The 45146-nt window shown below is 41.1% G+C and carries 39 protein-coding genes, 2 tRNA genes and 1 pseudogene; 15 read left to right on the top strand and 27 right to left on the bottom strand.

From position 1 onward, the window contains the following. Positions 1 to 282 precede the first annotated feature (282 nt). Positions 283 to 1923 (top strand): response regulator, encoded by a 1641-nt coding sequence (locus CWC04_RS12965; RefSeq protein ID WP_138685621.1) that lies wholly within the window; start codon positions 283 to 285, stop codon positions 1921 to 1923. Between the two features lie 56 nt (positions 1924 to 1979). Here CWC04_RS12965 and msrB read toward each other — a convergent pair whose 3' ends face one another. The 7 genes from msrB to CWC04_RS12930 all read right to left on the bottom strand — a co-directional run bounded on the left by msrB (position 1980) and on the right by CWC04_RS12930 (position 10796). Continuing rightward, positions 1980 to 2420, bottom strand: a complete 441-nt coding sequence (msrB, locus tag CWC04_RS12960) for a peptide-methionine (R)-S-oxide reductase MsrB (RefSeq protein WP_064384881.1) — start codon at positions 2418 to 2420, stop codon at positions 1980 to 1982. 294 nt (positions 2421 to 2714) lie between these two features. Continuing rightward, positions 2715 to 3155, bottom strand: coding sequence for a hypothetical protein (locus tag CWC04_RS12955; RefSeq protein ID WP_055018776.1), 441 nt, complete (start codon positions 3153 to 3155; stop codon positions 2715 to 2717). A gap of 11 nt (positions 3156 to 3166) precedes the next feature. Beyond that, complete coding sequence (locus tag CWC04_RS12950; RefSeq protein WP_004588866.1) at positions 3167 to 3673, bottom strand: DUF2919 domain-containing protein; 507 nt, start codon at positions 3671 to 3673, stop codon at positions 3167 to 3169. A 9-nt stretch (positions 3674 to 3682) separates the two neighbouring features. Further along, the gene (gene ligA / locus CWC04_RS12945) at positions 3683 to 5701 is read right to left on the bottom strand and encodes an NAD-dependent DNA ligase LigA (protein WP_138685620.1); all 2019 of its coding nucleotides are present in this window, start codon (positions 5699 to 5701) and stop codon (positions 3683 to 3685) included. A 72-nt stretch (positions 5702 to 5773) separates the two neighbouring features. Further along, positions 5774 to 6529: a cell division protein ZipA gene (zipA, locus tag CWC04_RS12940; protein WP_138685619.1), complete on the bottom strand. Its 756-nt coding sequence runs from the start codon at positions 6527 to 6529 to the stop codon at positions 5774 to 5776. A gap of 72 nt (positions 6530 to 6601) precedes the next feature. After that, complete coding sequence (locus CWC04_RS12935) at positions 6602 to 9997, bottom strand: chromosome segregation SMC family protein (RefSeq protein WP_138685618.1); 3396 nt, start codon at positions 9995 to 9997, stop codon at positions 6602 to 6604. Between the two features lie 67 nt (positions 9998 to 10064). Then, positions 10065 to 10796 carry an RNA methyltransferase gene (locus tag CWC04_RS12930; protein ID WP_138685617.1) on the bottom strand — a complete coding sequence of 244 codons (732 nt, stop codon included), beginning with the start codon at positions 10794 to 10796 and terminating at the stop codon, positions 10065 to 10067. A 162-nt stretch (positions 10797 to 10958) separates the two neighbouring features. On the opposite strand from CWC04_RS12930, the gene CWC04_RS12925 reads away from it, so the two are divergent. The 3 genes from CWC04_RS12925 (at position 10959) to CWC04_RS12915 (ending at position 13647) form a co-directional block, all read left to right on the top strand. Beyond that, positions 10959 to 12068: a YjgN family protein gene (locus CWC04_RS12925; protein ID WP_138611403.1), complete on the top strand. Its 1110-nt coding sequence runs from the start codon at positions 10959 to 10961 to the stop codon at positions 12066 to 12068. 9 nt (positions 12069 to 12077) lie between these two features. After that, positions 12078 to 13100, top strand: a complete 1023-nt coding sequence (locus CWC04_RS12920) for a M48 family metallopeptidase (RefSeq protein ID WP_138685616.1) — start codon at positions 12078 to 12080, stop codon at positions 13098 to 13100. A 181-nt stretch (positions 13101 to 13281) separates the two neighbouring features. Next, on the top strand, positions 13282 to 13647 hold the full coding sequence (locus tag CWC04_RS12915) for a DoxX-like family protein (RefSeq protein ID WP_138685615.1): 366 nt from the start codon (positions 13282 to 13284) through the stop codon (positions 13645 to 13647). A 53-nt stretch (positions 13648 to 13700) separates the two neighbouring features. Here the strand turns inward: CWC04_RS12915 and speB are convergent, their stop codons facing one another. Beyond that, entirely contained in the window at positions 13701 to 14624 is a 924-nt protein-coding gene (speB, locus tag CWC04_RS12910) for an agmatinase (RefSeq protein WP_126007628.1), read from the bottom strand. Positions 14625 to 14627: 3 nt separating this feature from the next. After that, a complete protein-coding gene (speA, locus tag CWC04_RS12905; RefSeq protein WP_126007630.1) occupies positions 14628 to 16541 on the bottom strand; it encodes a biosynthetic arginine decarboxylase in 1914 nt (637 codons plus the stop codon). A 252-nt stretch (positions 16542 to 16793) separates the two neighbouring features. Here speA and CWC04_RS12900 point away from each other — a divergent pair, with 252 nt between their 5' ends. Together CWC04_RS12900 and CWC04_RS12895 are read left to right on the top strand one after the other, a co-directional pair. Next, positions 16794 to 17657, top strand: coding sequence for an alpha/beta hydrolase (locus CWC04_RS12900; protein ID WP_126007632.1), 864 nt, complete (start codon positions 16794 to 16796; stop codon positions 17655 to 17657). A 2-nt stretch (positions 17658 to 17659) separates the two neighbouring features. Further along, positions 17660 to 18265, top strand: a complete 606-nt coding sequence (locus tag CWC04_RS12895; RefSeq protein WP_126007634.1) for a TetR/AcrR family transcriptional regulator — start codon at positions 17660 to 17662, stop codon at positions 18263 to 18265. 44 nt (positions 18266 to 18309) lie between these two features. On the opposite strand, the gene CWC04_RS12890 is transcribed toward CWC04_RS12895, so the two are convergent. The 4 genes from CWC04_RS12890 to CWC04_RS12875 form a co-directional block, all read right to left on the bottom strand. Continuing rightward, positions 18310 to 18642 (bottom strand): YnfA family protein, encoded by a 333-nt coding sequence (locus CWC04_RS12890; RefSeq protein ID WP_029772735.1) that lies wholly within the window; start codon positions 18640 to 18642, stop codon positions 18310 to 18312. Positions 18643 to 18762: 120 nt separating this feature from the next. Beyond that, positions 18763 to 19632 (bottom strand): MYG1 family protein, encoded by an 870-nt coding sequence (locus CWC04_RS12885; protein WP_054983440.1) that lies wholly within the window; start codon positions 19630 to 19632, stop codon positions 18763 to 18765. Positions 19633 to 19900: 268 nt separating this feature from the next. Continuing rightward, positions 19901 to 20371 (bottom strand): GNAT family N-acetyltransferase, encoded by a 471-nt coding sequence (locus CWC04_RS12880; RefSeq protein ID WP_004588851.1) that lies wholly within the window; start codon positions 20369 to 20371, stop codon positions 19901 to 19903. Between the two features lie 158 nt (positions 20372 to 20529). Then, on the bottom strand, positions 20530 to 22794 hold the full coding sequence (locus CWC04_RS12875) for a sensor domain-containing phosphodiesterase (RefSeq protein WP_138685614.1): 2265 nt from the start codon (positions 22792 to 22794) through the stop codon (positions 20530 to 20532). 386 nt (positions 22795 to 23180) lie between these two features. Here CWC04_RS12875 and cysZ point away from each other — a divergent pair, with 386 nt between their 5' ends. Beyond that, positions 23181 to 23894 carry a sulfate transporter CysZ gene (gene cysZ / locus CWC04_RS12870; protein ID WP_171038581.1) on the top strand — a complete coding sequence of 238 codons (714 nt, stop codon included), beginning with the start codon at positions 23181 to 23183 and terminating at the stop codon, positions 23892 to 23894. A 49-nt stretch (positions 23895 to 23943) separates the two neighbouring features. On the opposite strand, the gene CWC04_RS12865 is transcribed toward cysZ, so the two are convergent. The 14 genes and pseudogenes from CWC04_RS12865 to hemA form a co-directional block, all read right to left on the bottom strand. Further along, entirely contained in the window at positions 23944 to 24483 is a 540-nt protein-coding gene (locus tag CWC04_RS12865) for a hypothetical protein (protein WP_249326149.1), read from the bottom strand. Beyond that, on the bottom strand, positions 24484 to 27798 hold the full coding sequence (locus CWC04_RS12860; protein WP_138685612.1) for a PKD domain-containing protein: 3315 nt from the start codon (positions 27796 to 27798) through the stop codon (positions 24484 to 24486). Positions 27799 to 27815: 17 nt separating this feature from the next. Further along, positions 27816 to 28901 carry a 23S rRNA (cytidine(2498)-2'-O)-methyltransferase RlmM gene (rlmM, locus tag CWC04_RS12855; RefSeq protein ID WP_138685611.1) on the bottom strand — a complete coding sequence of 362 codons (1086 nt, stop codon included), beginning with the start codon at positions 28899 to 28901 and terminating at the stop codon, positions 27816 to 27818. 17 nt (positions 28902 to 28918) lie between these two features. Continuing rightward, positions 28919 to 29287 (bottom strand): DUF423 domain-containing protein, encoded by a 369-nt coding sequence (locus CWC04_RS12850; protein WP_024034182.1) that lies wholly within the window; start codon positions 29285 to 29287, stop codon positions 28919 to 28921. Next, entirely contained in the window at positions 29284 to 29919 is a 636-nt protein-coding gene (locus tag CWC04_RS12845) for an alpha/beta family hydrolase (RefSeq protein ID WP_138685610.1), read from the bottom strand. The genes CWC04_RS12850 and CWC04_RS12845 overlap by 4 nt, the downstream gene beginning before the upstream one ends. Positions 29920 to 29921: 2 nt before the next feature. Next, positions 29922 to 30818 (bottom strand): transcriptional regulator GcvA, encoded by an 897-nt coding sequence (locus tag CWC04_RS12840; RefSeq protein ID WP_004588843.1) that lies wholly within the window; start codon positions 30816 to 30818, stop codon positions 29922 to 29924. 128 nt (positions 30819 to 30946) lie between these two features. Further along, positions 30947 to 31801, bottom strand: a complete 855-nt coding sequence (gene kdsA, locus CWC04_RS12835) for a 3-deoxy-8-phosphooctulonate synthase (RefSeq protein ID WP_024034184.1) — start codon at positions 31799 to 31801, stop codon at positions 30947 to 30949. A 9-nt stretch (positions 31802 to 31810) separates the two neighbouring features. Then, positions 31811 to 33064, bottom strand: coding sequence for a DUF819 family protein (locus tag CWC04_RS12830; RefSeq protein ID WP_126007644.1), 1254 nt, complete (start codon positions 33062 to 33064; stop codon positions 31811 to 31813). Positions 33065 to 33078: 14 nt separating this feature from the next. After that, complete coding sequence (locus CWC04_RS12825; RefSeq protein WP_004588840.1) at positions 33079 to 33906, bottom strand: tetratricopeptide repeat protein; 828 nt, start codon at positions 33904 to 33906, stop codon at positions 33079 to 33081. 283 nt (positions 33907 to 34189) lie between these two features. Then, a complete protein-coding gene (locus CWC04_RS12820; RefSeq protein ID WP_138685609.1) occupies positions 34190 to 34564 on the bottom strand; it encodes a SirB2 family protein in 375 nt (124 codons plus the stop codon). Positions 34565 to 34878: 314 nt separating this feature from the next. After that, positions 34879 to 35820: pseudogene (locus CWC04_RS12815) on the bottom strand (DUF3369 domain-containing protein); the annotation flags it as partial. Positions 35821 to 35877: 57 nt separating this feature from the next. Next, entirely contained in the window at positions 35878 to 36717 is an 840-nt protein-coding gene (gene prmC / locus CWC04_RS12810) for a peptide chain release factor N(5)-glutamine methyltransferase (protein WP_138685608.1), read from the bottom strand. A gap of 2 nt (positions 36718 to 36719) precedes the next feature. Further along, the gene (gene prfA / locus CWC04_RS12805) at positions 36720 to 37805 is read right to left on the bottom strand and encodes a peptide chain release factor 1 (protein WP_138685607.1); all 1086 of its coding nucleotides are present in this window, start codon (positions 37803 to 37805) and stop codon (positions 36720 to 36722) included. A 7-nt stretch (positions 37806 to 37812) separates the two neighbouring features. Next, positions 37813 to 39069 (bottom strand): glutamyl-tRNA reductase, encoded by a 1257-nt coding sequence (gene hemA, locus CWC04_RS12800; RefSeq protein ID WP_004588835.1) that lies wholly within the window; start codon positions 39067 to 39069, stop codon positions 37813 to 37815. Between the two features lie 83 nt (positions 39070 to 39152). Between hemA and lolB the strand changes: the two genes are divergently transcribed. From lolB to CWC04_RS12760, 8 genes are all read left to right on the top strand, one after another. Continuing rightward, positions 39153 to 39740: a lipoprotein insertase outer membrane protein LolB gene (gene lolB, locus CWC04_RS12795; RefSeq protein ID WP_138685606.1), complete on the top strand. Its 588-nt coding sequence runs from the start codon at positions 39153 to 39155 to the stop codon at positions 39738 to 39740. Between the two features lie 2 nt (positions 39741 to 39742). Further along, positions 39743 to 40600, top strand: a complete 858-nt coding sequence (gene ispE / locus CWC04_RS12790) for a 4-(cytidine 5'-diphospho)-2-C-methyl-D-erythritol kinase (RefSeq protein ID WP_004588833.1) — start codon at positions 39743 to 39745, stop codon at positions 40598 to 40600. A 90-nt stretch (positions 40601 to 40690) separates the two neighbouring features. Further along, entirely contained in the window at positions 40691 to 41638 is a 948-nt protein-coding gene (locus CWC04_RS12785) for a ribose-phosphate pyrophosphokinase (RefSeq protein WP_004588832.1), read from the top strand. Positions 41639 to 41789: 151 nt separating this feature from the next. Next, positions 41790 to 42404, top strand: coding sequence for a 50S ribosomal protein L25/general stress protein Ctc (locus CWC04_RS12780; protein ID WP_004588831.1), 615 nt, complete (start codon positions 41790 to 41792; stop codon positions 42402 to 42404). 18 nt (positions 42405 to 42422) lie between these two features. Then, entirely contained in the window at positions 42423 to 43007 is a 585-nt protein-coding gene (pth, locus tag CWC04_RS12775; RefSeq protein WP_024033868.1) for an aminoacyl-tRNA hydrolase, read from the top strand. Between the two features lie 33 nt (positions 43008 to 43040). After that, entirely contained in the window at positions 43041 to 44132 is a 1092-nt protein-coding gene (gene ychF, locus CWC04_RS12770) for a redox-regulated ATPase YchF (RefSeq protein ID WP_004588829.1), read from the top strand. Between the two features lie 743 nt (positions 44133 to 44875). Next, positions 44876 to 44952, top strand: a tRNA-Met gene (locus tag CWC04_RS12765). Between the two features lie 67 nt (positions 44953 to 45019). Continuing rightward, a tRNA-Leu gene (locus CWC04_RS12760) sits at positions 45020 to 45104 on the top strand. The last annotated feature ends 42 nt before the right edge of the window (positions 45105 to 45146 follow it).

Here is a 45146-nt window from a genome sequence, read left to right as displayed (position 1 = left end):
TCCTTTACAAATAAAGGCGAGTGCCACTGGTTCAAGTCCAATATCACCCGCCACGTACAAACACTCCACAAAAACCTAAATTATTTTAACTATTATTTAGAGCTGCTTTTTACCTATTAATTAAACATTGATTTTAAATCGCTAAGGCCAGGATAATATGAAGCCATCTAAACGTATGAAAATAACTTAATCTTCTAATAACCTCGGCTAATAGTTAAATTCCCTTGTAAGCAGCTAAACTGTTGATTATAGTCTGTGATAAATCAAACAACATGTAAGCCAATGCCAACTAAGATCTACGCCAAAGCCAAAATACTGATAGTGGAAGAGCAGCCCCTCGCTCAAAGCTATATGAAACAGTCGCTAGAAAGGCTTGGCTTTCGGCAGTTGCACTTTGCCGATCATGCAATTGCAGCAAAAGAGCAATGTTTGGTTGAGCAATTTGATTTAATTGTATGTTCATTTAATTTAAGCAAACACCAAGACGGCTACCAACTCTACGAAGAACTCCGTGTTAAGCAACTGATAAAAAACTCCACCGCGTTTATTTTTATTTCTGCAGAAACCAGTGGTGCGCTAGTGCATAGCGTTTTAGAGCTTCAACCCGACGACTTTTTGGTAAAGCCATTTACGGTACAAGAGTTAAAAACGCGGATTGAGCGTATTCTAAAACGTAAAAATGAGCTTCAGAGCATTTATACATTAGTAGATGATGGCAACGACTCTAAAGCAATAAAAGTAATCGATGCCGCTTTAAATAAAAAAAACAATATATACAGCCCTATCCTCCTTCGCTTAAAAGGAGATGCATTGCTTAGGCTAAACCGCAGTGAAGAAGCTAAAGACTTTTTTACCTCGGTGCTAGACATACAAAAATTTGCCTGGGCCAAAGTTGGTTTAGTAGAAGCCCTGATTGCTAATAATGAGCATATTCTTGCTCAACGCATGTTAAAAACCATGCTTGAGCGCCATGAAACACGTTTAGTTGCACTGGATTTACTCGGCCGATTAGAAATAAAACTAAACCAATTTGAATTGGCACAAGATTTTTTAAGCCAAGCAGTCGATATCGCACCACGTAACATCCAAAGACAAAAATCGTTAAGCAATGTTTCGTTAATAAACCACGATTACGAAAAGAGCTATTTAACCCAAAAAGACATAGCCAGCTATGCGCGTCATTCTATTCATGACAGCCCCGACATCTATCTCAATGCTGCCCGTGCCGGTATAGACTTTGCTTTAACCACAGATCAAACAGACCAAATACAACGTATTTCACGTCAAACTAATAAATACATAAATGATTTAAAAAAGCAGTTTCCTAACAACGCTAACCAATCTCAAATTGATGTACTTAATGCGCGTTTGCACTATTTAAAAGACGAGCACCAAAAAGCCAAGCGCTTGATAGAGCAACTTGATGACGACGATACGTTAATACGCTCTGTAGATGGGGCACTTGATAAAGCAAAAGCGTTTCACGAGCTGGGTTTTCATCAAAAAGCACAAACATTATTTAACCAAATAATTAGCCATTGTAAGCGCCACCCCAATATGAGTGATACAACTTACCTGCGTTACATTCAACAGCAGCAAAGTGAGCGTCGCGATATTAAAATGGGCCCTAAAGAGCTTAACAACCATGCAGTAACTCAATTTAATAGAGGGCAATTAAATACGGCGTTAGAGGCGTTTACGCAAGCATTTAGAGTTATGCCGCGTAACCCAAGCATTGCGCTTAATTTATTACAGTGTTTGTTTGATTCGACAAAACAAAAAGGCGGCACTTTTAACTTGGTTATTGCTAAAAAGTGTTACGCCCTTTTGAGTAACTCTACACTGCAGCCAGATCAGTCGCAGCGATTAGATAAAATTTTGCATATGGCAAAAGAAATGAAACTCGATATTCAATCCCCCTAGCGCTAACTAGCGGCTAAAAATAGCTGTTTTATCTAGATTGAAGGCTAACTATATAATTAAAGCTTTTTCATTGCAGCGGCATTTACACAATAGCGCAAACCCGACGGTGCTGGCCCATCAGGAAAAATATGCCCTAAGTGTGCATCACACACATTACACACCACTTCAACGCGCTGCATACCATGGCTTAAATCGTTCACATAACCAATTGCATCGACAGTTGCAGGCTGCGTAAATGATGGCCAGCCTGTGCCGCTATCAAACTTTTCATCGGCATCAAAAAGTAAATTATCGCAGCATACACACGCGTATTTACCCGGTTCTAGTAATGTGCAACTTTGTGAGCTGTGAGGGCGTTCTGTGCCCTTTTTACGTGCCACATAATATTGCTCATCACTTAGCATTGCCTGCCATTGCGCGTCTGTTTTTACAACCTTTTCGCGTGGCGTAGGATTGCCATTATTGGCAAAATTTATAACATCATTCCAAGTAAGCATAATAGCCTCCTTCGGTATTAATAAGTGATTAGGGTCTGTTGATCTTTTAAGGTTAAATTTGCCGCAGTCTGTTTGGTATTTAGGCAAGGCAGAGCCTATGCAGTGTGGTTATTCCCCATAATTGGGCGATAACGTAGCATTAATGCCAAACAGGCGCTGCCCAACGGGTTCTTCCTAGGGGCTATTTACTCTTTGTTGCTCAGCTTTTACTTAGCCCACTAGGTTACAAACTTCGCGCCGCGATTAAATAGCCCCTAGTTTGAACAAACTTTAATCCGCAAAGTTCAACAGCCCCTAACTAAAGCGAATAGTTTGCTTTTCGTGATCTGAAAGTATGCGCTTCATGTAGGCGTCTATGTCATTTTTTTGTGCGGGTAAACTTACACTAAATTGTCGCTCGTTATTGCTATGAATAATAAGCTCATCGTTCTTACTTTCTATATGTTCAATGTTGCCAATAACAAGCCATTGCGGGCCAAATTTTTTATCAAAAAAACCTGCCAAGCTAAATAACATTAAGTGCTGTGCATCGCGCTGAATAAAATTATCAAGCGTATTGCGCTTTTTAAAGGCGGGTGTCAGCCTGTAACAACACGAACAAAACACAAATAACCATAATCCTATTACGGCAGAAAACCAAATATGATCAGTTAACGATGTAAACAACACCAAAGCGCCTAAAATAATGCCAATACCAAGCACTACAAGGGCAATTTTTTTATTAATGTTATCCATTTAGCTCCCTTTTATTTAGCGTTTTTATCATCTGCTTTTTCGGTAGGCTCTGGCCAATCGTTAAAAAACACCTGCAAATAACGACTCTTTGCCAAGTACCACATTACCCAAAACACAATCACCATTTGCACAGCTAAAAATAGTGAAAACCTGTAATGACTATGTGCAGCTTGTATTGTTAACCAGCTTAAGTCAGTTATTGCGCACACCAGTAACGGCCAGCGCATGTAGCGCCACACCATCGCTAAACGCGCACTTTGCTGATGAGAGTCGCGCGGTCGTCTTAAGCAAAATAAAAAAGTGGGCACTATCGCAATAGCGCCAATCGAAATTGCGATAAAAAAATCGTTTTTAGATTTAAAAAATAGCGACATTAAATCAAGCTCAGGGCGACGACTCAGCGCCGCTATAACCCAAATAAAATACGCACGTAGTAACACCAATAAACTTAGATGAAATGCAATTGGCGTACGGTAGCTTCCGTATTTATCCCAGTACTCGGGTCCATATCGGCTCATTTTACTACCCTAAGCATTGTACTTATCAAACAGTGCAATTAAGTCGTCTTCGCTAAGTATGTCTATGCCTAAATCTTGTGCTTTAGTTAATTTAGAGCCGGCTTTTTCGCCCGCCACCAATGCATCTGTTTTAGCCGACACACTACCGGCTACTTTTGCACCTAACTGTTGTAAGCGTGCTTTAGCATCGTTTCGGTTTAAAGTATTAAGAGTGCCAGTTAATACATAGGTTAGCCCAGCTAAGGGTTGCTCATCCTCTGAAGGCGGCGTTAGCGCTGGCCAATTAATACCTTGTTCAATTAAAGCATTAACCACATCTACATTATGTTGCTCATCAAAAAAGCCTCGAACATGAGTTGCTACAATAACGCCTACATCGCTCACTTGTGTAAGGCTTTCAATACTTGCTTGGGTTACCTTTTCAAGTGTTAAAAAATGATTTGCTAAGTTTTGCGCTGTGGCCTCGCCTACCTCACGAATACCCAGCGAATATAAAAACTTTGCAAGCGTAGTTGTTTTTGCAACTTCAAGCGCATCCACTAAGTTTTTAGCCGACTTAGGGCCCATACGCTCAAGTGACTCAAAGTGACCTTGTTTTAATATAAATAAATCTGCGGGGGTTTTTACCAGCTCTCTATCAACCAGCTGATCAACTATTTTGTCGCCTAAGCCATCTATATCAAGCGCTTTGCGTGATGCGAAATGCTTTATTGCTTGTTTACGCTGAGCTTGGCACACTAAGCCACCGGTACAACGAGCCACGGCCTCGCCTTCTACTTTTTCAACGTGTGAGTCACAAATGGGGCAACTGGCAGGAAATACAATGTCGCGTGCATCATCTGGGCGGCGCTCAAGTACTACTTGTGTAATTTGCGGAATAACATCGCCGGCGCGGCGTATAATTACTGTATCGCCCACCTTTACGCCTAAGCGGGCTATTTCATCGCCATTGTGCAGCGTTGCGTTTGATACCGTAACACCGCCTACAAATACAGGCTCTAAACGCGCTACCGGCGTTATAGCGCCTGTGCGGCCAACCTGAAATTCTACATCAAGTAACTGGGTTATTTCTTCTTGCGCAGGAAACTTATAAGCAATTGCCCAGCGCGGTGCACGTGCAACAAACCCTAAACGCTCTTGTAAGGCTTTTTGGTTTATTTTAATTACTACGCCATCAATTTCATATTTAAGCTCGCTTCTGCGCGTTAAAATATCAGTGTAGTAATCTAAAGCCGCTTGCGTACCTTCAACTAACTTTGTTTCTGGGCACAGCGGTAAACCCCAATCAGTTAATTTTGCCAATTGTTGGTAGTGATCCTCAGGGATTGTGCCATCGGCCACCAGCCCTGTGCTATACGCATAAAACATTAGCGGGCGCTTAGCGGTAATTTTTGAATCAAGCTGGCGTAGACTACCTGCGGCTGCATTTCGAGGATTTACAAATACTTTTTCGCCACGTTTTTCGGCTTCGCTGTTTAGTTTTTCGAACCCTGCGCTATCCATAAATACTTCGCCACGTACTTCAAGCTCTGCGGGGTAATCGCCACGCAGCTTAAGGGGCACATTGCGGATTGTTTTTACATTTTGTGTAATGTTCTCGCCTGTAAAACCATCGCCACGAGTTGCGGCCTGCATAAGCACGCCGTCACGGTAAATAATCGACACAGCCAAGCCATCTAACTTAGGCTCACAACAAAAAGTGAGCTCATCTTGGCTCATTAAACGCTCTTTAATACGGCGGTTAAAGGCGCTAAATTCTTCTTCACTAAAGGCGTTATCAAGCGATAACATAGGCACTTGGTGAGCAACTTGTTCAAATTTACTCAGCGCAGCGCCTCCTACCTTTTGAGTGGGTGAGTCTGGCGTTAAAAATTCTGGGTTTTCTCTTTCAAGGGCGCTTAACTCGCGCAATAGTCTGTCGTATTCTGCATCAGGAATACTGGGTGTATCAAGGACATAATAATTGTAGTTGTGTTGCTCTAACGTACTACGAAGATGATTAATTTGCTCACTAATGCTGCTAGACATTTAAACCTCAAAAAACATAAAAAAAGCCACTTTTAGGTAAGTGGCTTAATAAAAATAATGTGTGCGTATAAATTACGCAGAAAATGCACGAACCTGCTCAACATATTGACGAACGCGCTCAACGGTCATTTCTTCACGCTCGGCATCTAAAATTTGTGCACCAAATTCATCGGCAATTTTCTTAGCTGCGCTATGTAACATATTAAAAGCAGCTAGCCCATCGCCTTCACAAGGTAAAGTCATAAATAAGCTAACCCCTGCGGTACTAAACTGTTCCATATTATCAATATCAAACGTACCTGGGTTATACATATTTACTAATCTAAATAACACTGGACCTTGCCCTGCAGGGTCTATGTGGCGATTAAAAAAGCCTTCTTCTGAATATTTAAATCCTAAAGTATTTACTGCAGGCAATAACTTACTGCCTTGCATGCTTAGCCCCTCAGGCATTTGAATATGCACAATAACAAAGTCAGACACATCTGCTGGCGCTTCTTTTTCGCTCTCTGGCCCTGGTTCTAGCTCTGGCTCTTGAACTACTTGCAGGTCGTCTTCAATGGGTGTTTGCGCCACGCTAGTATCTATTTGCGGCTCGTTTGCATCAAAGTTTAGCTCACCAAATTGCGGCTCATCTCGCTGGGCAACAACCGGCTCTTTAGGTTCAACTGGTGTATGCGAAGGTGTATCTTGCATTGGTTCAACCCGCTCTGAAGGCGCTACCTCTGGGCTGTCTTTTTTTCTAACTGACCATAAACCATGTACTAATAAGCCACCTATGACAAGTACACTGATCACAATTAAAACCAATCTTAGTTCTTCGGCCATCCCCTCACCTTTTATTATTTGTTATGCCTAAACCCGTGTATTAATTAACACTAATACGCTTAAAATAAACTGTTATGTGTGTGCAAGTTGCACTGCTTGTTCTATATCTACTGCTACCATGCGTGATACGCCTGGCTCTGCCATAGTAACGCCAGTTAAACGCCCTGCCATTTCCATCGCAATTTTATTATGACTAATATAAATAAACTGCACCGATTGTGACATTTCTTCAACCAAACGGCAAAAGCGTACCACGTTAGCATCATCAAGCGGCGCATCTACTTCATCCAGCATACAGAATGGAGCTGGATTGAGCCTGAATATAGAAAACACCAATGATAATGCGCTCAGCGCTTTTTCTCCACCACTTAACAGATGAATTGTCGAATTTTTCTTGCCTGGCGGCTGTGCCATTATACTAACACCACTTTCGAGTAAATCGTCACTGGTTAATTCTAAATACGCGCTACCACCGCCAAATACTTTTGGAAATAGCTCGGCAAAGTCGTTGTTCACTTGATCGAAGGTAGCTTTAAAGCGTGTTTTGGTTTCGCTGTCAATTTTACGAATCGCCCCTTCAAGCGTATTTAGCGCTTTGGTTAAATCCTCAAGTTGATTATTCAGATAATCGCTGCGCTCTTTAGCTTGTTCAAACTCATCTATTGCGGCTAAATTAACTGGACCTAGCTTATCTAATTGATGCACAAGCCCACTGATCTGATTTTGCGCTGCATTTAAACTCAGTGAATCAGGCAGTGTATCTAAAACACTTTTTAAACTTTGCTTTAATTCTTCAAGCGGCTCAAGTGCTGCCTGCGCTTTTATAATTAGACTTTGCTCTTCAATACTTAGCTTTTGATGTTGTTCTTGCAAACCTGTCAGCTCACCTTGAGAGTGCTTAAGGCTGGCTTGTTTACTTATAAGTGTTTGCTTTGCCTCGTTAAGCTTTTTTTGTAACGCAACCAAGCTAGCTTCGCCCTGCTGATGTTTTATTAAAAGCTGTGCTATTTGCTCAGTGAGCTCTTGCTCGGGTATAAGCAACGCTTCCATTTGCGCTTGCAGCTCTTTTGCTTCTTCTTGCGCACTCATGAGCTCTTGCTCAGCATGTTTAAGCTTTGTTTGACTAAGCTGCCACTCACTGTGTGCTTTTTGCTCTTTTAACGTGGCCTGATGCGCTTGTGTTTTATATTGCTCAAGTGTAGCTGCAGCTTGGCTGTATGCAGTATTACTGCGTGTGCAAGCGGCGTCGGCGCTTGCCAGTTCGTCAGCTAAATTACGTTGCTGTTGATGTAACACTTCAAGCGCACTGTTGTGCTCATCGCGCGTTTTTAAAAATTGTGATTGCTCAGTGGTTAATGCACGCTTTTGTTGCTGGTACTTTTCTAGTTGCTGTAAAAATTGTGCTACTTGCTCTTTTAACATGTCGCTGCGCGTAGTGGCCACGGCAATGTTTTGTGCTAATTGATGAATTGCGTTTTTAAGTACCGCTAACTCATCACTCAGCTTTTGCTGCTGTGTTTTTAGCGCATTAAGATTCTCAAAATCCCTTGCGAGGGTATTTTCGGCCTCTACTAAGCTCGCTGTTTTTTGCTTTAACTGTGTGTGTTTTAAAAGTTGTGAGTTTTCGGCGTTTTTGTCTGCGCTACGGTGCCAGTTTCGAGCATGTAAAGCACCGCTTTTATCCATAACCGCAATATAAAACGTATCATTTAACACAGCGAGTTCGGCGTTTTCGCTGTACGCAATACGGGTCAGTAAATCTGGATAAACACCCTCAGTAATTAACGCCGCAACGCTATTTACTGGTATTTCACTCTTATGCGGCCACACACTATTGTTGCTTTGCACATCGGCTACATTTAGGTGCTCAAGCGTTTGCAGTGCCTGTTCAACTATATGTTCAAACCCTGGTTTTACCTGTAATTGATTAAATAAAGTGTGCTGCTTATTGTCATCTTCAATCCCTAAACTACTTTTAAGCCCAGCAATGCGAGCTTTTAGCTCATTAACGTGCTGTAAGCTTTGCTGATGTTGCTGCTCAGCGTCATTTACTAAATCGGTTTGCTCTTTAAGCGCTGCGGTGCAGTGTGTTTGCGCCGTTTGCTTACTGGCAAGCTCTTGAGTAAGGGTTTGTTTGTATTTTTGTTGCTCGGCTAGTTGCTGCTCTAATTGGCTACTTTTAATATCGTCAATTTGGCTATTTAGTTGGCTTAGCTGTGTGTTTACATGGGTTAAGGCTTGCTCTGTTTGCTTAACACTACTTTGCTGCGCCTGTACTTTATTATTAAGCGCGTGTTGTTGTTGATTAAGGCTTTGCCACGCGTTTGTGTGCTTATTTTTTTCATCTGCTAAATCTGCAAGTGTAAGGGTAAGCTCTTCAACTTGTTCGCTGCACTCTAAACTGTACTCGCTTATCTCTTGGTGGCTCACAGATAACTGCTCACACACATTTTGTTGCTGTGTTTTTAGCGCTTCACTTTGCAGCTTTCGCTGCTCAAGCTTAACCACACTTTGTTTAAGTGTTTGCGTTTGCTGTTTAATATTAATGTGTTGTTGTTCGGCGCGGGTCAGTTCTGTGTGGGTAACGTGTTGCTGATGCTGCGCATCGTTAAGCGCATCTTGCTCTGCATTTACTTGAGCCTCTAGGCTTGCAAGCACATCGTCGTGGCCTGAGTGAGCCGTTTTAAAAAAGGCGATTTGCTCATTAAGCTTTTTGATTTGCTCACTTTTTTCAAGCTGTTGTTGATGCAGCTTTTGCCATTTCAATACAGCCACTTGGCCTTTTAAGGTACGCTCTTGCGCTTTTAAATCGCGGTATTTTTTCGCATCAACCGACTGCACAGCCAGTTTATCTAGTTGCGCTTGTAATTCTTTACGCACATCAAGTAAACGCTCAAGGTTTTCGCGGGTACTTTTAATTCGGGTTTGCGTTTCGCGGCGGCGTTCTTTGTATTTAGACACACCCGCGGCTTCTTCTAAAAATACGCGCAGCTCTTGAGGTTTGCTCTCGATTAAACGCGAGATCATCCCTTGCTCTATAATTGCGTAACTACGCGGGCCAAGCCCGGTGCCTAAAAATATATCGGTAATATCGCGCTTACGACATTTGCTCCCATTTAAAAAGTACAACGATTGGCCATCGCGTGTTACTAAACGCTTAATCGCTATTTGGTTTCTGTCGGCAAATGTATTAGGTAAATCACCTTGGGTGTTATCAAAAATAAGCTCTACTGAGGCTTGCGAGATTGGTTTACGATTAGTTGAGCCATTAAAAATAACATCGGTCATGGCATCGCCACGTAAGTTTTTAGCTGAGCTTTCACCAAGCACCCATCGCACAGCGTCAATCACGTTTGATTTGCCACAGCCGTTAGGCCCAACAACACACGTCATTTGATCAGGAAATGGAATTTTAGTGGGCTCTACAAACGATTTAAAGCCCGCTAATTTAATAGTGCTTAAGCGCATCTTATTGTTATTACCGATTATTATTGTTATTACTTACAAACAATTTAACTCATAAACAGTTAAAAAGTTAAGCTTGGCGTTTAAAGTTATCTAAAATAATACCTGTGGCCATTGCCACATTAAGTGACTCTGCCTCACCAAAAGCCGGTATGGTTATTTTGTCGCTTACTAATTTTGCACACTGCTCGCGTATGCCATGCGACTCACTGCCCATAAGCAATACACCCTTTGCGCTAAAATCCGTTGTATGTACGCTTTGCCCATCTAAAAATGCCCCATAAATAGGCATATTTAATGTTCGTAAGTATTCAGGTAGCTCTACTTGGCTTACCGACACTCTGACAAACGAACCCATGGTAGCGCTAATTGTTTTAGGGTTGTAAGCATCGGCGCTGTCGGTACTTGTTACTATATGTTTAATGCCATACCAATCGGCAACTCTGATAATAGTGCCTAAATTGCCCGGATCAGAAACCCCATCAAGCGCCAATATTAAGCCGGTATTATTAGGTAAATCAGCCTTTGGCATATCAACCACTGCAATGGCCGCGTTATTACTCACTAAGGTACTGGCTTTAGTCAGCGACTCTTCTTCTGCTGGCGTAAAATCTACATGTGGAAACTGGTTTTGGTGAGTATTTATAAACGCCTGTGTTGCAAATATATCAACCGCCTTTAATGGGCTGTTTAACAACTCAAGTACGTTTTTTTCACCTTGTACAAGGTATTGATTATATTGCTTTCGGTACTTTTTTTGGCCAAGTTGGCGAATAAGCTTGAGTTGGTTTTTTGAAATCATAACAGCCCCATAAAATTATCGCCCTAGTATACCAGAGATGATTTAAAGTGCAGCACCACATATATTAAAAGCAGCGCCATTATAGGCTGTAAGGCTATTAAAGATTGAGCTTTGCACCAAATTTAGGTAAATTAACAAAAAAACAACATGGATATAATTTTAATGGAATCAATACACCCTACTCCCCCAGAAACCACCCCTGCAGTAAATGAACCTACGGCCCCTATTTTTAGCGGCAAAGTACAGTTTAGCGGTAAAGGCGGTGAGTTTTTTGGTATTTGGATAGTCAATATTTTACTGAGCGTACTTACTTTAGGTATTTACTCGGCTTGGGCAAAAGTGCGCACAATGCGATACTTTTATGGCCACACCCGCATTGACGGACACAGCTTTGACTACTTAGCCACCCCGATGCAAATTTTAAAAGGCCGTATTTTAGCGGTTATTGTATTTTTAATTTACTCCTTTGGTAGCAGCTTTTTTCCTCTTGTAGGCTTACTATTTGCGGTTGCTTTTATCTTTTTAATGCCATGGATTATTAACCAAGGCCTGCGCTTTAATATGCGTATGACCCGTCATCGAAATGTACGCTTTGCATTTAAAGGCGATTACGGCGAAGCCTTCATTAACTTTATTCTTTTACCTATTGCCAGTATTTTTACCCTTTATTTATTAATGCCGTATGTTTTAAAACGTATCGACACGTACATACATAGCAATATTAGCTACGGTGACACGCCATTAACCGTAAACCTTAAAGGTGAAACCTACTACTTAACCGCCCTTATTTGCTTTGTGGTGAGCTCTATCACTATGGTGATATTTATGGCTGTATTAGGCTTATTTGGGCTTGATTTAATGAATGTAGAAAATCAACAAGCTGCACAAGATCCAGCCAAAATGGGCATTATGTTTGGTGGATTAATGATTGCTTACGTATTTATGATTGCGATAGTAACCGCTGTGTGGGCTGCGGCTATTCGTAACCATATTTTTGATAACAGTCAATTTGAAGACGTAGCGTCATTTAAATCAGAGCTTAAGCCTATTCCTTTTGCCATATTACTATTAACCAATATGCTGGCCATTGTGTTTTCTTTAGGGCTTGCCTACCCGTGGACCAAAGTGCGTACATCGAGAATGCTTGCCGAGGTTACAACCGTTAATATTTACCCAAGTGCGCTAAATTTAGTGGACACCGCACAACAAGAGCAGTCATCGTTTGCTGAAGAAGCAGCCAATGTATTTGATATTGACCTATCGCTAACCTAAGAGCTTATTATGCACGTACAGGGACATTACTTCCCCAAGGCATCAAGCAATTACCAGCAAGGTGTCGCTAGTATTAGCGACACCTGTGTTGAGATTAGCTACGATGACCAGCTTATTTCAAGCCATGCAATAAGCGATATAACACTCACTTCTGGCCTAGCTGGGCTTGCTGATGAACTAAATTTTAATGATGGCAGCCGCTTTATTCCTACTGATGTAAATTATCGCTGGCCTTTTAAGGCAAATAAGCATGACCTACTAGAACGCCTTGAAAAAAGTAAATGGGCTATTATCGCGGCCGTTATTTTTACACCGCTTTTTATGTGGTTAATGCTTTATAAAGTTGTGCCCGCTATTGCTGTTTACAGTGTTGATACTCTGCCGCGCAGTGTAGTAGAGCAAATGGGTGAACAAAGCTTTACCCTAATTGAAAAGCTCGCGCTTGATGACAGTGAGCTGCCTAATGAGCAACAAACTAAAGTACAACAACACTTTAATACCATGCTTAATGCGCTCTCGCTTGAGCCATCGGTTTATAGGTTATCGTTTTATAAATCAGAGGCCTTTGGAGCGAATGCGTTTGCAATGCCCCACGGGCGTATTGTCGTAACCGATGAGTTAGCAAATTTATTAGCCGATAAACCCAACGCACTAAAAGCCGTATTACTTCACGAAATTGGCCATGTAGTCCACCAGCATAGCGTACGCATGACTGCGCAATCGGCAGCCAGTACCATTGTACTTGCGGTTATATTTGGTGATTTAGAAGGCATAGCAGAAGTGGTACTAGGTACGGGGGCATCTTTTGCACAGCAAGGGTTTTCTCGTGATATGGAGCGCGAGGCAGATAGCTATGCACTCATTCAACTTGTAAACTTAGGGTATTCAAGCAACGACTTTGCCGATGCCATTGAAGCATTACAAGGTGCGCACACCAGCGAAAACGAACATCTTGAAAAGGTAAATAAATTGCTCGAATATTTATCTAGCCACCCAAGTGCACAAGAGCGAATAGACAATGCGAGGAAATAACCGCGGTTATATACAAATTGCTCGCTACATAGTGAGTTTAAGTTGGGTATACTAATTCGATTAACTATAGGAGCTATTTTAACGATAAATAAATCATTTAGTAACTAGGCAAAAAATTTTGTGTTTAGTAGTTCTAAATAGAGATTTTTTAACGAAGTTAGTAATTGATTTAGTACGTTAAATTGTTCAAATAGTTATTTGGGTTAGTATCATTCACGGCTTTTTTCCAAAGCTTTATCATATTGCCCCGCTTGAAAAACTAATGACTGGTAGTGCGGGTTTTTCAGCAGAAGTGTCTGACTTAATTACACGTTCGGCGGGTATTGGCGAAATTATATTTGGCGTGTGCTTATTAGTGTTTTATAAAAATAAGCACATCGTTATTTTAAATGTTTTAGCCCTTGTAGGGCTTTTGTTAGCGGTTGTAGTAATGCAGCCACAATTACTCATTGAAGCCTTTAACCCGGTAACCACTAACCTGCCGCTGATTGGCTTAAGTTTTATTTGGTTAAAAGAAATTAAGCTGCAAAATAATCGACACCTCTAAAATAAAAAAGGTATGCCTGCGCATACCTTTTTTGTAGTGTTTAACTTATAGCGTTAATACTTATTTTTATGTGTCCACAGGTGCAATAATTCACTGGCAATTGTTGCTGCGGCAATAGCGGTAAGCTCACTTTGGTCGTACGAAGGGGATACCTCTACCACATCCATACCCACCATATTTATGCCTTTTAGTGCGCGCAGTATTTTAAGCACTTTATCAGATGTTAAACCACCGAATACAGGTGTGCCTGTACCTGGTGCAAATGCTGGGTCTAAACAATCTATATCAAACGTTAGGTAAACGGGTAAGTCGCCTACTCGCTCACGTATTTGCGCTGCTATTTCATTAGCGTGCAAATCGTTAGCTTGCATTGCATCAATCACTGCAAACTCATGCTTTGATTGGTCAAAGTCGGTACGAATACCAATTTGGATACTGTGCTCTACATCAATCAGCCCTTCCATGGGTGCATGATAAAACATAGTGCCGTGATCAAAACGCGAGCCATTGCTGTATGTATCAGTGTGCGCATCAAAATGAACCAGTGCCATTTTGCCATGTATCTTTGCATGCGCGCGCAATAGCGGAAGCGTTACAAAGTGATCGCCACCAAGGCCTAACATCGTTGCCCCTTGGCGAAGTATTTGCTCTGCAGCCATTTCTAGCTGTGCCGTAAAATACTCAGGATCGCCTACCGGATAAGTAAAGTCCCCCGCATCAGCAACCGTTAAACGCTCAAACAAAGGAAATGTCCACGGGTATTTAGTGTCTTCCCATGCTAAATGTACCGACGCTCTGCGAATGGCATCGGGCCCTAAGCGAGCACCGGGGCGACCCGATGTTGCTAAATCAAAGGGTAAGCCTAGTACAACGACATCTGCATCAATGGCATTAATGTTTTGCACCATAGGACGACGTAAAAACGTCATCCCGTTTGAATACAATGAGTGGTCAACATGACCAAACAAGCTAGACATTGCTTATAACTCTTCTAAATAAGTGTAGCCATTAAGGCCGCTTTGCAACTCGTCTAAAACGCTTTGCTGTTCATTTTTATCTATTTTTGCAGACACTAACTGCGCGTACGACTGCTGAAAGCTCTCAACATCTAAATGTACATAGCGCATCATATCGGCTACGGTATCGCCTTGGTTTATCTCACTAATACTGGCAACGCCTTGCTCATCCATATTGATAATAGCGCTGTGCGTATCGCCAAATAAATTGTGCATATCACCTAAAATTTCTTGGTACGCACCCACTAAGAAAAAGCCCATTAAGTAAGGTTTATCAGCACTGTACTCAGGTACGGGTAATGTGCTTTCAATACCTTGGCCATCAACATAGTGCTCAAGCGCGCCGTCTGAATCACAGGTAATATCAAGTAATACAGCACGTTTTTTTGGTGCTTCGGTTAAGCCACTTAATGGCAATACCGGAAACACTTGATCAATCCCCCACGCATCAGGAAGCGATTGAAAAAGCGAAAAGTTTACAAAAAACTTATCGGCTAAACGTGCGTTCAACTCGTCAATAATCGGACGATGAAAACGGTTTTTGTTATCCATGTGTTTGTTAAGCTCATAACAAATACGTAAGTTAACTTGCTCTGCCCACGCCCGCTGCGTTAAATCTAAAAGCCCAAGTGCAAACTGGTTATGCGCCTCAGCTAAATCCCCTTGGCTGTCGTGGTAAATTTCAATCAGTGCACGGTCATCCGTTAAATCGGTTAACTGCACAAACGAGGCCCACATATTATTTAATAAAAGCGGTGCATCTGCTGCTGGCGCTACTAACTCTTCTGGCGTGTAACTTTCAGTACCAATAACATTAGAAATAAGCACCGCATGGTGCGCCGTTAGTGCACGCCCCGACTCAGAAATAATCGTCGGCATAGGCTGCGCGTATTGCTTACATGTATCACCTATGGTGTACACAATATTATTTGCATACTCAGCTAAGCTGTAGTTCATTGAGTTATGCGATTGGCTGCGGGTACCATCGTAATCAATAGCTAAACCGCCCCCTACATCTAAGCACTCAATGCTTGCACCTAATTTGCGTAGCTCACAGTAAAAACGCGCGGCCTCACTTACACCTAAACGCACATCACGAATGTTTGCCATTTGCGAGCCTAAGTGAAAATGCACAAGTTGCATTAAATCAAGCTGGCCTGCGTCTTTTAAACGGTTTACTACATGTAAAACTTGCGACGCAGATAAACCAAATTTAGATTTTTCGCCGCCACTTGCTTGCCATTTTCCTTTGCCTTGCGATGCTAAACGAACGCGAATACCAATACGTGGTTTAACATTTAGCGCTTTTGCTTGGCTAAGTACCATGTCGAGCTCAGAGAGTTTTTCAAGCACTATGTATACTTTGTGGCCTAGCTTTTCGCCAATAAGTGCTAAGCGCACATATTCTTTGTCTTTGTAGCCATTACATACAATCACTGCACTGGTTTTTTCTGCCATTGCCAAAACAGTTAATAGCTCTGGCTTGCTGCCCGCCTCAAGGCCTAATTGTTTTTTTTCTAATTCGGCTTGGCTTGCTACTATTTCTTCAACCACTTCGCGTTGTTGGTTTACTTTAATTGGGTAAACTAATAGGTAATCTTTTGGATAACCATAGTTTTCAATCGCGGTATTAAACGCGCCACATAAACTGTGCACACGATGATGTAAAATTTGTGGAAAGCGCACTAAAGCCGGTAAGCTTAAGCCTTTTTCTTGAAGTTGTTTTGCAATATCTGTAAGTGCAATAGTTTGCTCTGGGGCGTGAGCCTTTGGGGCAACATACACATCACCTTGATCATTAATACCAAAAAAACCTTGGCTCCAATGACGAACATTGTAACTCGTGCGAGCTTGTTCTAGTGATGTTGTCTCTTTCATTTATCTTTCTCTTTTATTTAATGAATGCCGGTTCGGCCAAGTGCGCGCATTAAAAGAAAAATAGACTTTTAAGTCCAACAAGTATTTTTACTCGTAACAAGTGATTTTTAGTGTTGAGAGAAAAAACACCTACACCTTAGCTTTTACAGCTAACCGCCTTTAGTAAAGCAAGCTGGTTATGCGGCTAAAAAAATAAGTACAGCTGTACTTTTTTAAGATAAAATAGAACAACTGTACTTATTTGGTATAAACATGAAACAAATTTATTTTAATCAAAACAAGCCACCTAAATTTTCTAAAATAACAAAGGCTGCCACTTTTGGTCTGACCAAAACATTTCCTAAACTCAGTGCCCGCCTTGCCATGAAGGTATTTTGTAATCCGCATAGCCGACGCCAATACGAATTTAGAACATGTATACAGCCAATTAATATTAAACTTACTACCGAGCTTGGCGCTGTAAACCTGTACTATTTTAGCCTAGCCGAAAACACTAAAACGGTATTTTTATCTCATGGCTGGGCCGATAGCACTAATCGGTTTACTGCTTTAATAGATGAACTACTTGAAAAAGGCTTTAATGTTTACTCAATTGATCACATAGGCCATGGCTATTCGCACGGCAATACCTCGCACTTATACGGGTATATGCAGGGCCTAACAGCGGCTTTTGAGTACTTTAATGGGCAAAATATTACAATTAATAGAGTCGTTACACACTCTATGGGCGGTGTTGCTTTGTTAAACTTAGCGCCTCATTATTTAGAGAATAAAAAAATTGTGATGATCTCTGCCCCTGCACAAATATTTGAAGCCATGTTTGCTAAGGTCAGGCAAGTGGGTATTTCTGAGCTCATGCTAGAAAATATGCTTAATAGAGTGTCGGACAAATATGGTATTAGCTGGCAAAACCTTCACCCTGATCATTCTAAAAATAAAATTAACGAAAACATGTTGTTTATTCATGATAAAAATGACTCAGTAGCAAGCTTTGAGGCAATAAAATTATTAACTGAGAACACACCCGCAACACTTGTGGCCACACAAGAGCTGGGGCACGTGCGCATTTTAAAAAGCCAATACGTGTACGACCAAATAACACGCTTTATGGATTAACGATGAAAAAAAGTGAGAGCACAAAACGCAATATTTTGCACAAAGGAATGGCCTATGCGGCTGCACATGGTTTATATAGCTTGTCGATAGGAAAAATAGCGGCAGTGACTAACATGTCGCGTACTGGGGTGATCTCACACTTTGCCAATAAAGAAGATATGCAAGTGGCTATTTTGGCCTACACCGAAGAAGAGTTTAGAAAACAGGTTGTTGATATATCTGTTGATGAAGATGCGTTAATTCATTTAAATAATTTTCAGCAACGCTGGCTTGAGTGGCTCAATTTTTTAGATACGGTATCGCCTGGTAAGCAGGCAAGTTGCCCGCTCATTAAAGCATCGGTAGAGTTTAAAGCAAGCCCGAACTGTTTGGTAAGGCAGTTTATGCAAGACCAACACTTAAAAATGATTAACTACCTCACTAAACTTGCAGTTAACTGCCAAGCACAAGGCTACTTTAGCCAAGACAAAGAGCCGAGCATTTTTGCGTATGAGTTTTATGGCTTATATACCGGGCATGTTGTACAAACAAGCTTAATAGATAATCCAGCTTTATCGCTTACTTATAAAAAAGTAGTTGGCAATTTAATTGCGCGATATATGCGTTAACAGTGGCCTGTAAGGCGTTTTTTACCTTTAATATGTCGTACTTTTTAAGCGCTTTTAGGTGCAAAAATAATAATAGCCATGCCCAGTAAGGCAACCGCCCCGCCCACTACATCCCACATTGTAAGCTTTACGCCATCAACTGCCCATAACCACAGTAAAGCCACGCATATGTACACACCGCCATACGCGGCATACACCCGTCCAGCGGCTGCTGGGTGTAACGTAAGCAACCACGCGAATAGCGCTAAACTGATTGCTGCAGGTATTAAAAGGAATATGGATTTATCTTCTTTAAGCCAAAGATAAGGTAAGTAACAGCCAATAATTTCTGCCAGTGCGGTAATAATAAATAGCGCGATAGTTTTTACTTCAAACATAAAACCTCACGTGATTTAAATAACAAGAACATAATAAAGCTAAGTAACTGCAAACTAGTTACTTAGCTAAATAGTACTAATTTGGGTAAAAAAATTTTACCCATATTTAAGTAAAACAGGTTACTCAGCTAGGGCCGCGTCGGCCAGCTTCATTGTACTTTCGAACGATTTAGTACCGGCTATAAATAAACCATTGTGGCAAAATACAGCGTCGTCTAAGCCTGTTTCAGCTTGAAACTCTTCATCAGATAAACCAGCCCACGCTTTAGGCAGTGACTTTCTGTCTTCAAACGAACCAGGCTCTACTGGTACAGTTTGAATAATCCATTGGCCGTTTTGCGAAGGGTAAACCATAAATAAGGCGTCGCTTGATAAATGGTGTACTGTTTTTTTCCATGGTGTGTATTTTTCTAAAATAATCACGCGGGGATCTTTTGCCTCTTCTATTGCTTTTGCAACAATATCTTTGGCGTTAATGCTTCCTTTTGCTGAGGCAATAAAACGGGTTAATAAACGCGCTGCAAACTCAACGGCTTCATCAAAGCATTCATCAAAGTTGCCTTCCTCTTCCCATGTTGGATTAAACATAGAAAGCGTTTGGCTAAGCGTTATGCCCTCAACCACACCCTTAACGTAACCACAATCTATGGCATCAATTGTAGAGACTAAACCAGCGTCAACTCTATCAGCCACCGCTTGGTTATTATCACACAGTGCTAAACCATACTTTTTCCAAATTAAGCCAAATGACGAGTATGGCGTGCCATTTTCGCGCTCGCCTGCGCCGCCGCGTTGGTGGTGATCAAAGCGTCCTGTGTCAGGGTTGTATTCACCACCTACATCAACAACAATATCGGCACTTTCTATTACTGCTTTATCGCGGGTTCGTACCAAGTTAAAGGCAGGCAATACATGCTTAAGTACCGCAATACTAAACACGTCATCGGCATGGAAATTACCACTGTGGGTTACTACTGTTAAATCGCTCATTGGTTTTGGGCTGCTTTTAAAAAAGATAAAATTCTCACTTATGAAGTGCTAAATAAAGGTTTATACCCGTTTGCTTAATCAAGTAATTTATTTTGAAGCAAAAAAGCTTGTTTATAGCCAGGTTTTGCCTCTTAAAATCATTAAGTATTACTGTGCACAGGTATTAAATATAGGTGGCGAATTTTATACGAAGATAGCAGTGAAAAACAGTGAAGTATTTTTTGCGCCTACAGAGTCAGCTATAGGCACACAGTAGTAAATAGCTTATTTATTCTGGCTCAGGGCTCAGGGCAAGCTCCATAAATACACTTTGTGGGTTATCTTGATACGAGCCAAAGCTTGCACAGCGCGCAAAACCTAAATCTTCATATAAACTAATTGATTCGGTTTGCTTTGGGCCTGTTTCTAATCGGATAAGTGGAATTTTTGTTTCGCCGGCGTAATGCAGTAGGTTTTGCATTATGCGTCTTGAAAAACCTCTACCACGGTAACTTGGTTTTACGTATAAACGCCTTATTTCGCCATATAGCGCGCCGTCATTTTGCTTAACAATAGCGCCACAGGCAATAATGCCATCTTCGTTTTTTAAACCAATTGCGTAAACGTTGTCTTTGCTTAATTCTTCTAATTTGAGAGATTGGGCTGTAGCCACGGGGTATAAGGAGTTTATCAGTCTATCTATATCTGCAAACACATTAACTACATCAGGATCCTTAGGGGTTAATTCGACTAACTGCATCTCTTGTCGTCCATTTTATTATTTTGAATCGTTATAGTGACTTCATAATATATACTTAATACGCGTGTTCCTAGTGTTGTTTAAACAAAATGTTTTAATAAGGTAAAAATAGCTTTATTAAAAAGTTAGCTTAATTTACAAAAACGACGCACAGCCTGCTAAGCACTTAGGCTTTGCTTTTTTAATTGATGGGCATGCCACTTAATATAGTTACTGGCATTCATAGGTTTTGCGACTAAATAGCCTTGTATACAATCTGCATTGAGCAAGTTTAGTAACTCAAATTGCGCCTCTTGCTCTACACCTTCAGCAACAACAGTAATGTCTAAACTTTTGCCCAGGCTTATAATCGTATTAACAATATTAAAGCCTTTGCCTTTATCTAAAATCTTATCGATAAAGCTTTTATCAATTTTTATTTCCTGTACGGGGAACGCATTTAAATGGGCTAAACAGGAATACCCCGTGCCAAAGTCGTCTATAGAAAACACAAAACCTTGTTCTTGTAGCTCCGTCATTTGCTTTATTGTGCTGTCAATATCGCCCGATAGCATGGTTTCGGTGATCTCAAGTTTAATATGCTGCGGTTTTATGTTGAACTCTTTAATTGTAGAGCAGAGCTCACGGGTAAGCTGCGCAGAATTAAACTGTATATGACTAATATTTATAGATACGCTAAAGTGCTCATCTATCATGTTTTTTTCATTAAGTTGATTAATAAGGCTGCATATATTGCGAAGCACTATGTTTTGCAGTTTTTGAATCAGACCATATTGCTCTGCAATAGGAATAAACTGATTAGGCGCAATAACCCCTTTATTAGGGTGTATCCACCTTATCAGAGCTTCTGCACCTACTATCTTCCCTTGCATACTAATTTGCGGCTGAAAATACGCACAAAATTCGTTATTTGCGATTGCTCTTACAATATCCGTTTCTAATTCGGCTTGGTTTTCGAGTAAAGTTTGCAGTTTAGGGTCATAAAAGCTGCAGCTATTGCCACCTTTTGCCTTAGAGCGGTACATGGCGGTATCTGCAAATTTTAATATGTTATCGGTGGCTGTGTGCTCTTCGTTAATTAAGCAAATACCTATACTGCAGCTAACTTGAAATGCCAGCTCTCCTATTGCAAACTTATCATTAAACACGCCTTGTACTTTTTTAGCGACTATTTCAGATTCAATACAGGCTTGGTGATTATGCTCGCCAATGTATTCAAGTAAAATAATAAATTCATCACCGCCCACTCTAGCTAAAGTATCAGATGATCGTATTACGCCACCTAAGCGTTTTGCTAATTCTATTAATACTTGATCTCCGGCGCCGTGGCCTAATGAATCATTTATTCTTTTAAAGTTATCAACATCTAAAAACAGCAATGCGCCCGTTTTTTTGGTGCGTTTAATACGCTCTACACACTTTGCTAGGCTGTCGCTGAGCATTCGTCTGTTGGGAAGCCCTGTTAGTGGATCAAAAAACGCAAGCCGTTGAACTTCTTGCTCGGCTTTTTTGCGAAGGGTCACATCTCTTGCCATCCACACTACGTGCTTAAGTTCTGGTTTCTCTGGCTGATAGTTAGTAAGTGCAGCCGCTCTTCCTTCAAAGGTTATGTGGCCTTTGGGCACGGCTAAATCGTACTCAAATATTTGCATTTCATTGGTGAGAATGGTTTTTTGAATAATCCCCATGATCATGTCGGCATCTTTTTCTGGGAACAAGTCTTGCACATTTTGACCAATTAAGTCGGTAGGCGATTCAAGTAATAAGTCACTCGAGGTACCGTAAATATCGGTATAGACGCCCTCTTCGTTCAAAATCAAAATAAGATCGGGCATCACTTGCGTAAATGCTTTAAATTTTTCATTACTTTTTTGCAGGTCTGCCACTAGCTGCCTAGCTTTGAGCGACTCTGCGCTTTTTTCAAGTGCTATGCTAGAAAAGTGTACAAAATAGTCAATGAGTTCTAAATCTTGCTGTGTAGGCGCTTTAGGGGCGCCGTGGTAAATAGCAAAAGTGCCTAATATTTCACTGGTGGTTGAAATAATCGGGGTTGACCAACAAGAATATAAACCGTAGCTGTGCGCTAAATCTTTGTAACCTTCCCACAAGGGCGAAAGGTCAATATTTTGCACAATAACTCGCTCATTTTTATAAGCCGCGGTGCCACAAGACCCTACATTAGGGCCTATAAACACACCATTAATTGCCTTTAAATATTCATCGTCAATATTTGGGGCAGCACGATGAAATAACTGATTACCTGTTAAAGACAGTATTGAGCATCTTGCAGAGCTGTCTTCAATAACTTGCTCTATAGCTAAACAAATATCTTGTAAAATATCGTCTAAGGCAATGCCTAACGCGATTTTAGATAATATATCCTGCTGGTGAGATAACAATTGTTTTAGTTTTGCAGTATTCATACTTCACCATGCATCTAGGTACTTTTATGTTGCTACGCACTTTAAAAAAGTGCAGTGCATCAACAAATTCCTGCTCTTAGTTCATATATTTAAAATGAGTATAGTTAATAAACTTACAGCGCGAGTTTTATTATTACGATTATAGAAATTGTTTTTTAATAAAATAGCTAAAAAACAACTTTAGTATGCGTTAAGCCTATATTATTTTGCAACAAAAAATAAACATCCATAACAAAAACAATCCAGCCAACACACTCTAAAACTTTTTAAAAATTTTGCAGGTTTAACACTTTGTTACTTAAAAAGGCTGTTCAAAATTATCAGTCTAATTATACTGCATGGAGATATGAGTCTTTTTTGAGGTTACTGTGCAGATCATACAAGGTATGGAATATTTTTTTTCAGGCTTTAAATTAATTAGCCAAAAAGGCCTTAAGCGCTTTGTGCTTATTCCACTTTTACTTAATATTTTATTGTTTGGTAGTTCATTATTCTTTTTATTTGGCTGGTTAAGCGACAGCTTTAATTATATAAACAACATGTTACCTGAGTGGCTAAGCTGGCTTGAATGGTTAATGTGGCCCCTTGCCGTGCTTGTGGTGCTATTTAGTTACAGCATGCTATTTACGGTAATAACCAACTTTATTGCGGCCCCTTTTAACGGACTACTCAGCGAAAAAGTAGAGCTTTATTTAACGGGTCAAAAAATAAATGACGACGGTTTTGCTGATTTAGTAAAAGACATTCCACGCATGGTAGGCAGAGAGTGGACAAAGCTTTGCTATTACTTACCCCGCGCTATTGGCTTTTTTATTTTACTGTGGATTTTACCCGTTATTGGACAAGTGTTATGGGTTTTATTTACATGTTGGATGTATGCTGTGCAATACAAAGATTTTGCCTTCGATAACCATAAAGTAGGCTTTAAGCAAATGAAAGACGATTTAAAGTCTAAACAAGGTTTATCTTATGGCTTTGGCTTTGCTGTTATGCTGCTCACTGCAATCCCATTTATTAACCTAATTGTTATGCCCGTTGCTGTGTGTGGCGCTACTCGTTTGTGGGTAGATAATTATCGCTCTAAATACCGAGCGGGCTAAATAACACTACGGCAAATAATAAAAGCACCTTTTGGTGCTTTTATTTTATCTATATCAACTTAAGTGCAGTGTAATTTAGTCTAGCGCGCCTTGGCAGTGCTGCATTTTTTTCATCTTGTAAAGTAAACGCTGTGATCACTATCGAGAATAACTGCTTTTTAAAAGTAATGTTAATGACTTCGCCTATCTTAGTTTTATAAGTGTGTTGCTGATTAAACAGTTTAAGTTCACCGTTTGCTAATTGCTCAACATACAAATAGGGAGTGTGCAAAGGCAGTTTTAACCTTATAACATTTAAACTGCTTTGCTCCTGTACTGCAACCCACTCCCCATCTTTATAAAGCGTATTAAAACGCGTTATGCCCTCGGGCTGAAGTACAGAGTCGTTTTGTATTAAACACGTGCTACACCCGTTTACTCGCCTTTGCTGCCAATTTACTGGCTTGTTATTATAATATAGCGCATCAGTTAGTAACCATTCACTACTATGGCTACTACTGGCTTTATTGATAGCGCCTTGGCTACAGGCAGCAACTAAACAAATAACAGCTCCTTGTAAAAGTGCAGCTTTTATAAATCGGTAGCTCATTTAGCGCTCTTTAATTGCTTTAATTTGGTTAATTATAGCCTCGCTTGGCGCTGCTTCTTTTATATAGCTAGGCAATGAAGTAGAAACAGCTTGAACACGCTGCTGTTGATACAGCTTATGGCTCATTGTATTTGCCACACCAAATCGGTTACCTGCACTTTGTGAGTAAAACTGTAAGTTAATCATGCTCCACTCATCGGTATCCGTTAATACAGTAATTTGCGAGTCTTGGTTTGCATCAAAGTTAGTTAATGTATCGCCTAAAATTGCATTACAATTATAATCGACCGCCTCAGAGCCAGCCCTGTTTAATCCTGCGCTTTCATCAATAGCACTTTCATTTATATTTGCAGCGCTGCCGTTTGAATAATCAATGATAAAATCATCCGTTGATCCTGTTTGATTATTGGTATTTGGCACAAGGTCGCAGTTAATGTTGTTGGTATAAAACCGGTCGTAATAACGATCACCTTCGTTATTACCTATGCTTGCAAGCCCCGTTAATTGATATAGATAATTCATTGAGCTTAAATGATTTGGCTTAAAGTTCACTTCTTCGTCGCCGCCATGATAAAGCCCTAAATTATGCCCCAACTCATGAAAAATAGTAGACGCTTGGTAATTATTCGTCACATTTTGTGATGTTTGATCATCAACGGATAACCCCCATCCGCCCATAGTCAGCATTAGGTCATTACCATTTATTTCGGCAATACCCGAGCCACTAATGCTGCCATCTTCGTTACCACTGTTTGCCATTAATAAATAATGAAAAATTGGGCGGCGCGTTGTATCGGCATATTCCATCTTATAGGCAAATAAATTAGCGGTACCTTGGTCATATTCAAAGGGCGTGTAGCTGTTAAACGGTACGGTTGTACCGCCTCCTAAATCAAAGTTAGCGGTGGAAATACCTGTGCTTTGGTCAAACAAATCGCCTACATCAAAATGCACTGTGTAACCGTTACTTGCAAATACGCTCACTACTTTTTCTAATGCTGTACGCTGTGGCGTAATACCTATATCGGTACTGTCCATATAATCAATTTCTATAAATATATCTTTTTGATTTTCCCGTGCGCCCCATTCATATAAAGGCAGCCCGCCAAATGTTGTGCCTTCTTGCTCACTGCAATCAGGGATCCCATCTAAATCTGTATCGGTATCACAGCTAATATCATTTTGCCCTGCCGGCGTATTAAACACTGAGTAAACCCAATCACTTGCTTGATTAGTATCTGTTGCATTAAGCGCACGTTTTAAGCTTGACCCTTGTTCGGCCTGCATTTGTGGTGCGTTATCGCCTTGCCATTGCGTGGCACTAACCGGTTGCTGGGTAGAATTACCAAATTTAACAAAGTCGATTGTTTGTGTGGCGGCGCTATTTAATAACTCTGCAAAGCCATTTATATACCAGTAAGGACGTAGCGCATCGCTTTGGTTACCCACCAGCACAATTTTAGGGTTATTAAGTGCCGCACTTGCTAAAAACTCATCACCAAAACGACTTTGCAGTAAAATATAACTGCCGTTTTCTAATACTTTGTTGGGTAATGTAAATACTTGCTCTGCGCTCACTGAGCTATCAAGCATATTAATTGCGCGCGTTTTTAATGAATAGTTTTGTAAATTAACAGCCTCTCCAGTGCCGTTATAAATCTCTACCCAGGGCGTATCATTAGTAAATTGCACCGATATGAGTTCGGTTATTTTTAAATCTTGGGTTGAGGTGGTAAATTCACTCACTTGGCCTGCTGTCGCAGCAGTACCAGAAAAATTAACTAATTGGTCATTTACACGCACTTTGTAAAGCGTGTTTTCTGAAAAATCAGCGCTTAAGTTAACGTTTTTAAAATAGTCACTCGTCTCATCAGGCGCACCAGATACGCTCTCTACATTAAGTGTAACGCAGCTTGCAAAATCATCACTTGATACCTGAACACTGCTTTCACAGCTCCCCGCGCTACTATTTACGGTTAACGAACTGCTCAGCATCACATCTGAAAACGTAATGCTGATGGGGGTGTCAACCACTACCGGTTCATCTGCCCCATTAGGCGTTATTTCTGTCACCGTTGCAGCGCTGGTATCAATAATTGTCGTATTAAGCAAAAAGTTGGTGCTGTCTTCACCATCACTAGCAGTCAGTGTGTAGCTTTTTGCAGAAATACTATTTACAGGCGGTGTATAGCTAAAGCGCAGCGCTTGGGCATCAATAACACTCACCTGCGCCCCTTCTAGGTCATTTGGAAAAGTAATTTGTACCGTATCGCCATCGGCATCATTTACCGTCAAATTAAATTCAGCACTTAAGTTATATTGCACCTCAACGGTTACATCATCTGCCACAGGCGGATTGTTAGGCGGCACCACAATCACCGTTTTTTGGGCGCTATTAGTTGCATCGTCGTTATCTCTAACGGTGGCTAAAAAGGTAATATTGGTATTTTGAGCAACCGTTGGAGCATTAAACGTAATGCTGGAGTCGGATTGCGTAAATTCGACCACGGGGCCGTTTGTTTGCTGCCAGCTTAGCTCGCTAATGGTGCCATCGCTGTCCTGCGCTGTAGCTGTTATTGTCACTGACTCATTTTGCATTGCCTCGTCAGGCCCAGCTAAGGTAACACTAGGTGCGCTATTTAATTGCGTAATAAGTACCGTCGCACTGCTTTGTACAGTGCCCCCGGCATTGTCGGTTACAGTAACACTAAAACCAAGCGTTTCATTTTCACTTACATTTGGGGCGGTAAAGCTTAATTCACCTTCAGTTTGGCTAAATTCGATGGAGGAGCCAGCAGATTGTACCCACACTATGGCGCTAATTGTGCCATCTATGTCTTGTGCATTAGCAATTAAACTCACTTGGGTATTAGCCAGTGCACTGCTTGGGCCTGTGATATTAACTGTGGGAGGCGTATTTTGAACCGTGATAGTCCCAGAAAACACTTGCTCTGTAGTGGCGCCGTCATTATCGGTTACTAGCACCGAAAAACTAAAATCAGTGTCGCTTTCTACACTGGGGGCCGTTGCTGTGAGTATGTTGCCATTGGCAGTAAAGGTAAATTCAGGCCCCGACAGCTGCTGCCATTGATAACTAGACACCTGCCCGTCACTATCGCTTGCCTGAGCCGTAATAGTAAAGGTTTGGTTAGCAACAATAACGCTGCTGCTTACATCAACACTCACAGTAGGGGCGGTATTGCCAGTTGAGCCACTATCGGTCTCGTCACTATCGCTGCCACCTCCGCCGCAACCTGCTATTAAAAGTGATAAAAAAAGTAATCCTAGCCATTTATAAACATTATTTAATACCACTTTTATGCCTCTATGATTTAGCTATACAAATTTTGGGGCACCTTAACAACGTTTAAATGAACGGTGATTTCCTCACGATCATGATACAAATGCTTAGCTTGCAACTCATAGGTTATACCGTACTTAGTAAGCTCTTCTTTGATCATCGTTAGGCATTCATAAACACTATCAAAGCGTTTTTTCATAGGCAGCTTTAAATTAAATATCAGCTCTTTGGCGTATGCGTTTACTGCCCAGTCAATCATTAGATTAGTCACTTTGGTTGGTTTTTCCACCATATCGCACACTAACCAGTTAATATTTCTTTTTTCTGGGCGGTATTTAAAACCATCGGCTCTAAAGTGTTTAACTTGGCCTGTTTCCATCAAATTATCGTTCATTGGGCCATTATCTATTGCGCTAACAAACATGCCTCTGCGTACTAATTGATAGGTCCAACCGCCTGGGCAAGCACCTAAATCAACCCCTCGCATGCCTGGTTGTACTCGCGCTTCTCGCTCTTTTTCAGGGATAAAAACATTAAAGGCTTCGTCAAGTTTTAACGTTGAGCGGCTCGGTCCGTCACTTGGCATGCGTAAACGTAAAATGCCCATAAAAAACGGCGAATTATTATAGCTATACGAATACCCTACATACGCGGCATTGTTTGCTAAAAATAGTACATGCATTACCGGGCGGTTTGCCTTTGGCTCACGCAATACCGTGTTTTGTTTTTCGAGTGCTTTTTTTAACGGCGTTGATATTTTTTTACAAAAGGTAAGCAGCTCTTTGCCTTCGTTAGTATCGGGAGTTTCTACGCGCAACTCACTACACAAAGGAAAATCCTTTGCGGCTTCTTTTAATGCAGTGACCCTATCTTCTACCGGCATATTTTCGATTAACGTGCCAGCAAACCACTGGCGCGCAAATACCATATTTTTAAAGTCGACCTTTTTGATTATTTCGTCGCTGTGTTGCGCTTCAAAACATTCATAAATCACGTAGCCGGTATTTGGTTTGGCTTTTACATAGCCGGCAAAACCTTGCTCGGCAGCATGAAACGTTATTTCAGCAGCCGCATCGTTTTCAAAACCACTACGACAATAAATCACAACACTAGACATATTAACCCTTAAACTCTTTAAAACTTAAATCGTGCAACTTGCACTAAAATAACAACCCAACCAATTATAAAACATAACCCACCTAATGGGGTTATTGGGCCTAACCACTTCATGCCGCTTAGGGCTAATAAATATAAACTGCCACTAAAAAGCAGTGTACCGGCAATAAAAAAACCTCCTGCCACGGTTAAATTAATACCCCACTTAATAAGAATCGCCACGGCTATAAGCGCTAAACCATGCACCATTTGATACTCAGCTGCGGTTTTAAATACCCCGAGTGAATACTCAGTTAAACGGCTTTTTAAGCCATGCGCGGCAAATGCCCCTAACATAACCGACAGCATGCAAAAAAAGCTGCCCGTGAGTAAAAATAATTTAATCATAATTGCTCCACTCTATTGGCTATAAATTTACTTGCTTCAAGCGCTGCAGTTTCACGGTTTTGCAGCTCGCTCACACCACTTTTTTTGCGTGGTTTGAGTGAATGGTCGCCATCGCTAAGCCACACATAGCTTGGCTGTTTTGGCATAGAAAGCGTTTTAAGCTCTTCACGGGTGCCAAAGGTATCTCGCTCGCCTTGTAATACTAAAAACGGGCAAGGTATGTCTGCAAAATGATCGGTGCGTAGCTTATCTAGCTTACCGGGCGGATGAAACGGATAGCCAAACGCTAATACACCTGCAATCGGTTGTGTAGAGCTACAAGCAAGCATAGATGCCATACGCCCGCCCATCGACTTACCGCCAATAAATAACGGTAAATTAGGTTGCGCATTTGTTAGTACTTGCTCGTAATAAGCTAACAGTTTAGGGGCTCGCTCTGGCGGCCTGCGTTTTTGTGTTTGTTTAGCAATTTGCATGTATTCAAAATCAAATAAACCTACATCAATACCCTGCGCACTAATGAGTTTAGCCATATGCTGCATAAAATCAGAATCTGATCCAGCTCCGGCACCATGCGCAAATATAAACTGTGCAATAGCCGGCTGCGTTGCGCTTTTAAACCATTCAATCATTATTAATACTCTTGTTCTTGTTCAACTAAGCTCAGCATCCAATCTTTAAACGAAACTATTTTACCCAGCTCTGTTTGCGACTCTCTAATCACTAAGTAATACGCGTTTTTACTCTCTAGGCTGTGGCTAAATGGGATCACTAAACGGCCCGCGTCAATATCGGGTTTGGCAAGCACACTATTGCCTATTGCTACACCTTGGCCGTGCACCGCGGCTTGGAGCACCATTGATGAGTGGCTAAATATAGGGCCTTGATTCACTTGTACATTACGTACACCCGCCGTTTTCATCCAGGTTTTCCAGTTACGGCGCGTGGTATCGTGTAACAAAGTGTGCTGAGCTAAGTCACTCGGTTGATTAAGCGGTTTATGCCCGCTTAATAACAGTGGGCTACATAACGGCACTAAATACTCGGTGTGCAATTTGTAAGTTTGAACCCCACTCCAGTGCCCTCGGCCGTAGTAAATGGCAATATCTACATCATCGGTTAACGAGTTTTCGTCTTGGTCTTGCGCTTTTATACGCACATCGATTTCGGGGTGGAGTTCGTTAAATAAACTTAATCGAGGTACCAACCACTGAATTGCAAAACTCGGGGTTAAACTTACGGTAAGCGAGCCCTTTGCACCGCGAGCAAGTAGCTTTTCGGTGGCGTCTATCAGCTGGGTAAAAATCTCTTTAATATCTAAAAAGTAGCCTTGGCCTTCTTCGGTCAATAATAACGAGCGATTTTTACGTAAAAACAATTTTAAGCCTAAATGCTCTTCAAGGGTTTTAATTTGATGGCTCACTGCCGCTTGCGTTACATATAGCTCTTCTGCTGCTTTAGTAAAGCTTAAATGGCGTGCCGCGGCTTCAAAAGCTTTAAGTGCGTTTAATGGGGGGACTCGTCTTGACATAGTAACCAAGCTTAGAATTAGTTTTTCTTATGCGTAAGATTATATACAGCATCGTTGTGTGTGTATATTAATGGAATAAAAAAAGCGACCTAAGTCGCTTTTTAACTATTACCTAAATAGGTGTTAAATTATAAATCGCTTGCGCTTGTATCAAGTGGTGCAAAGCTTTTAATTAAATCATCTACCGCTTTCATTTGCGATAAGTACCCTTCAAGCTTGCTAAGTGCCAATGCACACGGGCCATCACACTTTGCTTCATTAGGGTTAGGGTGAGCCTCAATAAATAGGCCCGCAATGCCCAGTGCCATGCCGCTGCGAGCAAGCTCGGCAGCTTGTGCACGGCGTCCATCAGCAGAGTCTGCTCGCCCGCCTGGGCGCTGTAGTGCATGGGTGGCATCAAAAATAACCGGTGCCATGGCTTTCATGTCATCCATACCTAGCATATCAACAACTAAGTTGTTGTAGCCAAAGCTTGAGCCGCGCTCACACAGTGCCACATTATCATTACCTGCTTCATTAAATTTAGTAATGATATGACGCATTTCGTGTGGTGCTAAAAACTGTGGTTTTTTCACATTAATAATGGCACCCGTTTTAGCCATAGCTACCACTAAATCGGTTTGGCGTGCTAAAAATGCAGGTAACTGAATTACATCAACCACTTCAGCAACAGGCGCTGCTTGGTGTGGTTCGTGCACATCAGTTATAAGCGGAATATTAAAGGTATTTTTAATCTCTTCAAATATTTTTAAGCCTTCTTCCATACCTGGGCCGCGGTATGAATTTATTGATGAGCGATTTGCTTTATCAAACGAGGCTTTAAATACATAAGGAATATTTAATTTAGAGGTTACTTCTACATAGTGCTCTGCAATACGCATTGCTAAATCGCGCGACTCTAAAACATTCATACCACCGAATAATACAAATGGTTTGTCGTTTGCCAGCTCAATGTTATTAATATCAATTACTTGGTTGTTCATTTAAATTCCTTAAGGTGCAACTGCTTGCATCATTAATCCACAAATGTAGGCCATATATGTACCTACACCATACCCTAGTACAGCTAATAAAACGCCCACTGGCGCAAGCGAAGGGTGGAACGCAGAAGCCACCACAGGCGCCGACGCAGCGCCGCCAACGTTAGCTTGCGAGCCCACCGCCATATAAAATAACGGGGCTTTTATTACTTTGGCTACAATCAGCATTAAACTTGCGTGTGTTAGCATCCAAATAGCCCCAATTAAAAATAACCCAGGGTTACTAAATATAGCGGTTACGTTCATATGTAAGCCAATTGATGCCACTAAAATATATAAAAAGCTTGAAGCAACTTTTGATGCGCCAAACGCTTCTATTTGCCTTACTTTAGTAAATGATAAACTAATACCAATAGTGGTTGAAATAACAATTAGCCAAAAGAATTTACTGTTTAAGCTGTACTCTTTAGCCCACGCATAATTGTTTGCAAAAAACGGCCCTAAAAAGTCGGCACAAAAATGAGCTAGCCCAGTTATACCAAATGCTATGGCAATAATGGTCATGTAGTCATTGAGTGTCGGCATGCGGGCATGCTCTGCATGGTATTGCTCAACACGGTTTTTTAAATCTTCTATGGCGGTTGTATCAGCCCCTGTTGCGGCATCAATTTTTTTATGGTTTGCGGCCATTAGTAATAAAACAGCCATCCAAATATTCGCCACAATCACATCAACGGTCACCATAACCGAGAATATATCGCCGCCCACTTCAAACATTTCTTTCATTGAGGCTTGGTTTGCGCCGCCGCCAATCCAGCTGCCGGCAACCGTTGTCATACCACGCCAAACAGCATCTGGGCCGTGGCCGCCTACTAAATCAGGGCTAAATACACTAACCACTAAAATAGATAAAGGCCCACCAATCACAATACCCAGCGTGCCCACTAAAAACATAATTAGCGCTTTGGGGCCTAAATTAATAATCGCTTTTAAATCAATACTAATGGTAAGTAAGATTAAACATGCTGGCAGCAAATAGCGCGAAGCAACATAGTAAACATTTGAACTATGTCCATCTACAATGCCAAACGTATTGAGTAAAGAAGGTAAAAAGTAACACAGCAATAATGCTGGTACATATTTATAAAATGCTTTTAGTTTGGGGTTTTCGCTGCTAGAGGTTTTAAAAATGAACCCTAAAATTATAGCAAGCAAACCCAGTACAACAGCATCATTAGTAATTAATGCAGTGTGAGTATCAGCCATATTTGTTCCTATTCTTAATGGTGTGTTTTATTATTATCTTCAAGTTCTTCTAGTTGATGCTGAATAATTTCAATTGCCGGATCGTCCGGGCACTCATCAATAAAAAACTGTAAATCATCGCGTGCCATTTTAGGACAATCTAACTGATTGAGTAAGTAACCTCTGTCGCGTCTCTCGTACGGGTCATCGCCTAATAGCTCCATTAGCAACTCAACACATACCAGCGCGTGGCCAAATTTATTTTCGCTAATAAACGACCATTTTTGCTGCGCTAAAAACAATTTATAAACTTCATCGTTATAAATAAGCTCAAGTGGCTCTTGCTCTTGTCCATTTTCTTCATCCGCATTTTCAGGAATGATGTACCAGCTTTGTTGCCCACTGCTAGGCTCAATAATGTAGCCTTCTTCATCACTTATTGCGACATGCACGCTAATATCTCCCTGATTAATACACACACTGGCATCTAATTGCGCTTGCTCAAGCAAATGGCTCAATAAAATACCTAATGTGGTTATAGAGCCGCTGCGCATAGTGAGTGTATAGCTTAAGCTATTTATTTTATGCTCTGGCACTTTTAGCCCAGAGGCGCTAAATAGCCATTTGCTATAAAAAATATCAAGAAGGGCTTCTAATCTATCATGTGGGTCTTTTTGCTTTGCGCACATAGCAGTGATCTGCTGCTCAAAGTCAGTTAATACAGAAAAAGTTGGTGCTAAATCTATTTGAGGGTCCCATTTCGACTCTGCATTAATACACCGATAAAGTGGCGGTGGAGTAAATTCATCATATGCATCATCTAAATAAGATTCGTCGTGTTCGTCATACCCGAGGGTGGTCATCAATACTACAACATTTATTAAAAAACGAAGGCGTAGTTTACCTAATTTTGCGGATAGTTACCAATACAGCGAAGCTCCCACCCGTAATTATACCCCAGAGGTGTGCTTTATAGTAAAAGGAGTAGGCCAGCCTGGCTGAAAAATGGTGAAGGCTATGAGACGGGCAAAGGTGTATTAACTGTTACTCAAGTTCCTTGGGGGTTTAAGTCCCATACTTATAAGTATCGTGCGTGTTTAAAAAGCATATACACGCACCGACACTTAACTTGCAACAGAGTAGCTATTATAAAAGTAGCGGCGATTTTGCCGTTGCCAAATACCCTATCGCTAAAATCACAACCGTGTTAACTACCACATACATAACTTTTGGCAGCGTATTAGTTTGTTTAGCACTAATAATACCTATCGCAATATAAATCACTACAAGCACTATTTTTTCTAATAACCATAGTTGCTCAAAGGGGTTTATTCTTGCCATGAACACCAATGTTATTGCAGAAATAAGTAATAAAGTGTCAATGCTGTGACTGCCAATAAAAACCAGTTTATTTTTGGCAAGCTTGCCACTGCCCATACGCGAAAAAGAGCGGATGTAAAATAAGATAACGCTTAGCATAGCAATTGCCATGTGTGAGTGTTTTACTGCTAAATAATCCATAAGCCTCAGTACTTTTTGTTTTGTTAAATTTAGTTAAGTGCGTTTAATACCAATCCGCTTAATTAAGTGATCTATTTTGAGGATGGAAAAACGTGTTGATAGCTAGGCAAAAAATTTGCTATTTAGTTGTTCTAAATGAGAATTTTTTAACGCTGATAGCAACACGTTTAGCCCCCTCAAAATGATTAAGTATTATTGCTGCTTGGTATAATACCAAGCCCTACGCACTGCTTTGGCTATTATGCCTCACAAACTAAAAAGCACATAGTCGCAAGGCTATGTGCTTTTTAAATTTATAGTAACGATTAACGTTGTTGTCGTTGCACGTTCTCAAATGCTAGTTGTACATTTTGCGAAAAAATCTCAATTAAATTACGTTGCGTATCGGTTATATTTTTAGGGATCCCCGATATAAATAACATCGAATTGTGATTGTACTCGCTACTACAATAAGCAAATAAGTAGTTATCTTTATAAATTATGCTTTTATCTTTAAGTGCTTGATGACACGCCTCTAGTTGCTCGTTTTGCAGCACCGCATCTAACTCTTTACCCTCGCTTTGCTCAAACTCACCGGTACCAGAGCGTACTATTAGCTTATCGTTACTATTTTCTTGCGTATTTTGCGCCACTAACGTAGTGGCATACACCGCTTGATCAGCAATGCCTAATAACGAGGTAAGTTGCTGCATCACCCCTTCAATAAACTGCTCTATTGAACGTGTGGCAAATATATCGCGCGAGGCAACAATAATTTTTTCAAGCCCTTCGCGAGATTGCTCTATAGAAATAATATCGCGATACGAGCGTAAGCTCGACATAATCACAGTAAAGAGCTTTTGCGCTGTCAGCTCTGTTTTCGATTTATAGTCGTTAATATCGTAATTAATAATAACTTGGCGTTCAGGCGCCTGCCCAGGCTGACCGGTTCTTAAAATAATGCGAATATGATTATTATTAGCTTCTTCGCGAATAAATTTAGCAACCTGTAACCCAGCGTCATCTGTTTCCATTACCACATCTAGCAGTACAATAGCGGCATCTGGGTGCGCATTTATTAATTCTTTTGCTTCAGCGCCCGAGTATGCGCTTAAAAATTCTAAACGTTTGTTCTGAAATTCAAAATCACTCAACGCTAGCTTTGTAACAGCATGAACTTCAGGTTCGTCATCAACGATTAATACTTTCCAAGTGCCAAGCTCTACTTCACTTTCTAACTCATCTGGCTCATCTGAAAATAAAAAATCACCCATCATATTAAAGGTTCCTTAATGCATTTATAGAACACACAATCATGGCTGTTTATTATCAAATTAAGGCCACTGTGCGAGCGTTACACGATCGTTATTTCCCAAGTCTTTTACTGTTTTAATATTTATATACGCCATTTGCTTAAACAAATGCCGAACAGCTTCACCCTGTTCAAAACCATGTTCTATTAAAAGATAGCCACTAGGGAGCAAATAGTCACGTGATTGTGTAATTATTTGTTTTATATCAGCCATTCCTGCCTCATCGGCCACTAACGCAGAAAGAGGTTCAAAGCGCACATCCCCTTCTTTTAAATGTTTATCGTCGTGTTCAATGTACGGGGGGTTGGTCACAATTAAATTAAACTGCTCATTTTTCAGCGCGCTAAACCAGTTACTTTGCTTAACTTGCACATTATTAATGGCTAAACGCTGCTGGTTACGGGTCGCTAAGGCCACCGCATCTGCTACTTTGTCGACTGCTGTAATTTGCCATGTTGGCATTTCACTACCAAGTGCAAGTGCAATAGCGCCGGTGCCAGTGCCTAAATCAAGCACTTTTGCTTGCTCAGGCACGGTAAGTGCTAAAGCTTGCTCAACGAGTGTTTCGGTATCAGGCCTAGGAATAAGCGTCGTGGCATTCACCTCGAGCGCTAAGCTCCAAAATTCGCGCTGGCCAATAATATGCGCTACGGGCTCACCATTTAAACGCCGTTCACAAAATTCATTATATTGGCGCTGTTCGTCGCTGCTAAGTAGGTTATCTGGCCAGGTAAATAAGTAACTGCGGGGTTTTTGAAGAATATGTAATAGCAGTACTTGTGCGTCTAATTTAGCGCTGTCGCTAGTTGGTGCAAGTTTAGTTGCACCAACCGCTATTGCCTGCTCAAGCGTGTGGTTCACAATTACTCATCGCCCATTGCGGCAAGTAAATCAGCCTGATGCTCTTGCATTAATGGATCGATAATTGCGCCTAAATCACCAGTTACCACTTCGTTTAAGCGATAAAGCGTTAAATTAATACGGTGATCGGTAATACGTCCTTGCGGGTAGTTGTAAGTACGAATACGCTCAGAGCGATCGCCACTGCCCACTAGGTTACGGCGCTCAGAGGCCTCAGCCGCATGACGTTTTTCATCTTCGGCTTGCTGTAAACGCGCGGCAAGTACCGACATCGCTTTAGCACGGTTTTTATGTTGTGAACGCTCATCCTGACACTCAACCACAACACCCGTTGGAATATGAGTAATACGAATTGCCGAGTCGGTTTTATTTACGTGCTGACCACCGGCGCCAGAGGCTCTAAAGGTATCTACTTTTATATCGGCGGTGTTTATTTCAATGGCTTCAGCTTCAGGAATTTCGGCCATTACTGCAACCGTACACGCAGAGGTATGTACACGCCCTTGCGACTCAGTCTCTGGTACACGTTGTACACGGTGAGCACCCGATTCAAACTTAAGCTTACCGTACACACCTTCACCGCTAATGTTTGCTATAACTTCTTTGTAGCCGCCGTGTTCACCTTCGTTGGTGCTCACCACTTCAACTTTCCATTTTTGTGTTTCGGCGTAACGGCTGTACATTCTAAATAAATCGCCTGCAAAAATAGCCGCTTCGTCACCACCGGTACCCGCACGTACTTCTAAAAATACATTGTTGTTATCTTTAGGATCTTTAGGAAGCATAAGCACTTGTAGCTCATCTTCTAATGATAAAATTTGCGCTTTAGCTTCTTTATATTCTTCTTGCGCCATTTCACGCATATCTGGGTCTGAATCTTTTAGCATTTCTTCAGCAGTCGCTCCATCGTCTTGCGCTTGTTGGTATGCTAAAAATGTTTTTACAATTTCTTCAAGCTCAGAGTATTCTTTTGAAAGAGCACGAAAGCGGTTTTGATCACTAATGACCGACGGATCGCTCAGTAGCGCTTGTACTTCTTCGTAGCGCTCTACTAAGGTTTCTAATTTACGATATACAGACTCTTTCATTTAACTGTTATTCCTGATCAATACCTAACATTTTTTTCAACTGAGTTAGTTGTGCCACTTCACCTTTTTTAGCCGCATCTTGAATTGCACGGGTAGGCGCGTGCATTAAGCGGTTGGTTAATTTATTGGCCAACTCTAATATAATTTTTTCTGCGTCTTTACCTGTATTTAGCTGACTAACCGCCCGCTCAACAAGTTCTGACTTAATGGTTTGTACGTCGTTTCGGTAGTGGCGAATTAAATCAACCGAATCGAGAGAGCGAACCCACATTTCAAATTCTTTTACGCGCTCGCTTATTATTAATTGTGCTTGTTCTGCCGCCTGTTCACGCGCGGCCATATTCTCGCTTACAATGGCTTGTAAGTCATCAACGGAATATAAATAGGCTGCGTCAAGCTCGCCTACTTGGCTTTCTATATCACGCGGTACGGCAATATCAATAAACAGCATAGGTTTATGGCGGCGCTGTTTTAATGCTTGCTCCACCACCCCTTTACCTATTATTGGTAACGTACTGGCGGTTGAGCTAATAACAATATCGGCTTTGTGTAAACGCTCAGGTAGTTGTGCCAGCGCAATCACATCGGCCGACACTTCCTGCGCTAAACCGCGTGCACGCTCAATGGTTCTATTGGCAACCGTAATTTGTTGCGGCTCATTTTGATATAAATGTTTAGCTACAAGCTCTATTGTTTCGCCGGCACCAATTAATAACACATTGGTTTTATCAAGCTTGCCATAAATATGTTTTGCTAAATTAACCGCAGCAAACGCCACCGACACAGCACTGGCACCAATATCGGTGTCGGTACGGACCTGCTTAGCTACCGAAAAGGTTTTTTGAAACAACCTGTCAAACTTAACGCCTACGGCATCGTGTGTTTTGGCGCTATGATAAGCTTGCTTAATTTGCCCTAAAATTTGCGGCTCGCCCAATACCAACGAATCTAAGCCGCACGCAACACGCATTAAATGATTAATGGCTGCATCACCTTGGTGGCAATATATATTTTTGCTCAGTTCGTGTTCATCCAAACCATGGAAACTGGCAAGCCAGGCTAGCAGTGCTTGGGAATTTGACTGCTCAAGGCTACAATAGATTTCGGTACGGTTACAGGTAGATACAATAACGGCTTCGTTAAAGTCGGCATGACCGCTTAATTGCTGGAGCGCCTCAGACATTTGCTCAGGCGAAAAAGCCACTTTTTCACGTAATTCTACGGATGCGGTTTTGTGATTTATACCAAGTGCTATGATGGTCATATTTGCCAAATATTGCTGCGCCCTACTTTAAAGGCGGCAATTTTACCAAAAATCAGCGGAATATGGAAAGTAAGGAACAACATTTGATTAGACATTATTTAATTTTATTCACTCTTTTTTTGTTTTTAGCGGGCTGCGCCCACCAAATTGATACAAAAACAATGCTTTACGATGATTGGAAACCACACTTAGCAGCGCAAAAAACCTGGCAAGCACAAGGTAAATTAGCGTTTATAAGCCCTGATGAGCGCCAATCTGCAAACTTAAATTGGCAACAAGACGAAAAACAAAACAACTTAGTGCTCACTACGTTTATTGGTACTCGTATATTGTCGCTTAAACAAACCCGCACAGGTGCGGTACTTGATTACGACGATAAAACATACACAGATACTAACGCCGCGTTATTATTAAAACGCTTAACCGGTTTTGACCTTCCAGTTGATAACGCTGATAACTGGTTAAAAGGCACGTTAATGTCGCAAACATTAAAAGTAGACGAACTTGGCCGTGCACAACAACTTATTTGGTACGATAACAGCAATAAAAAGTGGCAAATAACGTATTCAAACTATAAACAGCAAGGTGGCTTTTGGGTTCCTGGCAATGTCACGCTAAAACATCAGCAAATTAAAATCAAAATTCAACTCTACAATTGGCAATTTAATTAAGTATGAATACTAAAACAGCTTTTTCGGTCATTGCACCGGCAAAACTTAACTTATTTTTACACATCAATGCGCGCCGTGATGACGGTTATCACGAACTAGAAACCTTATTTACCTTTTTAAATTTTGGCGACACACTCGACTTTTCAGTTAACGAAGCCCCTACTATTTTAATAACAGGTGATACGAAAGGCATAGCAGATTGCGATAATCTCATCTATAAAGCCGCGTTATTGCTTAAAAATCACTGTGGCATTTCATCAGGTGTAAAAATAAATCTCACTAAACGTTTACCTATGGGTGGTGGCGTGGGAGGCGGTTCATCCGATGCAGCCACCACGTTACTTGCACTTAATAAAATGTGGAATACACAACTAAATATTGATGAATTAGCAAACTTAGGCTTGCAATTAGGCGCCGACGTGCCGGTATTTATTCGTGGTAAAAGCGCCATAGCACACGGTATTGGCGAACAATTGGTTGACGTAGAGCTTGAACAAAAATGGTATTGCGTTGTGCACCCTAATCAGCATGTCAGTACCGCTAAAATATTCACTCACCCAGATTTAAAACGCGATACACCAAAAATTTCAGGTGATTGGCGAACCCATAAATTAACCAACGATTGTGAGCCTTTAGTTAAAAAGCTCTGCCCCGAGGTTGAAAAAACCCTGCAGTGGTTGCTAAAATACGCCCCGTCGAAGATGACCGGAACAGGTTCATGTTGTTTTGTCGAATTTGCTAGCCAAGTTCAAGCACAAGATGTACTTGATAACCTCCCCCATACTTGGCAGGGTTTTGTTGCTTCTAGCGCAAATGTCTCACCTGCTCATACGGAGCTTGCCGCCATATTCGATCAATGAAGTAACGTACAAGTAATCATAAGTTAACGCGTAGTGGGTTTTACCTATTTACCCGTTAGTCCAAAAATTCAGTGCCTGAGGAACCCTACCGTGCCTGACATGAAGCTCTTCGCTGGTAACGCAACACCTGAGTTAGCTCAAAAAGTTGCAAAACGTTTGTATATTGAATTAGGCGATGCTGTTGTTGGCCGTTTTAGCGACGGTGAGATCAGTGTTCAAATAAATGAAAATGTTCGTGGCTCGGATGTTTTTATCTTGCAATCAACCTGTGCCCCTACTAACGATAACCTAATGGAACTTATCGTTATGGTTGATGCTCTACGTCGTGCATCAGCAGGTCGTATTACTGCCGTCATTCCTTATTTTGGTTATGCACGTCAAGACCGTCGAGTACGTTCTGCGCGCGTTCCAATTACCGCTAAAGTTGTTGCCGATTTCTTATCAAGTGTAGGTGTTGACCGCGTTCTTACGGTTGATTTACACGCTGAGCAAATACAAGGTTTCTTTGACGTACCAGTAGATAACGTATTTGGTAGCCCTGTATTACTTGAAGATATGGAAGAGCGTGAGTTTGAAGACGTTGTTGTAGTATCACCAGATATTGGTGGTGTAGTACGTGCCCGTGCTATTGCAAAACTACTTCACGACACAGACCTTGCTATTATTGATAAACGTCGCCCTCAAGCTAACGTTTCTCAAGTAATGCATATTATTGGTGATGTTGAAGGCCGCGACTGTATTATCGTAGATGATATGATTGATACCGGTGGTACTTTATGTAAAGCCGCAGAAGCACTTAAAGAACACGGTGCTAAACGCGTATTTGCCTATGCAACGCACCCTATTTTATCTGGCAAAGCTGCAGAGAACATTCGTAACTCAGTAATTGATGAAGTAATTGTAACTGACTCAATTCCGTTATCTGATGAATTAAAAGCGCTTGATAAAGTAAAAGTACTGACTCTTGCTGACATGTTAGCCGAAACAATTCGTCGCATCAGCAATGAAGAATCTATTTCAGCGATGTTTGAACACTAAAATCACACATTCGTTGGAACATATAAGCGCCTTTTGGCGCTTTTTTTGTATGTGTTGTTTATTTTATCGGGGGGCGGTGTTATGATAGCGCGCCTTTTGGGTAGGGACCTTGGTCGCAAAGGCCCTAACACTTTTAATTATTGGAGACATTATGTCTAACGAAACTTATACTTACAACGCTGAACTTCGCGTAGAAACTGGTACTGGTGCGAGCCGCCGCCTACGTCGCGAAGACAAAGTACCTGCTATCCTTTACGGTGCAGATAAAGAAGCGGTATCGCTTACTCTTGCTCATAAAGACATGATCAAAGCACAAGAAAGCGAAGGTTTTTACACGCACATTCTTACGCTAAATGTTGGCGGCGAGTCTGTTGAAGCTATCTTAAAAGATATTCAACGTCACCCATTCAAGCCAAAAATCACTCACCTTGATTTCCAACGTGTAGATGCAACTCACAAATTAGTAACTAAAGTTCCTCTTCACTTCATCGGTGAAGAAGCAGTTACTAAAGCTGGCGCAACTGTTGTTCACCAGTTAACTGAAGTTGAGATTTCTTGTCTTCCTAAAGCACTTCCAGAATTCGTTGAAGTTAACGTTTCTAATTTAGTAGTTGGTGATTCAGTTCACATTTCTGACCTTGAACTTCCTTCAGGTGTTCAGTCTGTTGAACTAGGTAAAGGCGAAGGCCACGACCTGTCAGTAGTTACAATCAAAGCTAACAAAGCAGCTCCTACTGAAGAAGAAGCTTCAGACGCTGCTGAATAATATTTAAGGTCTTGCACCTTGAATTCTATTCAAATGCTTGTGGGCCTGGCTAATCCAGGCCCCGAATACGCAAACACACGCCACAATGCAGGTGCTTGGTTCATTGAAGAACTCGCAGCACGCTACAACTGCACGCTCAAACACGATCCTAAATATCACGGCCTAACTGGCAAAGTGATCATCCAAGGCCAAGAATTCAAATTATTGATCCCCACCACCTACATGAACTTAAGTGGTAAAGCGGTCGGTAGTTTAGCCAATTTTTTCAAAATCCCCGTGGAAAACATACTTGTTGCCCATGACGAAATGGATTTAGACCCAGGCGTTGCCAAACTTAAAAAAGGTGGCGGTCATGGCGGTCATAATGGCTTAAAAGACATTATTGCAAAAATGGCAAACCAAAAAGATTTTATGCGTTTACGCATAGGTATCGGTCATCCAGGGCATCGTGAAATGGTTACCGGTTGGGTGCTTGGAAAAGCAGCCAAAGAAGACCAAGAAAAAATGGATGCAGCGGTTGATGAAGCAGTTCGTTGTATGGAAATACTTGCAAAAGATGGTGTGTTAAAAGCACAAAACAGACTACATTCTTTTAAACCATAATCGTTTAAACGAATCTTAACAAGGTATCTTACTATGGGTTTTAAATGTGGCATCGTTGGCTTGCCTAATGTTGGTAAATCAACGCTTTTTAATGCACTAACTAAAGCGGGTATTGAAGCCGCTAACTTTCCTTTTTGTACCATCGAACCTAACACAGGTGTAGTACCGGTACCCGATCCTCGCTTAGACGAGCTAGCAAAAATTGTAAATCCTCAACGTATTCTACCTACTAGTATGGAATTTGTTGATATTGCTGGTTTAGTAAAAGGCGCATCAAAAGGTGAAGGTTTAGGAAACCAATTTTTAGCAAACATTCGTGAAACGGATGCAATTGGCCATGTAGTTCGCTGTTTTGAAGACGAAAACGTAATTCACGTTGCAGGTACTATTGACCCTGCTGACGATATTGACGTTATCAATACCGAATTAGTACTTGCCGATATGGACAGCGCTGATAAAGCAATTTTCCGTAACGCTAAAAAAGCGAAAGGCGGCGATAAAGACGCTAAAGAGCAAAATGCAGTACTTGAAAAAGTAAAAGTACACTTAGACGAAGGGTTAACACTTCGCTCTTTAGAGCTTACTAAAGAAGAAAAAGCAGCAATTAGCTCAATTAACTTCTTAACTATTAAGCCTACTATGTACATTGCTAACGTAGCTGAAGATGGCTTTGAAAATAACCCACACCTTGACCGTGTACGTGCTATTGCAGAGTCTGAAGATGCTGTAGTAATTCCGGTGTGTGCTGCAATCGAATCTGAGCTTTCTGAACTAGATGAAGAAGACAAGCTTGAATTTATGGCAGACCTAGGTTTAGAAGAACCAGGCCTAAACCGTGTTATTCGCGGGGGTTACGAGCTATTACATTTACAAACCTACTTCACTGCAGGTGTAAAAGAAGTACGCGCGTGGACTATTCCAGTAGGTGCAACTGCGCCGCAAGCGGCTGGTAAAATTCACACCGACTTTGAACGTGGCTTTATTCGCGCACAAACCATTGCTTATGACGACTACATTGCCTTTAATGGCGAAGGTGGCGCTAAAGAAGCCGGTAAAATGCGTCAAGAAGGTAAAGAGTACATTGTTAAAGATGGCGATGTAATGAACTTCTTGTTCAACGTATAATTACGCCTAAACAATCTGTTTATAAAAGCCCGCTTAATGCGGGTTTTTTTATGCCTTTACCCAAATAATTTTTATCCAAAAGACAAATGGCCTTAATTACTTTTGGCTTTTTATAGCAATTAGCATAATTAAGCGATCTATTTTGAAGATAGAAAAACCTGTTGATAGCTAGGAAAATTCGCTATTTAGTTGTTCTAAAATAATTTATTAACACAGATAGCGACACGTTTAGTCCCTAAAAATGATATAAGTCTTATTACGGATTGGTATTATACTAACGAGCTAAGTTAAATACTTTATTTAACGTAAGAAATACGCATCAGTAGTAAGCAAATTGCCCTACCAACTCCCCCCGCGCGGTGATTAATACGTATTTTTAACGCAACTAGTGCAAGTTATGCCTACTTAAAATGACTGAATAGCCTGGTTGTTAAGTATCATAACTTCATTCAATAGCTAAAATACCCAATAAACTCGGCTTTAATACAACTTGATCGCAAAGCGACTGCTGAAATACTCAGCAGTTTTTATATTAACGGTTTTAAGTTGTTATTACTTAGTGTACTTTGACAGTTGATTTACAGTTAAAAAAACAGCAAATTTATTAAAATTTAGCCTCTTAGCTTAATTTTCCTGCAAACAAACCCTGTTAAGTGTTTTTTTGCAAAAAAGGTGTTGACGGATTTGGGTCATATCAGCATAATACGCCCCGCACTCAGCGATGAAGTGATAACAAAAGAGATGGCTAAGTAGCTCAGCTGGTTAGAGCACATCACTCATAATGATGGGGTCACAGGTTCAAATCCCGTCTTAGCCACCATTTTTCTTTTGTTGCTCAATGAAGAGTTTAAAATAACTACCTTCCTTTGATTATTCAAAGTGAAAATGCGGGAGTGGCGGAATTGGTAGACGCGCTGGATTTAGGTTCCAGTATCTTAGGATGTGAGAGTTCAAGTCTCTCCTTCCGCACCATGTTCTCATATCTCAAGATCAAACGTCAGACTACCAGTCCAC

The sequence above is a fragment of the Pseudoalteromonas sp. S2893 genome (genome assembly GCF_005887105.1).
Classification (GTDB): Bacteria; Pseudomonadota; Gammaproteobacteria; order Enterobacterales; family Alteromonadaceae; genus Pseudoalteromonas; species Pseudoalteromonas atlantica.
Note: the sequence above shows the minus strand (reverse complement) of the source record. Positions and strands in the feature narration are given on the sequence as shown.

Coding starts and splice junctions, on each gene's coding strand:
- CWC04_RS12965 (WP_138685621.1), top strand. CDS start 283: ATGCCAACTAAGATCTACGCCAAAGCCAAAATACTGATAGTGGAAGAG.
- msrB (WP_064384881.1), bottom strand. CDS start 2,420: ATGCTTACTTGGAATGATGTTATAAATTTTGCCAATAATGGCAATCCT.
- CWC04_RS12955 (WP_055018776.1), bottom strand. CDS start 3,155: ATGGATAACATTAATAAAAAAATTGCCCTTGTAGTGCTTGGTATTGGC.
- CWC04_RS12950 (WP_004588866.1), bottom strand. CDS start 3,673: ATGAGCCGATATGGACCCGAGTACTGGGATAAATACGGAAGCTACCGT.
- ligA (WP_138685620.1), bottom strand. CDS start 5,701: ATGTCTAGCAGCATTAGTGAGCAAATTAATCATCTTCGTAGTACGTTA.
- zipA (WP_138685619.1), bottom strand. CDS start 6,529: ATGGCCGAAGAACTAAGATTGGTTTTAATTGTGATCAGTGTACTTGTC.
- CWC04_RS12935 (WP_138685618.1), bottom strand. CDS start 9,997: ATGCGCTTAAGCACTATTAAATTAGCGGGCTTTAAATCGTTTGTAGAG.
- CWC04_RS12930 (WP_138685617.1), bottom strand. CDS start 10,796: ATGATTTCAAAAAACCAACTCAAGCTTATTCGCCAACTTGGCCAAAAA.
- CWC04_RS12925 (WP_138611403.1), top strand. CDS start 10,959: ATGGAATCAATACACCCTACTCCCCCAGAAACCACCCCTGCAGTAAAT.
- CWC04_RS12920 (WP_138685616.1), top strand. CDS start 12,078: ATGCACGTACAGGGACATTACTTCCCCAAGGCATCAAGCAATTACCAG.
- speB (WP_126007628.1), bottom strand. CDS start 14,624: ATGTCTAGCTTGTTTGGTCATGTTGACCACTCATTGTATTCAAACGGG.
- speA (WP_126007630.1), bottom strand. CDS start 16,541: ATGAAAGAGACAACATCACTAGAACAAGCTCGCACGAGTTACAATGTT.
- CWC04_RS12900 (WP_126007632.1), top strand. CDS start 16,794: ATGAAACAAATTTATTTTAATCAAAACAAGCCACCTAAATTTTCTAAA.
- CWC04_RS12895 (WP_126007634.1), top strand. CDS start 17,660: ATGAAAAAAAGTGAGAGCACAAAACGCAATATTTTGCACAAAGGAATG.
- CWC04_RS12890 (WP_029772735.1), bottom strand. CDS start 18,642: ATGTTTGAAGTAAAAACTATCGCGCTATTTATTATTACCGCACTGGCA.
- CWC04_RS12885 (WP_054983440.1), bottom strand. CDS start 19,632: ATGAGCGATTTAACAGTAGTAACCCACAGTGGTAATTTCCATGCCGAT.
- CWC04_RS12880 (WP_004588851.1), bottom strand. CDS start 20,371: ATGCAGTTAGTCGAATTAACCCCTAAGGATCCTGATGTAGTTAATGTG.
- CWC04_RS12875 (WP_138685614.1), bottom strand. CDS start 22,794: ATGAATACTGCAAAACTAAAACAATTGTTATCTCACCAGCAGGATATA.
- cysZ (WP_171038581.1), top strand. CDS start 23,181: ATGGAATATTTTTTTTCAGGCTTTAAATTAATTAGCCAAAAAGGCCTT.
- CWC04_RS12865 (WP_249326149.1), bottom strand. CDS start 24,483: ATGAGCTACCGATTTATAAAAGCTGCACTTTTACAAGGAGCTGTTATT.
- rlmM (WP_138685611.1), bottom strand. CDS start 28,901: ATGTCTAGTGTTGTGATTTATTGTCGTAGTGGTTTTGAAAACGATGCG.
- CWC04_RS12850 (WP_024034182.1), bottom strand. CDS start 29,287: ATGATTAAATTATTTTTACTCACGGGCAGCTTTTTTTGCATGCTGTCG.
- CWC04_RS12845 (WP_138685610.1), bottom strand. CDS start 29,919: ATGATTGAATGGTTTAAAAGCGCAACGCAGCCGGCTATTGCACAGTTT.
- CWC04_RS12840 (WP_004588843.1), bottom strand. CDS start 30,818: ATGTCAAGACGAGTCCCCCCATTAAACGCACTTAAAGCTTTTGAAGCC.
- kdsA (WP_024034184.1), bottom strand. CDS start 31,801: ATGAACAACCAAGTAATTGATATTAATAACATTGAGCTGGCAAACGAC.
- CWC04_RS12830 (WP_126007644.1), bottom strand. CDS start 33,064: ATGGCTGATACTCACACTGCATTAATTACTAATGATGCTGTTGTACTG.
- CWC04_RS12825 (WP_004588840.1), bottom strand. CDS start 33,906: ATGACCACCCTCGGGTATGACGAACACGACGAATCTTATTTAGATGAT.
- CWC04_RS12820 (WP_138685609.1), bottom strand. CDS start 34,564: ATGGATTATTTAGCAGTAAAACACTCACACATGGCAATTGCTATGCTA.
- prfA (WP_138685607.1), bottom strand. CDS start 37,805: ATGAAAGAGTCTGTATATCGTAAATTAGAAACCTTAGTAGAGCGCTAC.
- hemA (WP_004588835.1), bottom strand. CDS start 39,069: ATGACCATCATAGCACTTGGTATAAATCACAAAACCGCATCCGTAGAA.
- ispE (WP_004588833.1), top strand. CDS start 39,743: ATGAATACTAAAACAGCTTTTTCGGTCATTGCACCGGCAAAACTTAAC.
- CWC04_RS12780 (WP_004588831.1), top strand. CDS start 41,790: ATGTCTAACGAAACTTATACTTACAACGCTGAACTTCGCGTAGAAACT.
- ychF (WP_004588829.1), top strand. CDS start 43,041: ATGGGTTTTAAATGTGGCATCGTTGGCTTGCCTAATGTTGGTAAATCA.